This window comes from Streptomyces sp. NPDC026673, from assembly GCF_040638135.1.
GTDB lineage: Bacteria > Actinomycetota > Actinomycetes > Streptomycetales > Streptomycetaceae > Actinacidiphila.
The window spans coordinates 1-56,976 of sequence record NZ_JBEZXR010000054.1; the positions used below are offsets into that span (position 1 = coordinate 1).

Sequence of the window (56,976 nt, forward strand, 5' to 3'; positions counted from 1 at the left end):
TCGCCCTTGGCGGCGTCGACGGCGACCTGGTCGTAGTGCACCGGCCACCGGTCGTCGTCCTGGGCCACCGTCCAGGCGCTGCCCGCGTCGGCGGGGGGCGTCAGCTCCACCCTGCCGCCCAGACCGGCATCACGGGCCACCGCCAGAACCGCGTCGAAGTCCGCCGGGTCCCCCGACCCCGCAGCGGTCCCGCCGCCGTGCCCGGCATGCCCCGCGTGGCCGTCACCGGACGCCGCGTCCGCGCCGGGCAGCGCGGTGTCCAGCTCCGGCGCATGCCCCCGGACCGCGTCCAGCACCTGCCCGAACCGGTCACCCGCGTAGTGGGACCAGGTCAGCCCGGTGGCACTGAGGAAGAGCAGACCCAGCGCCATCCACACGCCCGTGGCGGCATGCCAGGTCCGGGTACGCCGCACCCCCCGGGCGGACCGCTCGGGCAGCAGCACACCCCGTACCGACCTCGCCCGCTGCCCACGAGCACGCCCGATCCACAGCACGAGCCCACCCGCCACGATCACCCACAGCCAGCTCGCGGCGACCTCCGAATACAGGCGGCCGGTCTCCCCCAACTGCAGATTGCGATGCAGATCGTCCAACCACGTGGTCAACGGCGTCGACCCCCACCACGTCGTCAGCTCCCCCTCCACCCGGGCCGTGTAGGGGTCCACGAACACGGTGCGCTGCCGGTCACCCAACTCCGGAACGGAGAGCACCACCCGCGTGGTCTCCCCGGCCCCGGCACCGGTGGTCACCGACGCCAGCGTCCCCTCCGGATGCACCGAACGCGCCGCCGCGATCTGTTCCGCCAGCGGACGCTGCGCGCCCCCGGCCTGCTCGACGCGCAGCAGATCCCCGTAGACGAGTTGGTCGAGCTGCGGAGTAACCGTGTAGGCCACGCCCGTCAGCGCGGCCACCAGAAGGAAGGGCGCGACAAAGACGCCCGCGTAGAAGTGCAGTCGTACGAGCAGCGCCCGTACGGCCCGCCATGACCGGCCCGGTGGCGGAGTGCCGGGCGGAGCCGCGGGCGTCGGCGCGGCGGATTGTTCCTCGGCCACGGACACGGCGGCCGCGTCGTGGCCGCCCGTCGGTGTCTGTTCCTGAGTGGAAGACATGAGTCCATCCCCAATGGGCGCCCGGCGCGCGGCGCTCGGGCGCGAGTGAAGTCGGCAGGTCGTCCGCCTGGGCGGCGGAACGGCGTGACGCGGCGGCAGATGGTGTCGCGTGCGGGCACGCCGGACTGCGCCCGTCACCACCGGGGGGCGGTGCGGGCGGTCAGAAGCAGATCGCCGGCTTCGGGGGGCCTCGCCGCGAGACCGTGTGCCGTAGGGAGGTGCGGCGCGGCGGCCGCACCGGACCGAGGAAGGACGCGGGGCGGAAAGGGGCGGGCAGGTGGCCGGTGCAGCGTATCCGCACGGCCCGGCGCAGCGGGGCGAGGACGAACGCCGCCAGCGCCCGGCCGAGGCGGAACGCCGCGACCTCGCCCCGCCACAGCCACAGTCCGCAGACCAGCGCGGCAAGGGCGTGCGCCGACGCCATCCCGGTGGACCAACCTCCCATCGAGGAGGCCGACATGGGCATCGCGTCCATCGCCGCGGAGGTGTGCCCGGCTCCGAGAGCCGGGTCGGCGGGAGCCGCGGCGAATGCCTGCGCGAGGCTGAACCAGGCGTGCAGCGCCAACTGGGCGCCCACCGTGGCCCCCGTGACCGCGGGGGCGCCGCGTTCCCGGCGCCCGGCGAGCCACCAGGCCCCGGCGGTGGTGGCGGCGAACGCGTATCCCACCGCCCAGCCGGGCACCGCCCGCGACATCACGGCGTGGCCGAGCCCCGTCACCGTCACGCAGACGGCCGCGAACACCGCGGCGCGTGCGAGACGGAAGGCGGGCCCGGACGTCATGAGCAGTCATGATGCCAGTCCTCACCCGAAAAAGGGACAGCGCCTCGAAGCACACGCGGCGCGTCATCCCCTGTGCTACGCCCCGCTCGTCCGCCCGCCGGCCGCGAACGCGAGGTTTGCCGGGGTTCCGCCGTCGGAGTGCCGCATCGGGTCTCCCGCGCCGCTCGGCGGTTCCGTACATTGCACGAGGGGGGTGGAGGCGGATCGATGCGAGGCGGCCGACGACTGACGGGGTGGGGCAGCGGCTCCTCGGAGGATCCCGGGAGAGCGGCGGGCGAGGGCTCCGCGAACGCGCTGCTGCTCCTCGTGGTCGGCGGGCTGTTCCTCGTGGCGGGGGTGTGGTTCCTGACGGCGACGGCGAGGGACACCCTGGCGCTGCGTCATGGTGTGCACACGGTGGGGACCGTACGGGAGCAGCGTGAAAGCCCCGGCGAGGACCGGTTCTGGGTGACCTTCACCGTGGCCGGCGCCGAGGTCACCCACCGGTTGCCGGCGACGACCAACCGGGGGCAGTTGGACGACGGCGACCTCCTCGCCATCGTCTACCACGCCGACCGCCCCGATCGGGTCATCGCCCGGCGTGACATCGGGAACGGCCCGCTGCTGTTCTGGTCGGGGTTCGCCGCCGTGGGGCTGGCTCTGGTCGCCCGCTCCGGCCTGAGGCTCCGTCACACCGCGGGGCGACGCACGCGGGGCGACGCGGGGCACACCCGCTCCTGAAGCCGTCCGCCGCCGGGCCCGGCCCGGGTCCGTTCAGCCGGTTTGGGTGATGTGGCCGTCGTGGAGTTCGAGGACGCGGTCGGCGAGGGCGATGAGCTGGGGGTCGTGGGTGGCGACCAGGGCGGTGACGCCTTCGCTGTGGACGACGGCGCGCAGGAGTTCCATGACGGCGCGGCCGGTGTCGGCGTCGAGCTGGCCGGTGGGTTCGTCGGCGATGATCAGGGCGGGGCGGTTGGCCAGGGCGCGGGCGATGGCCACGCGCTGCTGCTGGCCGCCGGACATCTCGCCGGGGCGCTGGGCGGCGTGGTCGGCGAGGCCGACCAGGGACAGCAGGAGGGCGACGCGCTCCTCGCGTTCGCGGCGCGGGGTGTTGCGCAGGCGGAGGGGGACGCCGACGTTCTCGGCGGCGGTGAGGATGGGCAGCAGTCCGAAGGACTGGAAGACGAAGCCCATGCGGTCGCGGCGCAGCGCGAGCAGGTCGCGTTCGGCCAGGCCGTTCAGGGCGGTGCCGTCGACGGTGACCTGTCCGGCGTCGGCGCGGTCCAGGCCGCCGATGATGTTGAGCAGGGTGGTCTTGCCCGAGCCCGAGCGGCCCTTGAGGGCCACGAGCTCGCCGCGGGCCACGGAGAAGGAGACCCCGCCCAGCGCGTGCACCGCGGTGTCCCCGGTGCCGAAGGTGCGCACCAGGTCCTCGACCACGACCATCGCCTCGGAGGCCGCCCCGTCGCCCGCCGGGCCCTCACGCCGTTCCAGCAGTCCCTCAGTCATGCCCGCCAGCATAAGGGCCGCCAAGCTGTGCCACTGTTCACACGATGGAAACAAACGTAGGTTTAGCATTCAGCGATCGTTGAAATCGGTCCCATCCGTCCGACTACCGGACGGTAGGGGACACCTGTGCGATCACGTCGTGACATCGGCGTAAGCTGTGTCACTCCTCACCGCTCCGCGGTGACCTGGTCGATCACTCGCAACACACTGTTACGGGCATCAAGAACGGGGGGCATGGTGCCGGGCTTCGTTTTGCTGCGCCTGCGCGCGCACCGGCTGCTGCTCGCTGCCGCACTTCTGTCTGTCGTCCTGACCACCTGCGCCGTGGCCACGCTGGCCGCGTTCAGCGGCGCGGTCGGGGACGCGGGGCTGCGGCGCGCGCTTCAGGGGCCGTCGGCCGCCAGGACCCTGATCGATGTGACGTCCGAAGTGACGGATCAGGACACCGGGCGGCTGGACTCCACGGTGCGCAAGACCCTGGCGGGGGCCTACGACGGGCTGCCGGTGCGGGTCTCGTCCAGCACCCGCTCGGGCACGTACGGGCTGCCGCGGAACCTGCGCCCCGCCGGCGCGCCGCGGTCGGACAACCCGGACCTCACGCTGCTCGCCACCTTCGACCGCTCCCGGGTGACCATGGTCGAGGGGGCCTTCCCGGAGGCGCCGCAGGAGAAGGGCGGCCCGGTGCCGGTCGCACTGCCCGACACGGCCGCGGAGGCCCTGGGCGTGCGACCGGGAGACGTGATCACGCTCGCCGACCGGCGCAGCGGCCCGTCGGTGCGCGTGCGCCTGACCGGCCTGTACCGGCCCACCGACCCTGCCGCGACCTACTGGCGGCTCGACCCGCTGGCCGGGCGCGGCGTGCGGACGCTGTCGTTCACCACCTACGGCCCGATGCTCGTGGACCCGAAGGCGTTCGCGGCGGGCGCTGTCCCGGCGGCCGAGGTCCAGTGGACAGCGGGCGCCGGCTTCTCCGCGGTGACCACCACTCGCCTCGACCACGTGGGCCAGGACGTCCGGCGGACGGTGGGGAAGCTCGACGGCACGGTGCTGAACGGGGAGACGACGGCGAGCAGCGAGCTGCCCGCCCTGGCGGACGACCTGAGCCGCAACCTGCTGGTCAGCCGCTCGACCCTGCTCATCAGCGCATTGCAGCTGGCCGTGCTCGCAGGGCTGGCACTGATGCTCGTCGCGGGCCTGCTCGCCACCGAACGCTCCGAGGAGACCGCCCAGCTGCGGGCCCGCGGCGGCTCCCGGTCCCGCATCGCGGGCCTGGCCGCCACCGAGGCGCTGCTGCTGGCGCTGCCCGCCGCCGTGCTGGCACCGCTGCTGGCCGGGCCGCTGGTGCGGCTGCTGGCCGGACACGGGGCCCTGGCGCGGGCGGACGTGCACCTGGACGTACCGGCCGCGACGGCCTGGTGGGCCGGCGTGCTGGCAGCGCTCGCGTGCGCCGCCGCGGTGGCCTCGCCCGCATTGCGCCGCACGGGCACCTACGCGGGTGAGCAGGAGGCACGGTCCCGCAGGGGCGCGCTGCCGGGTGCCGTGCAGGCGGGCACCGACCTCGCGCTGCTGCTCGTGGCGGGCCTGGGCTACTGGCAGCTGTCCCGACGCGACGGCGGGACGGGCGCACTGACGACCGACACCACCGGCAAGCTGAGCCTCGATCCGGTACTGATCGTGGCCCCCGCGATCTGCCTGCTGGCAGGAGCGGTGCTCGCGCTCCGTCTGCTGCCGCTGGCCGCCCGCCTCGGCGAGCGGCTGGCCACCGGTTCCCGCGGCCTGCCGACCGCACTGGCCGGATGGCAGCTGGCCCGGCGGACCGGCCGCGGCGCCGTCCCGGCCCTGCTGCTGGTCCTCGCGGTGTCGATCAGCATGTTCGCGATCGGCGAGAACGCGAGCTGGGAGCGCTCCCAGCGCGACCAGGCCGACTTCACCGTGGGCGCCGACGTCCGCGTCGCCGCCACCTCCACCCTGCCCTTCGGCCAGGGAGGCGTCTACGACCACGTCCCCGGGATCGCCGCGGTGACCCCGGCGAACCGCAGCACCGTGCCGCTGCCCCGGGGCCGCGAGGCCACCGTGCTGGCGATGGACACCCAAGCGGCCTCCCGGGTGACCGACCTGCGCGACGACCTCGCCGACCGTCCCTTCCAGGACCTGCTGCGGTCCCTGAGCCCCCGGGACACCGCCTCCCGCGACGCCGGATTCACGCTGCCCAAGGGCACGGCGCGCCTTCTCCTGACGGTCCGCCTGCAGGCCTCGGAAGCCGACGGCGGACCGATTGACAGCGACGTCACCACCCGCCTCTCGGCGACGTTCACGGACCGCTTCGGCGTCCCCTACACCTTCACCCTGGGCAAGGTCCCCGCCGACGGCGGACGGCACGTCGTGGTGGCGGACTTCGCCGCCGAGGCCGGCCGGGCCCCCGGGGCCGGCCCCGCCGGACCCCTGCGGCTGACCGGGCTCAAGGCCGACTACGCACTGCCCCCGGACACAGAGCACCACCGCTTGTCCCTCGTGCGCCTGCAGGCGGAGTCCGCCGACGGCTCCGCGCATGCCGTCCCGGTGCCCGGAAACTCGTCATGGCAGGCGCGTGCCACCATGGGCAACCCGGACTTCGTCGAGGACGGGACCCACCTCACCGCCAAGGCGGACGCCCCGCGCTCCGACGGACGCACACCGCTCACCCTCGACTACGACACCGGACAGACACCGCTCGGGAACTACTGGCCGAGCGGGTACGGCGAGGCGTCCGTGAGCGCGACCTCGGGGCCGAAGGCCCCGGCCGTGCTGGCGGGGGTCGCCACCGACTCCTTCCTGCGGACCGTCGATGCCAAGGTGGGCGACTCGGTGCGGATCCAGCTGGCCGGCGTGAGCGTGCCGGTCCGCGTCACCGCCGCCGTCCGCGCCCTGCCCACCGCCTCGGCCGCCGGCTCCGACACCGACGGTGGGGCGCTGCTGCTGGACCTGCGCTCGGTGAACACCCTGCTGAACGGGACCGGCCGCGGCTCCCTGGTGCCCGCCGAATGGTGGCTGGCGGCCGAACCCGGCGCCACCGCCCGCGTCGCCGCCGCCCTGCGGGCCCGCGGCGACATCACCTCGCTCCTGGTCCGCGACGAGCAGCGGACCGAACTGCAACGCGATCCGCTCGGCGCCGGGCCGCTGTCCGCGCTGCCCGCCGCCGTGGTCACCGCCGCGGTGCTGGCCATGGTCGGCTACGTGGTCGCGGCGGCAGGCGCACTGCGCGAGCGCTCTCAGGAGTTCGCGATGCTGCGGGCCCTGGGCACCCCGCGCCGCTGGCTCGCCCGGGTGATCGCCGCCGAACAGGGTCTGCTGATCCTGGTCGCGGTCGGCGTGGGCGCCGTACTCGGCGGGCTGCTGACCCGTCTGGTCGTCCCCCTGATCATCCTGACGTCGCACGCGGAGAACCCGATACCCGGGGTCCGGGTGGAACTGCCGTCCGGCCCGCTGGTCCTTCTGCTGATCACCGTCACCGCACTGCCCCTGCTCGGCGTCACGCTCACCGCGTGGCGGTCCGCCGACCCGGCCCAGGCGCTGCGGCGCCAAGGAGGTGAATGACGTGGCCGAGCCCCGTACCCAGCAGAGCGGTGACGTCTCCTGGATCCGCGCCCGGCTGCGCGCCGCCCCCGGCGGCACGCTGGCCCTGGCCGCGCTGGTGCTCGTCACGGCGTTCCTGGCAGCCGCACTGCCGCGGGCCGTCGACGGCTACGAGAACACCGCACTGCGCGACGCGGTGTCCCACGCGTCGCTCCCGGACCGCAGCGTCACCATGTCGCTCCAGGTGTCACGGCTGTCCGTCCCCTTCAACCCCGAGGCCCTGCTGGCTCCCACCTCGCTGAGGAAGACGGAGAAGGAGTTCCAGAAACTCGTACGGCCGCCGCTGGCACTGGAGCCGGACCAGACCGTCTACGGCGTCCGTTCCGTGGACACGGCCGCCACCGACCCCGGACTGCCCCGGCTGCCCGGTGACACCCCGCTCCCCCCGAAGGGCACCTTGGTGGCCCAGTCGGACCTCGCGGCGAACACCCGCCTGATCGAAGGGCGCCTGCCGCGCACCCGCGCCGACGACCGGAGCATCGAAGCGGTGATCACCGACCGCACCGCCCAGGTCATGAAGCTGCGCGCGGGCTCGGCGTTCCACCTCCAGGACGCCGTCGGCTCCGTCATGACCGTCCGGGTCACCGGGATCGTCGCGCCCCGGAAAGCCGGCGCCGCCTGGTGGAACGCGGAACCCGACCTGCGCAAACCCAATCTCCGCACGCAGTCGAGCTCAGGCGGCACTCCCGCCCAGTACTGGCACTTCACGGCGCTGATCAACGAACACGCCACGAACGTCCTGCTCGGCCTCCAGGACGGCGCGCTGGCCTACTGGCACCACCCCGCCGACATCGGCGCGCTCACCGCGCGTGACGTGCCCGCACTGCGCGACCGGCTCTCCGCACTGACGGCGGGCCCGGCCGCGGCACGCCTGCAGACCAAGCAGCGCGGCCTGCACGTCGAGGAGGAGGGACTCGCCGAACGCCTCGGTCCCTTCGCCGCCGAGCGCACCGCCGCCCGGCCGCTGGTCCTGGTCGCCGCCGTCGGCGTGGGCACCGTGGCCATCGTGGTCCTGCTCATGGCGGCGGGTCTGTCGGCGAACCGCCGCAGGGCCGAGTTCACCTTGCTGCGGGCCCGCGGCATCAGCCTGGGCGCGCTGACCGGCCGACTGCTGGCCGAGAGCGCGGTCGTGGCGGTGCCCTCCGCGGCCGCGGGACTGGCCCTGGCACTGCTCCTGCTCCCGGCGCAAAGCGCCGCGCTCGCTGTAGGGGCGGCGACCGCCGTGGCCGTCGTGGCCACGGTGAGCCTGCCGCTGCGGGCGGCGGCAACGGCCCGCCGGCCGCGCATCGCGCAGCGGGAGGACATCGTCGCGGCCCGGCCGTCCCGGCGCCGCACGGTGGCCGAACTGGCGGTCGTGGTCGTCGTCGCCGGCGCCGTCGTGGCACTGCGGCAGCGCGGCACGGCGGACGGCGGCGCGGACGTACTGACCGCCGCCGCGCCCGTCCTGGTGGCGGTGGTCACCGCACTGGTCCTGCTGCGGCTCTACCCCTGGCCGGTACGGCTGCTGGCGCGCCCCTTCGGGCGGCTCAACGGAGCCGTGCTGCACCTCGGCCTGGCACGTGCCGGACGCGCCCCCTCCACCACGGCACTGCCGCTGCTGGCCGTAGTGGTGGCGCTCACCGTCACCTCCTTCGGCGGGGCCGTCCTGGCCGGAGTGGAATCGGGACGCGACCACGCCGCGGTGACCGCCGTCGGCGCGGACGCCCGCGTACAGACCTACGGCGCCCTGCCGCAGGGACTCGACGCACAGGTCCGGAAGATCGCGGGGGTCCGCGAGGTCACCGGCGTCCGGGTCGAGCCCGGGCAGCAGATCATGAACAGCCGCACCCGGTTCGACCTGCTCGTCGTCGATCCGAAGCCGTACGCCCGTCTCGTGGCGGCCACCGGCCTGGGCTCCGCGTTCCCCGCAGGCAAGCTGGACTCCGGCACGTCGGAAGCCATCCCCGCCATCGCCTCCCCCGCGGTCGCGCGGACGTTCGGGAACGGCGTCGGCGACCCGGAGACCGTCAGGTCCTCGGTCGGGCGGGTCATGGCGCACATCGTGGGCACGCAGGACGTCACACCAGCGGCTCCCAACCGCGAGTTCATCATCGTGTCCAGAAAGGCCCTGGCCAAGGTGGCACCCGGCACCAAGGAGCCGGCGCACGGGCCCTCGACGCTCTACGCGACGGGCACCGGCATCGACGCCAAGGCACTGCGCGCCCTGGTGACCAAGACCGCGCCCAAGGCCAACGTCACCCTGCAACCCGAGGTCCGCGCCTCCTACGGCACCACCTCGGCCCTGCAGTCCGGCGCCCGCCACGTCTACCTGGCCGCCGTCGCCGCGGGCGCCGGGTTCAGCGTGCTGGCACTGTTGCTGTCGCTGCTGCACAACGCGCCGCAGCGCAAGGCGCTGCTGGCCCGCCTGCGGACGATGGGTATGGCGGGTCGTCAACGGCAGTGGCTGGCGGTGCTGGAGATGCTGCCGCAGGTCCTGCTGGGCGCCCTCGGCGGCATCGCCGTCAGCCTGGCCACCGTGCCCCTGGTCCGCCCCGGCGTGGACCTGGCGGCACTCGCCTTCACCGTCCGCACGCCGGCCACCGATCTGTCGGGGGCGGTGCTGCGCACCGACGCCGCCTCACTGCTGATACCCGCTGCCGCACTGGTCGCACTGGCCTGCGCGCTCCTGGCCGTCCAGGCCTGGCTGACGGGACGACGGGGAGAAGGAACCGAACTCCGGATGGGGGAACGATCATGACTCAGAGCACGTCCGGCACCGCCGAGCGCGGCAGCGTATCGCTGGCGGACCTGGAACGGCGCGTCGCCGAGGGCAAGGAGCAGCCCGCCTACGGGCACGACGCCCTCATCGTCTGCGACCGCCTGGTACGGATCTTCACCGCCCAGGGCGTGGAGGTCCAAGCCCTGCAGGGACTGGACCTGCTGGTGCAGCAGGGCGAACTGATGGCCCTGGTCGGCGCGTCCGGCAGCGGCAAGTCCACCCTGCTCAACATCCTCGCCGGCCTGGACACCCCCACCGCCGGCGCGGCCTCGGTCGCCGGCTTCGACCTGCTCGCACTCGACTCCGGAGACCGCCTGCGCTACCAGCGCGAGGTCGTCGGCTTCGTCTGGCAGCAGACCTCACGCAACCTCCTGCCCTACCTCACCGCCCTGCAGAACGTCGTGCTGCCCATGCGGCTCGCCGGCCGCGTCAAGGGACGCAAGGCCCGTGCCGACCGCGCCATGGAACTGCTGGAGATGATGGGCGTCGCCTACTGCGCCGACCGGCGGCCGCAGCAGATGTCCGGCGGTGAACAGCAGCGCACCGCGATCGCCGTGGCGCTGGCCAACCACCCCTCCCTGGTGCTGGCCGACGAGCCCACCGGGCAGTTGGACTCCGCCGCCAGCGAGCAGGTCTTCGGTGCGTTCCGCACGGCGAACAAGGAACTGGGCACCACGATCGTCGTCGTCACCCACGACCAGGCGGTCGCCTCGGCGGTCGACCGCACCGTCGCCATCCGCGACGGCCGCACCGCCTCCGAAGTCGTCCGCCGCACCAGCGTCGACGAAGACGGCCACACCACCGTCCACGCCAGCGAATACGCCACCGTCGACCGCTCCGGCCGCCTCCAGCTCCCCCGCGACTTCACCCACGCCCTCGACATCCGCAACCGCGTCATGCTCGAACTCGAACCCGACCACATCGCCGTCCGCCCCGACCGCCCCGTGGAGGACTGACGCTCCGCGGCCCCCTGCGCGTGCGGGGCCGCCGCGCACACCCGCTCGGTGCCCGCCCCGGGGCCCCGCCGCTCGATTGCGCCCAGAGCGTGATCGCCGACGACCGGGCGCCGGAGCGGGCAGAGTGACCGGCATGAGGCTGCTGACGCTGGGTGGTACGGAGTTCGTGGGACGCGCCGTCGTCGAGGACGCGCTCGAACGGGGCTGGGAGGTGACCGTCTTCCACCGCGGCAGGCACCAGGCGCCCCCCGGGGCCGCCGTACTGCTCGGGGAGCGGGGCACCGACGGCGGCCTCGCGGCCCTCGAGCACGGCGAGTGGGACGCCGTCGTCGACACCTGGTCCGGCGCACCCGCCGTCGTACGGGAGACGGCACGGCTCCTGGCCGGCCGGGCGGCCACCTACGCCTACGTCTCCAGCCGCTCGGTGTACACCTATCCGGCCGCCCCGGGACTCGACGAGGCCGGGCCCGTCGTGGACGCCTCCCCCGGCGACGGACCCGACGTCGACTACGCGCGCGCCAAGCGCGGCGGCGAACTGGCCGCCGTCGAGTCCTTCGGCGACCGCGCCCTGCTGGTCCGCGCCGGCCTGATCCTCGGACCGTACGAGAACATCGGCCGCCTGCCGTGGTGGCTCACCCGCGTCGCCTGCGGCGGCCCCGTCCTCGCCCCCGGGCCCCGCGATCTGCCGCTGCAGTACGTCGACGCCCGCGATCTCGCCGCGTGGGTCCTGGACGCCGCCGCGGCCCGGCTCGGCGGCGCCTACAACCTCGTCAGCCCACCCGGGCACACCACGATGGGCGAACTCCTCGACGCCTGCCAGGCGGTGACCGGCAGCACGGCCGAACTGCGCTGGACGGACCCGGAGACGGTACTGGCCGCCGGAATCGAGCCCTGGACCGAACTGCCGGTCTGGCTCCCGCCGGGCGAACTGTACGACACCCTGCACACCGCCGACGTCTCCCGCGCGCTGGCCACGGGACTGCGCTGCCGCCCCGTCGGCGAGACGGTCGCCGACACCTGGAACTGGCTCCGCTCCCTCGGCGGTGTGGCACCCCACCGCCCGGACCGCCCCTCGGTGGGCCTGGCCCCGGACAAGGAGGCCAAGGCACTGGCCGGTTGAGGACGGGCCCGCCCCGGCCGAAGGCCCGCCCCGGAGAACGCCACCGCCGCGTCGGCGGCAGGCCGAACCCGCCGGACCCGCCGGGCCGGACGGATCAGGGCGGGCGACCGGTGGCGGACACGACGGAATCCGCCGTTCCGCGCCTCGCACCCCCGCGACGGCGGCCCGGAGCGGACAACGCGGCGGCGAAGTCGTCGAGGGCGGCCAGATCATGGGCGCTCACGACGGCGTCGCAGTACGGCAGCGCCGCGGCCATGCCCCCGACGAGCGGCCGGTACCGCGGGCCGGCCGTCCGGGGGTTGACCCAGACGATCCGGAAGGCCACCCGGGCGAGCGCGGCCATCTGCTCGCCGAGCAGAGCGGGTTCGCCGGTGTCCCAGCCGTCCGAGACGATCACGACGACGGCGCCCCGGGCCATGCCGCGCCGCCCGTACCGGTCGTTGAACTCCCCCAGGCACGCGGCGATCCGCGTACCCCCCGCCCAGTCCGGCGCCGTCCGCCCGGCGCGCGCCAGCGCGTCGGATGGGCGGCCGGGCCGCCGCAGGACAGGCGTCAGCCGGGTCAGCCGCGTGGCGAAGGTGAAGACCTCGGCGCGCGCCCCGCGCGACGCGCAGTAGAGCAACTGCAGCATCGCCCTGGCGTACGGCTCCATCGACCCCGAGATGTCGCAGAGCACGACCAGGTCGCGGCGCCGGATCCGCGGCACGATGCGGCGCAGCCGCAGGGGGTGTCCGCCCGTACGGCGTCCGGCGGCAAGCGTACGGCGCAGGTCGACCCGCCCGCCGTGCCGGGCGGGCGCGCACCTGCGGGAGGTACGGACCGGGGTGTTGAGGGTGATCGCGCGCATCGTCCCCGCCAGCAGGGCGAGTTCGGCGTCGGTCAGCTCCGCGAAGTCCCGGGTGGCGAGTCGGTCGCCCGGACTGGCCGCCGTGGGTGTCGCGACCTCGCGGGCCCGCCCGGGCCCGTGGTCGAACGGCCCCACCGTACCGCCCTTCGCGGCCGGGCGCCCGGTGCCGGACGGTGACCGCGACGGGTCGCCCGGCTGCCCCCGCGGCCCGGGGTGCCCGACACCGCCGCCGCCGCCGAACACCTCCTGGAACACGGCGTCGAACACCGGGATCTGCTCCGGGTCGGCCACGAGCGTCGCCAACGCGCAGTACCGCAACTCCCGCGTCGTCGCCGGACCCAGCACGGTCACCGCGCGCGCGAACCGCTCCGCCCTGTCGGGCCCGACCCCGATCCCCGCCTCCCGCAGCGCGGCGCCCAGCGCGGCCGCCACCTCCGGCAGCCCCACCAGGTCCGGCAGTCCGCTCACGGCCGTCCCTCCCCGGCGCCCGTCCGGCACCGCTCGTCCCCGGCTGTGGGACAGGCCTCGGGAGGCCGTGCGACCCCCGTGCCTGCGCCGCGCGCGGGACTGACGGTCGGGGGCATCTCGACCCTCGCATTACTTGCCCGCAGCATCTCCCTCACCTCCCTCACCTCTCGGTGGCGGCGCTCCGCGCGGCGTCGCGGGCGGGACTCACGCATCGGAGTCGACCAGGTGCGTGAGTCCCGCGGCGCGTACCGCGGAGAGGTCCTCGGCGTACTTGAGGACCGCGCCGAGGGTGCGGTCGGCCGCGTCGGCGTCCAGCGTGGCGAGGCCCAGCGCGCGGATCGCGCCCGCCCAGTCGACGGCCTCGGCGATGCCCGGGGGCTTGGTGAGCCGGTGGTCGGCGCGCAGCCGTGCCACCGCCGTGGCGACCCGGGACGCCAGCCACTCCCCCGCGCCGGGGACGCGGCGCCGGATGACGGCGGCGACCCGGGGCGTGTCCGGGTACTCGATCCAGTGGTAGAGGCAGCGCCGCTTCAGCGCGTCGTGGAGGTCACGGGTGCGATTCGAGGTGAGGACGGCGACGGGCGGCACGGTCGCGGTCCGCGTGCCGAGTTCGGGAATGGTGACGGCCGCGTCGGCCAGCAGTTCCAGCAGGAAGGCCTCGAACTCGTCGTCGGCCCGGTCCACCTCGTCGACGAGCAGGACGGCGGGCCGGGGCCCCGGGTGGCTGATCGCGGCGAGCAGGGGCCGCGGCATCAGGTAGTCGGCGGTGAACAGGTCGGCGTCGCGGAGGGGTTCGCCCCGGGACTCGGCGAGCCGGATCGCCAGCAGTTGGCGCGGGTAGTTCCATTCGTACAGCGCCTCGGCGGCAGAGAGCCCCTCGTAGCACTGAAGCCGGATCAGCGGGGTGTCGAGGACGGTGGCCAGGGCGCGGGCCGCCTCGGTCTTCCCGACGCCGGGTTCGCCCTCCAGCAGGATCGGCTGCCGCATGCGCACGGCCAGCAGCAGCGCGGTGGCGAGCGCGTCGTCGGCGAGGTAGTCGGCGGCGTCGAGCCGGGCGCGCAGGGCGGGGACGTCGGGGAGGAGGACGTCAGGGTCGGCCGGCATGCGCGTAGCGGCCGGGGTCGTCCGCGTAGGCGTGCCGGCAGCCGGGGCCACAGAAGTAGACGGTGCCCCCGGTCTCCTCGGTCAGCGAGACGGCCCCGGGGGTGACGGCGATGGTCATCCCGCACACGGGGTCGGCGGCCGCCGCGACGGGGCCGGCCGCCGACGTCGCGTCCGGCGTCCGGCGGGCCGCCGGCCGCGGCCGGAGCGCGATCACCTCGGCGTACACCGACAGGGCGATCTCCGGCGGGGTGCGGGCGCCGATGTCGAGTCCGGCGGGAGTGTGGACGCGGGCCCGCTCCTGCGCGCCGAGTCCGAGCGCGGCCAGGACGGCGGCGCCGCGTTTCGGGCCGGCCACCAGCCCGACGTAGGGGACCCCGGCGCGCACCGCCTCGGTCAGTACGGCCTCCTCGTCGCGGCCGTGCGAGGCGATCACGACGACGTCCAGGTCGGACGGCATCGGCGCGCCCGGCTCGGCGGGCCGGGCGTCGTGCCCGAGGGCCCGGCCGACGTCGAGCAGGGCGCGGGCGATGGGCGCGTGGCCGTAGACGTGGACGAGCACGGGCGGCAGATGTGCCTCCAGGAAGATGTCGAGCGTGCCGCCGGACGGACAGGGGTTGGCCACCGTGACCAGCCCCTCGCCCTCCGCTCCGGTGTCCCGGCCCCCAGGGGTGATCCGCAGCAGCACCGACTCCCCGGTCTGCAGCAGGCGCAGTCCCTGGAGCTGCACGGTCGACTCGGCGCACGTGCCTCCGACAAAGCCCTCGACGGTGCCGTCGGGCAGCACCAGCGCGCTGTCGCCGGGCCGGGCGCTGCTGGGCCGCTGCGCCCGGACGACGGTGGCGAGGACGAACGGGGTCCGGCCGTGCCGGAGTTCGTCCGCGCGGGTCAGCAGTTCGGTGCTGGTCATCGGGTGCCTCAGGTGATCGCCAGGTCGGTGCGGAGCGGCTGCCCGCGGGCGGCCCGCCAGACCACCGCGGGGGTGAGCGGCATGTCGATGTGGCGTACGCCGAGCGGCCGCAGGGCGTCCACGACGGCGTTGACGACGGCGGCGGGCGAGCCCACGGTGGCGGACTCCCCGACGCCCTTCGCGCCGAAGGGGTGGTGCGGGGACGGGGTGACGGTCTCCCCCAGCTCCCAGGAGGGGCACTCGACGGACGTCGGCAGCAGGTAGTCCATGAAGGAGCCGCCGAGGCAGTTGCCGTCCTCGTCGAAGGCGATCACCTGCATGAGCGCCATGCCGAGCCCGTCGGCGAGCCCGCCGTGCACCTGCCCCTCCACGATCATCGGATTGATGCGGTTGCCGCAGTCGTCCACGGCGACGAAGCGGCGCACCTTCACCTGCCCGGTGCCCGCGTCGACGTCGGCGACGCAGATGTAGGCGCCGAACGGGAAGGTGAGGTTGGGCGGGTTGTAGACGCAGGTCGCGTCGAGGTGGCCCTCGACGCCTTCGGGGAGTTCGAGGCCGGAGTGCGCGGCGAGGGCGATCTCGGCCATCGTGCGGCCCTGGTCGGGGTCGCCGGTGACGAACCAGCGGCCCTTCTCCCACTCCAGGTCGTCCGGGCTGACCTCGAGCATCGCCGAGGCCACCAGCCGGGCGCGTTCGCGGACCTTGCGGGCCACCATCGCGGCCGCCGCGCCGGAGACCGGGGTGGAGCGGGAGCCGTAGGTGCCGAGCCCGAACGGCGTCTGGTCGGTGTCGCCGTGCACCACCTCGACATCGTCGGGCGGGATGCCCAGTTCCTCGGCGACGATCTGCGCGAACGTCGTCTCGTGGCCCTGCCCCTGGGTCTGCACGGAGATCCGCAGCACGGCCTTGCCGGTGGGGTGGACGCGCAGTTCCGCGCCGTCCGCCATGCCGAGGCCGACGATGTCCATGTGCCGGCGCGGACCCGCGCCGACGGCCTCGGTGAAGAAGCTGACGCCGATGCCCATGAGTTCGCCGCGTTCGCGCTTCTCCGCCTGCTCGCGCCGCAGGTCCTCGTAGTGCGCCAGGTCCATGGCGAGCCGCAGCGCGCGCGGGTAGTCGCCGGAGTCGTACTCCCAGCCGGTCCTGGAGGTGTACGGGAACTGCCCGGGCCGCAGCAGGTTGCGCATCCGCAGTTCCGCGGGGTCGGTGCCGAGTTCGGCGGCGAGCACGTCGACCATCCGCTCGACGAGGTAGACGGCCTCGGTGACGCGGAAGGAGCAGGCGTAGGCGACGCCGCCGGGTGCCTTGTCGGTGTAGACGCCGGTGACCTCGCAGTGGGCGGCGGCCAGGTCGTAGGAGCCGGTGAAGACGCCGAAGAATCCGGCGGGGAAGTTCGTCGGCTGGGCGGTGGCGTTGAAGGCGCCGTGGTCGGCGATGACCTTCACGCGCAGGCCCAGGATCTTCCCCTCCCTGGTCGCGGCCATCTCGCCGTGCATGTGGTAGTCGCGGGCGAAGGAGGTGCTCATCAGGTTCTCCGAGCGGTCCTCCACCCATTTGACGGGCTTTCCGGTGACGATGGAGCCGACGACCGCGCAGACGTATCCGGGGTAGATGCCGACCTTGTTGCCGAAGCCGCCGCCGATGTCCGGGGAGATGATGCGGATCTTGTGCTCGGGGATGCCGGCCACCATCGCGTAGAGGGTGCGGTGCACGTGCGGGGCCTGGGTGGTGGACCAGACGGTGAGCTTGCCGGTGACCGCGTCCATGTCGGCGACCGTGCCGCAGGTCTCCAGCGGGGCGGGGTGGACACGGGGGTAGAGCATGTCCTGCGTGACGACGACGTCGGCGCCCGCGAAGACCTCGTCGGTGCGTTCCCTGTCGCCCGCCGACCAGTCGAAGACGTGGTTGTCGGTCTGCCCGTCCTTGTCGTCGCGGATCAGCGGCGCGCCGGGGGCGAGCGCCTCGCGGGCGTCGACGACGGGCGGGAGGGGGTCGTATTCGACGTCGATGAGCTCGAGCGCGTCCCGGGCCGCGTAGCGGTCCTCGGCGACGACGAACGCGACCTCCTGGCCCTGGAAGCGCACCTTGTCGGTGGCGAGCACGGCCTGGGTGTCGTACGAGAGGGTCGGCATCCAGGCCAGACCGAGCCCGGCCAGGGTCTCGCCGGTGATCACCGCCCTGACCTTGGGGTGGGCCTCGGCCGCGCTGGTGTCGACGGAGACGATCCGGGCGTGCGCCAGCGGGCTGCGCAGGATGGCGCCGTGCAGCATGCCGGGCAGTCGCACGTCGTCCACGTAGGTGCCGCGGCCGCGGACGAAGCGGGCGTCCTCCTTGCGGGTCATCCGCCCGAAGCCGACCGGCCGTTCCCCGGTGGTGGTCATGTCCGCACCTCCTCACGGCCGTGGGCCTCCTCCGCTTCCCCTGCGCCGGTCTCGGCGGGGCGCGCGGTGCCGCCGTGCTCGGCGGCCCACCGGATGGAGCGCACGATGTTCTCGTAGCCGGTGCAGCGGCACAGCTGGCCGGAGATCGCCTCGCGGATGGCCTTCTCGGAGGGGTCGGGGTCCTGGTCGAGCAGCCGGCGGGCGGTCATCATCATGCCGGGGGTGCAGAAGCCGCACTGCAGTCCGTGGCAGGCGACGAACCCCTGCTGCACGGGGTCGAGTTCCGCTCCGTCGGCGAGGCCCTCGACGGTGCGCACCTCGTGGCCGTCGGCCATCACCGCGAGTACGGTGCAGGACTTGACGGGCGCGCCGTCCAGCCAGACCGCGCAGACGCCGCAGTTGGAGGTGTCGCAGCCCCAGTGGGTGCCCGTCAGACCCAGCTCGTCACGGAGGAAGTGCACGAGCAGCAGCCGGGGTTCGACGTCCCGGGTGTACCGCTCGCCGTTGACGGTGACCGTGATCCGCATGTCAGGCCTCCCGGCCGTGGGCGCGGGCGGCCGCGGCGCGCAGCGCCCGTACGGTGAGTTCGGCGGCGAGGTGCCGCTTGTAGTCGACGGGGCCCCGCTGGTCGGCGGAGGGCCGGCACTCCTGCCCCGCGATCCGGCCGGCCTCGGCGAACCGCTCCTCGCCGGGCGGACCTCCGCGCAGGAACCGCTCGGCCTCCTCCGCCACGAACCGGGGCGCGCCCACCGCGGTCAGCCCGATGCCCGCCTCGGCGATCACCCCGGCGGACAGTTCCAGGACGACGCCCGCGGCGGCGACCGCCCAGTCACCGGCGCGGCGCTCCACCTTGCGGTAGGCGCTGGCGTGCGAGCGGATCGGCACGCGGATCTCCAGCAGCAGCTCCGCCTCGCCGAGCGCGGTCTCGTACGGGCCGAGGAAGAACTCCCGGACCGGGATGACCCGCCGGCCGTCCGGCCCCCGGGTGACCAGGGTCGCGCGCAGCGCGGAGAACGCGGCGGACAGGTCCTCGGACGGATCGGCCTGGCAGAGCGAGCCGCCGACCGTGCCGCGGTTGCGCACCAGCGGGTCGGCGATCACGCGTTCGGCGTCCCGGAGGATGGGGAAGTGCTCGCCGGCCACGGCGGAGGCCAGGAGGTCGGCGTGCCGGACCATGGCGCCGACGGCGAGCTCGCCGCCGTCCACGCGGATCCTCGCCAGCTCGTCGAGGCCGTTGATGTCGATCAGCGCCTCCGGCTGGGCGAGCCGGAGCTTCATCATCGGCAGCAGGCTGTGCCCGCCGGCCACCACACGGGCCTCGGGCCCGTACCGGATGAGCAGCTCGATGGCGTGGTCGACGCCCGTCGCCCTCTCGTACTGGAACGTGGCTGGAACCTGCATGCGCCCTCCTGGTTCCGGGCGTGCCCCACGGTGCCGCGGGCGGCGCGTGGTGTGCGGGCGGGCGGCGTGAGCGGTGCTCCACGGGGTCCGTGCCGTGATGCTGCGCCTTGTCGCGCCGGTGGCGCAATGGGCCGATAAGCCTTCACTTATCGGGGCGAAAGCGGGAAAATCAGAGGGTGACCGTGACGCAGCTCAGCACCTTCGTGCTGGTGGCCCGGCTCGGTTCGGTCACCGCCGCGGCGCGGGCGCTGAACGTGAGCGAGTCCGCCGTGTCGCAGTCGCTGTCCGCGCTGCGCGCGCATTTCGGCGACCCGCTGATCCGCCGCGCGACGGGCGGCGGCATGCGGCTGACCCCGGCGGGTGCGCGGCTGCTGCCGGTCGCCTCGCGGATGGTGGCGCTGAGCGCGGACGCGGAGGCCGCCGTGCGGGCGGCGCAGGGCGAACCCGACGAACTGCGCGTGGTGGCGGCGAGCACCCTGGCCGAGTTCGTGCTGCCGTCGCTGACGGAGGCCTTCGCCGAGCGGACCGGCCGCCGGATCGACACGACCTTCGGCGTCGCCACGACGAGCGAGATGCGGGCGCTGGTGGAGCACCGCCTGGCGGACGTGGCCCTCGGCCCGGACCTGGGCGCGGTACGCGGCGGGGGGCTGATCGGCGAACCCGTGTTCCGGGCCCTGCTGATCGCGGTGACCGGGTCCGGGGCGTCCCGGCCGGCAGGTCCGCCGTCCCGCTGGACGTGGCTGGTCGACGCCTCCGGCACCGACCCCGGCGCGGACGCCGGGCGGCTGCTGCGCAGACTGCGGGTGCCCGAACCACGCGTCAGGGTCTTCCCGCACCAGACCGCGGCATGGGAGGCGGCCGCGGAGGGCGCGGGCGTGGCGCCCGCGGTGGCCCATCTGGTCACACCGCGCCTGCGCCGCGACGAGCTGCGCCTCCTCGACACTCCGGCGACACCGGCGGACGCCACCTGGTTCGCCACCGTGCTGCCCCCCGGCCTCCGCTCCCCCGCGACCGATGTCTTCCTGCACTTCCTCCACACGGCCGCCGCGACCCGCCTCATGGGCGCCCCCGGAACCGGCGTCGCGCCCTCCCGCTTCCGGCCCGCGATCCACGTCACGCTCTGGCCCTCGACCTGAAGCGGCCGGACGGGCAGGGCCCCGGCACCGCCGTGATCGCCCTCGCGCGCGTCACCGCCCGCGTACGCCGTCCTCCCCGCCGACGTCGACGACGTCACCGCGCCCAGCGGCGGCAACGTCCACGACCCCCGCCTGAGCCAGGCCCTGGCCGGGGCCCTCGCGGCGCTGCCGGACGGGCAGCGCCCCGGCACCGACGTGATCGCCCTCGCGCGCGTCACCGCCCGCGTACGCCGTCCTCCCCGCCGACGTCGACGACGCCACCGCGCCCAGCGGCGGCAACGTCCACGACCCCCGCCTGAGCCAGGCCCTGGCGGCGGCGGGCCGTCCGCTGCGGGAGCTGCCCGTGCGGGGGACATGGCCGCGTCCGGACGCCGCCGCCCGCCAGCCCCTGGCCGGGGCCCTGGCGGCGCTGCCGGACGGCGCCGTCGTCCTGCTCGACGGCATCGTGGCCTGCGGCGTTCCCGAGCTCGTCGTCCCGCAGACGCGCCGGCCGTGCGCCGGACGCGCGGCCGGAGCCGGGTCAGCGCGCAGCCGGGGCGACCAGCACCTCCTTCAGGCGGTCGAGTTCCGCGTCCGTCAGGCCGCGGTCGCGCAGCCAGTGCCCCGCTCCTCCGTGATCGGCGTGGAGGCTGTCCAGGAAGCGGTGCATGACGCGCGGCTCGGAAGCCATGAAGGCGTGCTCCACGGCGGGCAGATCGCGGTAGGAGGGGAACCGTGCCAGCCGGGCCCGGATGCGGACGACTCGCTGCGCGGTGAGCGCGTAGTCGGCGGCGATCTCGGCGGCGGGCACCCCCACCGCGTCCAGCAGCAGGGCCGCCAGCACTCCGGTGCGGTCCTTGCCGACGGCGCAGTGGAACACCACCGCGTGCTGGTCGGTGTCCGCCACGACGCGCGCGGCGGACACCAGCGACTCGCCGCTGCCGTCGAGCAGTCCGAGGTAGAAGCCGGTGGCGTCGCCGTCCTCCGCGGTCGTCACCGGAACGGAGTCGGCGACCAGTGCCCGGACCCGGCTGACCGGCAGATTGACCCTGCGCACGGCGGCGTCCGCGAGCAGGCCGTGCCCCTCGCGGGCTGCCTCCTCGGGCCCCCGCAGGTCGAGGACGGTACGCAGCCGGTACCGGCCGAGCAGCAGTTCGACGTCGTCCGCCGTCGCCTCCTGGAGCGTACTGGCCCGGAACACCACGCCGCGCCGGGTCGTGCCGCCGCCGCGCACCGGCAGACCCCCGAGGTCGCGGATGTTGTCCACCTCCGCCAGTTCCAGCCAGCGCGGCACCTCGCCGGCCGGTCCGTCCTGCGTCGCCTCCAATGCGTCCTCCTCGCGCAGCCCCCGGCCATCGTGCCGTGCGCCGCGCGCGGTTGGCCAGCGCACGGTGTCGGGGCGACGGACGCCCCGGTCCGCCGGGGCCCGCCGCGGTGCCCGCCGCGGTGGGGATATCGTCGGCTGGTCCCGGGGCTCCGGGACGACCACCGACCGGAGGTGCCGGCCATGGCCCAGCCCGAGCCACCCGTGGACCCGCTGGTGCGCACGGAGCGGCACGGCCGCGTCCTGGTGATCCGGATGTGCCGGGAGCACAAGCGCAACGCCGTGGACCGGCAGCTCGCCGAGGCCCTCGACGGGGCGTTCAACACCCTGGAGGACGATCCGGACGTGTGGGCCGGGGTGCTCACCGGCTCGGGCGGGGTGTTCAGCGCGGGAAGCGATCTGAACGCCGTCGGCGACTACGTCACCGAGCGCGGCGGCGAGTACGGGCTGATCCGCCGCCACCGGCGCAAGCCGCTGGTCGCCGCCGTCGAGGGCGCCGCCCTGGGCGGCGGCATGGAACTGGTCCTCGCCTGCGACCTGGTGGTGGCGGCCGCGTCGGCCCGCTTCGGCCTGCCCGAGGTCCGCCTCGGCCTGGTCCCCACCTGCGCGGGGCTGTTCCGCGGCCCGCGCTCCCTGCCGGTGAACCTGGCCAGGGAGATGGTGCTGACCGGCGACCCCGTCGACGCCGCGCGGGCGCACGCCGCCGGCCTGGTCAACCGCATCACCCCGGAGGGTGAGGCACTCGCCGGCGCCCTCGAACTCGCGGCGCGGATCTGCGAGAACGCCCCGGTCGCCGTCCAGGCGAGTCTGGTGGCGATGGACGCCTGGCTGTCCGGCTCCGACGAACTGGGCTGGCGGGCCACCGAGGATGCGACCCGCACCGTGCTGGACTCCGCGGACGGGCGCGAGGGCGTCGCCGCGTTCCTGGACCGGCGCCCGCCCCGCTGGACCGGCCGCTGACGCCCCGGTAACCGGCGGATACACGCACGCGGGTGACTCCGGCGTGCGCCACGCCGGGGGCCGGGCTTATCTGGAAGCCGTGACCGGTGTCGTCCGGACGCGGTCCGCCGCGCAGGAGGCGCCCCCGAGCGAGGAGCTTCCTTTTGGCACGCAGGATTCCGCCGACCATCGCGGTCGCCGTGGTGTTCGTCGCCGCGCTGTTCATGGCGATCATGGACACCACCATCGTCAACGTCGCCGTGCCGGCCATCGGCGAGGACTTCGGCGTGCCCGCCTCCGGGCTGGGCGGCGTCAACATCGGCTACCTGGTCAGCCTGGCCGTGTTCATCCCCGTCGCCGGGTGGCTCTCCGACCGGTTCGGCACCCGCCGGGTGTTCCTGGCCGCGCTCGTCGCCTTCACCGGCGCGTCGGCGCTGTGCGCCATGTCGACCAGTCTGGAGCAGCTCACCCTGTACCGGATCCTGCAGGGCGCCGGCGGCGGCCTGCTCGTCCCGGTCGGCCAGACGATGCTCTTCCGGGCCTACCCGCCCGCCGAGCGGATCAAGGCGCAGCGCGCGCTGATGGTGCCGACCGCGATCGCCCCGGCCGTCGGCCCGGTGCTGGGCGGCTGGCTGTGCGACGCCGTGTCCTGGCACTGGGTCTTCCTGGTCAACCTGCCCGTCGGCACGGCGGCCGTCGTCTTCGGACTGCTGTTCCTGCCGGACTACCGGCTGGACCGCCCCGGGCGTTTCGACCTCCTCGGTTTCCTGCTGGCCGGCGGCGGCCTCTCGCTGACGCTGTACGCGCTGACCAACGGCGCCGGCGACGGATGGGGCACGACGGGCATCCTCGTACCGCTGATCCTGGGCGTCGCCGCTCTCGGCGCCATGGTGGTGGTGGAACGGCGGATCAGCATGCCCATGCTGGACCTGGAGCTCTTCCGGGACCGGCTGTTCCGTGCCAACACCATCGTGATGTTCCCGCTCAGCGCCGTCTTCCTCGGCACGGTGTGGCTCTACCCGATGTTCCTTCAGGAGGCGCTGGGCTTCAACGCCTTCGAGAGCGGCCTGGCGACCTGGCCGGAGGCCGTGGGCGTGATGGCCGCCGCGCAGATCGCCCCGCGCCTGTACCGGCGGATCGGGCCGCGCTGGCTCATGGTGGGCGGTTCGGCCGGCATGGGCGCCTGCGTGGCGGTGATGACCGGCTTCACCACCGCCACCTCGCCATGGGTGCTGCGCGGCGTGCTCTTCGTCCTGGGCTACTGCATCGGGCATGTGATGATGTCGGCGCAGAACGCCGCCTTCGCCACCATTCCCGGCCCTTCGACGGGGCGGGCGGCGACCGTCTTCAACATGCAGCGGCAGCTCGGCGGGGCCTTCGGGACCGCGCTCATCGCCACCCTCCTCACCGCGGTCGGCACCACCACGGTGACGGCGGGCGGCACCGCCACGGCCAATCTCGGCGCCTACCACGCCGGTTTCGTGCTCTGCACGGGCCTGGCCCTGATCTCCGCCGTCGCCGCGCTCTTCGTCTCCGACAAGGACGCCCTGCGCGTCGAACGGCCCGACCGGGGCCGCCACGCGCGCCCCGGCACGGCGGCGGCCTCGCCCGCCTCGTGAGGCGCGGCCGGTCCGGCTCACCCCCGCGACAGGGACTCCGCGGTCTCCTCGACCTGCCGGGCCTGGTCGTCCGTCAGGCGGTACAGCTCGGCGAGCAGCGCCGCCGCGTCGGCGACCGCCCCGTCCGGCGGCGTGACACCGGACGGCGGTCCGACACCCGTCAGGACGGCCAGGTCCACAACGGGGATGCCGAGCACGGCCGCGAACCCGCGGACCAGTTCCGGCGTCAGCTCCTTGCGTCCGCGCCCCACCGCTCCGATCGTGGACGCCGCGAGGCACAGGTCGCTCAGGCGGTACAAGGTCTGGGCCGCGCCGACCCAGCTCAGGTTCCGCCGGCCGAGCAGGCGCAAAATCAGGCCGCCGGGGGCCCCCGGCGGATACCGCTCGTACGGCCGGGGAGCGGGGACGGGACGGGTGCGCTCCTGCCGGGGCAGTGACCGCACGAGGTCGCCGAGGCCGCTTCGCCGCTGTGCCGGGAGGACCAGCGCGCACCCCACGATCCGGGGGAACCTCCGCCCGGCCCTGTCGTCCAGGGGTGCGAGGTCCTCCGGCAGGGGGACGCCCGCGATCACGAAGACGTCCCCGGGGTGCAGGCCGAGGGCGGGTGCCAGGCGCCGCAGCGCGGCCGGTTCGGGCGCCGCGGAACCGCCCTCGACGCCGCCGGGGTCGAGGCCGTGGTGGCGCATCAGCCGTGCCAGGGGCGCGCCGGCTTCCGGGGGGCCCGTCATGCGGGCAGCCTACGCGCCCCTAGCATCGACGCATGCCCCGACTGGAACGCCTCCGCCCCGACCACGCCCCCGCGCTCCTGGAGTTCGAACGGGAGAACCGGGCGTACTTCGCCGCGTCGATACCCGACCGGGGCGACGACTACTTCGCGTACTTCGACGCGCGGCACCGGGCGCTGCTGGCCGAACAGGAGGACGGGGTCTGCCACTTCCACGTCCTGGTCGCCGCCGACGGCGCGGTCCTGGGCCGGGTGAACGTCGTCGACGTGGCGGACGGGGCGGCGGAGCTGGGGTACCGGATCGCCGAGAGCGCGGCCGGACGGGGGCTCGCCACGGCCGCGGTTCAGGAGGTGTGCGCCCTGACCGCGGGAGAGTACGGGCTGACGACGCTGTGGGCGGTCACGACGCTCGACAACGCCGGCTCGCGCACCGTGCTGACCCGTACCGGGTTCGTGTCCGCCGGGACGGTCGAGCTGGACGGCAGGCCCGGGCTCAGGTTCGTACGGGAGTTGGGGGGCGGGACGGCCGCGCCGTCCGCGCGCTGAACGCGGGCGGCCAGGGCACGCAGTCCCGGAAGGGCCAGGACGGCGATGCCGGGGAGACTGGAGACCAGGGTGAGCACGCCGTACACGACGGCGGTCCGCAGGCCCTGTTCGGCACCCAGTCCCGCCGCGCCGAACGCCAGCGCCGCGGCGGCCTCCCGCGGGCCCCAGCCGCCGACGTTGACGGGCAGCCCCATCACCAGCAGGGCCAGGACCAGCGGCGGCACGAGCGCGCCGACCGGCGCCGACGAGCCCGCGACGCGGGCCGCGACGACGAACAGCGCGATGTGGCCGGCGAGTCCCGCCGCCGACAGCGCGACCACGCCGGGCCAGGTGTCACGGGCGAGCAGTCCGCCGCGGAGGTCGGCGAGCCCCGTGGCCAGCGCCCGCCGCGCCGTGGCGCCCCGCCGCCACAGCAGCCATCCGCCGAGGGCCACCACCGCCGCGAACACGGCGGCGGTCGCCTCCGCGGCGGCCCGGCCCGGCACGAGGTCACCGGCGATGGCCGTGACCAGGGAGGGCCGGGTGAGCAGCACGGCCCCGCCGAGCACGAGGACGACGATCTGGCCGCCGACCCGTTCCAGGACCACGGCGCGCACGCCGCGGCCGACGTCGCCGGAGTGCTTCCCGTGCCGGACGGCCCGTTCGACGTCGCCGAGGACCCCCGCCGGGAGCACCGCGTTGAGCAGCAGCGCCCGGTAGTAGTCGGACACGGCCCGGGCCGGCGGCAGCCGCAGGCCCAGCCGGCGGGCGACCAGGCACCAGCGCCAGGCGCTCGTCACAGTGGTGAACAGGCCGATCGCGAGCGCGGCGAGGACGGCGGGGCCGTCCACCACCCGCAGGCCGTCGACGAACGCCCCGGTGCCGAGCCGCCATACGAGCACGGCGAGGATGCCCGCGCCGATCAGCAGCCGCAGCCAGGCCCACAGTCGCTGCTTCACCGTGCCTCACCTCCGGGCAGGGCGAGCAGGTCGCCGTGGCCGACGACGGCGGTCAGTTCCCCGGCGGCGCAGGCCTCGAGCCGCCGGCGCAGATAGGCGTCGGCCCGGGCGGCCAGGGCGGGTTCCTGCTCGACGGCGGCGCCGACCCAGCCGCGCAGCCACTCGGCGGTGAGGGCGGCTTGGTCCGGGCCGAGCCGCCAGGGGCTGGGGCGGGTCGTGACGGTGGCGCCGTGCCGGGTGAACGCCCGGGTGGCGGCGGCGAGGGCGTCGGGGCCGAGGAGTTCGCGGCCGCCGGCCCTGCGCCGCTGGTGGGCGTCGAAGGCCGCGGCGATCTCCGCGTCGAGCGGGTCGGCGGGCCCGAGTCCGACCTCGCCCACCACCGAGAGGCCGAACAGCACGGGGACGCCCGCGGCGGTGCAGGTGGCGGCGAGGGCGTCGATCTCGTCGGCGGTGAGCAGGTCCAGCAGCGCGGAGGCGGTGACGAGCGAGGTGCCGGCGAGGTCGGCGGCGGAGAGCCGGGTGAGGTCGCCCTCGCGGGTCTCGGCGGTGACGGGGCTGCCGCCCGCGGTGCGGCCGCCGAGGCTCGCCGCGGCGAGGGCGAGCAGGGCGGGGTCGTGGTCGTGGAGGATCCAGTGCTGCGGTCCGGGCAGCCGCCCGGTCAGCCAGCGGCCCATGGAGCCGGTGCCGCAGCCGAGGTCGCGGACGACGAGCGGGCCGCTGCCGCGGGACGCGGCGGCGAGGTGTTCGCGGAGCGGACCGAGCAGGTCCGCGGCACGGGCCGCGGCGTCGGCGTCCTCGCGCAGCGCCAGCCAGTGCGGTGTGAAGGGGGCGGTGTCGGACGTGGTCATCGGGTTCCCTCCCGCAGCAGTTCCAGCACCGAGTCCATGTGCCTCGAGGCGTGCGCCCAGTCGTGCAACGTCTTGCGGCGCTGCCGCGCGGCGGAGCGCAGCCGGTCGCGCAGCGCGCCGTCGCCGAGCCAGCGGCGGAGCGCCGCGGCGAGTTCTCCCGGCTCGTCCGGGGGGACGAGGAGGCCGGGCGGGCTCCCGTCCGGGGCCAGGCCGAGCGCGTCGGGCACTCCCCCGGCGGCGGAGGCCAGCACGGGCGTGCCGCGCATCAGGGCCTCGGTCACGACCATGCCGAAGGTCTCGGCGCGGGACGGCAGGACGAACAGGTCGGCGGCCGCGTATTCCGCCGCCAGGGGCGCGCCGGTCAGCGGGCCGGGCAGCCGCACGCGGTCGGCCAGGCCGTGCCGGCCGATCAGTTCGCGCACCCGCGTGACGTGTTCGGGGTCCCGGCCCAGCGGGCCCACGCAGCGGCAGGTCCACGGCAGGTCGGCGACCGCCGCCAGTGCCTCGACCAGCACGTCGTGCCCCTTGCGCGGGGTCAGCGAGGCGACGCTCAGCAGCCGTGTGACGCCGTCGGTGCCGGGCGCGAGCGGCGCGGGATCGGTGCCGGGCGTGACCACGTGCACCCGGCCGGCGGGCAGTGCGTGCCGCTCGGCGATCCGCCGTCCGGCCCAGGGGCTGGTGGCGACGACCGCGGCGGCGGCCCGCAGGGTCTCGCGCTCCAGCGCGTCGAGCGCGCGGGCCTCGGCCGGGTCGAGTCCCGTCTCGTCGGCCAGCGGGAGGTGCACCAGGACCGCGGTGCGCAGCCGGCGCGTCTGCGGGACAACGAGCTCGGGAACGCCGCAGGCCACGATGCCGTCGAGCAGGACGACGGCGCCGTCCGGCAGCGCCGCCAGGGCCCCGGCCAGGGCCTCGCGGGCGGCGGCGTCCGGACGCGGCCACGTCCCCCGCACGGGCAGCTCCCGCAGCGGACGGCCCGCCGCCGCCAGGGCCTGGCTCAGCCGGCGGTCGTAGACGTTGCCGCCGCTGGGCGCGGTGACGTCGTCGACGTCGCCGGGGAGGACGGCGTACACGGGGCCCGCCCCCGCCGAGACGGGGGCGGGCGTGCGGGCGGGCGTGCTCACAGAGAACGCTCGTAGCTCGCCCAGGCCACGTGTGACTCGTGCAGCGTGACGGAGATCCCCGTCAGACCGTGCGCGCCCGCGCCGAGCTTGCCCGCGGCGACGCGGTCGGCGAGCCGGTCGGCGATGGTCTTCGCCAGGAACTCGGTGGAGGTGTTGATCCCGGCGAAGTCCGGATCGTCGTCGAGGTTGCGGTAGTTGAGCGCGGCGAGGACCGCGCCCAGCTCCTGGGTGGCCAGGCCGATGTCGACGACGATGTTGTCTGCGTCGAGTTCCGGACGGCGGAATGTGGCATCCACCAGGAACGTCGCGCCGTGCAACCGCTGCGCGGGTCCGAAGACCTCGCCGCGGAAGCTGTGGGCGACCATGACATGGTCGCGGACGGTGATACTGAACACGCGAGGACAACCTTCCCCAAAGGCCTAACCGGGACGGTAGGCAATACGGTGACAGAGCACGGAACGTTCACCGCCTGCGATCTCCTTCATCAGCAGGGGCAGTTCCTCGAAGTCGCTCTCGCCGGTGACGAGGGCGTCGTAGACCGGGTCGGCCAGCAGGCGCAGGGCCAGTGCCATCCGGTCCGCATAGGTGCGCCGGGTGCGGCGCGAGGGTGAGACGGTGCCGACCTGGCTGCTGCGCACGACCAGCCGGCGGGAGTGGAAGGCCTCGCCCAGCGGCAGGCTGACCCGCCGGTCGCCGTACCAGCTCAGCTCGACGACGGTGCCCTCCGGCTCGAGCAGTTCCAGGGCGCGGCCGAGCCCCGCCTCGGTGGCGCTGGCGTGGACGACCAGGTCGCAGCCGGTCTCGGCGGCGTCGGGGTGGGCGAAGCCGACGCCGAGCGCCTCGGCGACGGTGGCGCGGGAGGGGTCGACGTCGACGAGCTGCACGCGCACCCCGGGGATCCCGGCGAGGACGGCGGCCACGCTGCTCCCGACCATGCCGGCGCCGACCACGGCGATCCGGTCCCCGATCTGCGGGCCCGCGTCCCAGACGGCGTTGACCGCGGTCTCCACCGTGCCCGCCAGCACCGCCCGCGCCGCGGGGACGTCGTCCGGTACGAGGGTCACGGCGGCGGCCGGGACGACGTACCGGGTCTGGTGCGGGTAGAGGCAGAAGACGGTGCGGCCGAGCAGCCCGGGCGGCCCCTGCTCGACGACGCCCACGTTGAGGTAGCCGTACTTGACCGGGCCGGGGAAGTCGCCGTCCTGGAAGGGCGCCCGCATGGCCTGGTGCTGGCTGACGGGCACCCCGCCCCGGAAGACCAGGGTCTCGGTGCCGCGGCTCACCCCCGAGTACAGGGTGCGCACCAGTACGTCCCCCGGACCGGGTTCCGGGATAGCGACCTCCCTGACCTCTCCTTCACCGGGTTCGCGAAGCCAGAACGCACGCGCCGAACGCTCCACCGATTTCCTCCGTACTCCATGTCGGGCAACGAGCACCCGCCATCCGGGTGGTGCCGGGCCCGTACCGTACGCGGCTGTGCCGCACAGGCGACAAGCGGGGACGTCTCATGACCGTGATGACCGTTGGATCCGAGTTCCGTGGGGGCACCGCGGGGCGTGAGCAGGCCGGGGCGGCAGCCGCCCAGCTGGCGCTGCTGGCCGCGCTGTGGGCCACCGTGGGCCTGGACACCGTGGGCTGGCTGGCCGGGACCGCCTACGCGGCGGGCACCTGGGCGCTGCTGGCCGCGGGCCTGCGGCGGGCGGGACGCCGTTCGCTGGGCCCGGCCGACCATGTCACCCTCGCCCGGGCCGTACTCGTGGGCGGCGTGACGGCGATGGTGGCGGGTGGCGTCGCGTACGGCACGCCGCTGCTGACGGGGCTGACCACGGTGGCGCTGGTGCTCGACGCGGTGGACGGGAAGGTCGCACGGCGGACCGGGACGGCGTCCGCCCTGGGCGCGCGCTTCGACATGGAGGTCGACGCCTTCCTGATCCTGGTGCTCAGCGCGCGGCTGGCCATGACGCTGGGCCCGTGGGTGCTGGTGATCGGCGCCATGCGCTACGCCTTCGTGGCGGCGGCGTGGGTGCTGCCGTGGCTCAACGCGGCGCTGCCGCCGAGCTTCGCGCGGAAGACCGTGGCGGCCCTGCAGGGCATCGTGCTGCTCGTGGCCTGCTCGGGGATCGTGCCGGTGGGGGTCGCGGCGGCCCTGACGGTGTTCGCGCTGGCCTCGCTGGTGTGGTCCTTCGGCCGGGACGTGCTGTGGCTGTGGCGGCACCGGCCGGCGCCGCGGGCGGACCTCACGGTCGCCGCCGACGCCGCGGAGCGGACCCCCGAGCTCGTCGGCTCCGCCCCGGCCGGCCGCGCCTCCTGACGCGGCGACACCCCCGCGCGGAGCAGCCCGGCCCCTCCCGCGCACGGACCCGCCCGGTCGGGCCCGTGGCCGCGGCCCTGGTGGGCCGGTCGCCCGCTCGTCCGGCACTCCCGAGACGCGGTGCCGCTCCGCCTCCGAACCGTCGGGCCCCGGGCCCGCGCCCGGGGCCCTACCCCGCTCGCCGGACGGCCGCGCATCGCGCCGGCCCGGGCCCGGCCGGGGCCGGCCGGGGCCGGCGAACTCCCCGCGGAAACGGTGTGCACCGACCCCACGTGACCTGCCGCATCGGCCGCTTCCACGGCGGGGCCGCCACGTCGCCTCGCGGACCGGGGGAACCCCTGCACGATCGGGCCCAGCGCCCCTCCGGGCGCCCCCGGAAACAGCATCACACCCACCCTCACCAGCGCACGCCACCGACCGCCCCACGAACCCCCGGTCGAGCCACCCGACACGGCGGCAGCGCCCCGGCATTCAGCCGGACCCGAACGACGACCACACCCGATCAGACCCCGCGCCCCTCCGGGCGGTCACCTGGGCGAGGGTTCGCCTCGAACGCGACGGCATACACCACCGGTCGCCCCGCGAACGCTTGGGCGGGAACCCCCTCCCCGTCAAGCCCTCCCGACGCGGCGGCAACGCCCCTCCGGTCAGGGGCGCGCAGAAGACCCCGTCCGCAGACGATGGGGCCGCCGCTCGCTGATCCGGCGCCCCAACCACAACGTCCCGTGCCGCCCGCACAGGGCAGCCGCCGGAAGCGGTTCGCGCCGACCGCGACGACGAGGCCCTCGGGCCGCCTCGTGCCGGGATGCCGCCGCACCGTCCCAGGGACGTCCGGAAGAAGACCCCGGTCACGCCTCCCCACCCGGGCGGCGCCGTCTCACCTTCAGCCGGCCCGCGTACGAAGACGCCGCCCGCTCGGACTCCGCCCCGTACCCCGGCGGTCAGCCCCCCTGACGCGGCAGATAGCGCAACAGCACCACATCGCCGATCTGCCGGGTCTCGGCCAGCGTCATCCGCTGTCCGGGGCCCTGCGGGAAGACCGCCGGGTGCACCATGCGCGGGGCCTCGGCCTGGCCGACGAAGAACGGCGCGTACACCAGGTGCAGTTCGTCGACGAGCCCGGCACTCAGGAACATGGTGTGGACGACGCCCCCGCCCTCCACCATGAGCCGTTCGACGCCGCGCGCGGCGAGGTCGGCCAGCAGGAGCCGGACGTCCAGCGGATCCCCGGCGTCGACGACGGAGCAGACGTCGCCCAGGCGTTCGCGGACGCGATCGCCCCGGCCGGACGTCGTGTAGACGACCTTCTCGCACTCCCCGGTGGTGAAGAACCGGGCGCCGGGGTCCAGTTTCCCGCTCTCCGTGACCGTGACCTTCACGGGGGTCGGCGGCAGCCCGGCGCGGACGCGCCGCTCGCGGCGCTCTGCGGAGCACACCAGCAGCCGCGGGTCATCGGAGCGTATGGTGTTCGCCCCGACGAGGATGGCGTCCATCCCGGAGCGAACCTCGTCGATCCGGTCGAAGTCCTCCTGGTTGGAGAGGAGCAGCCGGGTCGTGCTCGTGTCGTCCAGGCATCCGTCCAGCGAGGAGGCCACGGACATCAGTACGTACGGGCGCGATCTCATGAGGACACATTGCCGTACGAGAGCGTTCGCGGATGTGAAGCTTCCGTAAGTCACGTGCCGGGGGCCGGATGCATGTAGGGTCTGCCGATCATGGCGTGGCATGGCACGGACGGCCTGGTCAGCCACGGTCTCAGGGCACGGTCACGGATGGAGGTCCGGCCCGGGGCCAGGGTGGTCCGTCATGACCGGACCCCCGCGAGGACGTCGAGGGCGAGGGTGTCGTCGGCGTCGTGGGAGAGCGAGACCGTGACCCGGGTGCACAGGCCGCCGAAGCGTTCGCGCACCGCCCGGCCGACCGCCGCCGGTTCGCCGTGGAGGGCGAAGGCGTCCAGGACGCCGTCGTCGATCAGCCGGCCCATCTCCTCCCAACGGCCGCGCACGGACAGCCGGTGCAGCTCCTCCTGGAGGTCGCCCCAGCCGTGCAGATCGAGCACGGGGCGGTAGGCGGGGGTGGAGGCGTAAAAGGCGATCCGCTCGCGGGTGGCGGTGAGGGCCGCCGCGTACTCCTCCTCGGTACGGCCGGTCGCCACCAGGGCGTTGCCCACGACGTCGAAGGTCCCGGCCGCGCGTCCGACGGACTTCCGGGCCTTGTGGACGGCGGGGAGGGTGACCTGGCTCAGGTAGTCGGCGGAGGTGAGGGCATGGCAGATCAGCCCGTCGGCCACCTCGCCGGCGACGGCGGTCATCATGGGACCGACACCGGCGAGCCAGATGCGCGGTGGCCCGGAGGGCAGCGGACCCGGGTCGAACATCGGCGTCATCAAGGTGTGGGTGTAGAACTCGCCCCGGAAGCGCAGCCGTTCCCCGGTCTGCCAGCTGTGCCAGATGGCGCGCAGCGCTCCCGCGAACTCCTTCATCCGGGCGGCGGGCCGCGACCATGGCATGCCGTAGCGGTGGGTGATGTGCTGTCTGACCTGTGAGCCGAGGCCGACGACCATCCTTCCGCCGGACAGCCGGTGGACGTCGTACGCGGCCGTGGCCACCGTCATCGGGTTGCGGGCGAAGGCGATCGCGACCCCGCTGACCAGATCGGCCCGCCGGGTGGCATCCGCGGCGAGGGCCAGCTGGAGGAAGGCGTCGTGCCGCATCTCGTTGACCACGACGCCGTCGGCGCCGTGCGCCTCGGCCCGGGCGGCCGCGGCGGCGGTCCGCTCGATCCCGCCGGTGAAGGTGAAGTCGGCCTTCAGGGGCGGCGTCACGCGCCGGCTCCCCCGGCCGGACCCGCCGTGTCGGTGAGCCGCGGGGGCGCGGCCTGCCGCCAGGAGTCCACGACGATGTCCCGGAGCTCGTCCATGTCCTCCAGGGCCCCGAGCCGCACCCGCACCCAGTTCGAACCGGCCTCGTGGGGCGGGACCCAGAACTTCTGCGGCTCCGCCGCGATCAGCTCGCCACGCTCGTGCATCGGGCACCGCACCGCGAACGACGTCTCGTCGTCGGGCAGCGTGAGATACATCTTCCCCGCGACCCGGAAGGTGGGCATGCTCCATGCCTCCTTCTCCACCGTCTCGGGGAGCGAGAGGGCGATGCGGCGGACGTCTGCGGAATCGGGCATGCGACCACCGTAGCCATCGGCACCGACAACGGCCGTCACCGGTCCTTCGCGTCCCCGGCGCACGGCGGCCGAGGGCCGCTCCCGACAGGAGGGAGCGGCCCTCGGCCGCCAGGTGCCCGCAGCCGTCAGCGCAGGTCGGCCCGCGCGGGGGCGTCGTCGAGGAAGCCGCCCGACTGGTGCTGCCACAGCTTGGCGTAGGCGCCCTCCTCCGCGAGGAGGTCCTGGTGCGTGCCCTGCTCGATGATCCGCCCGCGGTCCAGGACGATGAGCCGGTCCATCCCGGCGACCGTGCTCAGGCGGTGCGCGACCACGAGCGCCGTCCTCCCGTCCATGAGCCGCCACAGCGCCTCCTGGACGAGGATCTCGCTCTCCGAGTCCAGGGCGCTCGTCGCCTCGTCGAGCAGGAGGATCGGCGCGTCGCGCAGGATCGCCCTGGCGAGCGCCACCCGCTGGCGCTGCCCGCCCGACAGCTTGACGCCGCGCTCGCCGACCATGGTGTCGAAACCGCCCGGCAGCGCGTCGGCGAACTCCGTGACGTGCGCCGCCCGGGCGGCGCGGCGGATCTCGCCCTCGGTGGCGTCCGGCCGGGCGAACGCGATGTTCTCCCGCAGGGTGCGGTGGAACATCGCCGGGTCCTGCGGCACATAGGAGATCAGGCTGCGCAGGTCGGCCTGGCGCAGCCTGCTGATGTCCTGCCCCCCGATCAGGATCCGGCCGGTGTCGACGTCGGTCATCCGCAGGAGCAGCCGGGTGAGGGTGGTCTTGCCTCCGCCGGAGCGGCCGACCAGCCCGACCTTCGCCCCGCTGGGCACGGACAGCTCGAGGTCCTCGAAGAGCGGCTCCGCGCCCCCGTGCGCGAAGGTCACGTGCTCGAAGCGGACGTCGGCCCCGCGGGAGCGCAGCGGCTCCGGCGCCGGCGGGTCGAGCACGGTCGGCGGCTTCAGCAGCAGTTCGGTGAACTGCGCCGCCTCGGTCATGGAGCTCTCCATGCGCCGGTAGATCTGGTTGAACTCGAACATGATCCGCGTCGCGTTGGAGTAGTAGGTGAAGGCGACCACGACCGCCTCCACGCCGTGGCCGCCCGCTCCCAGCACGACAGCGAGCAGCAGGCCCAGGGCGTTGGTGAGCACGGACATCGGCGCGACGAGGGTGTCGATGCGCAGGTTGCCGTAGTCCCAGGACCGAAGCGTGAGCCGCCGCGACTCCGCGACGCGGGTCCGGTGCTCGGCGGCCTCGCGCTCCTCCGCGGCGAACGCCCTGACCGTGTCCATGTTCATCAGGCTGTCGGCGACATGGCCGGACACCCGGGCGATCGCCTCCTCGCGCTGCCGTACGAGCGCCTGCCGCCGCCGGATCAGGGGCGCCACGCACAGCGCCGTCAGTGCGATCATCACCAGGAGCCCGACGACGAGCAGCGGTTCGTAGCGCCAGAGCACCACCGACCCGAACAGCAGGGGGACGAAGCTGCCGACGACGTTGAACGTGAGGGTGTCGACGAACTCCTCGAAACGGGAGGCGAAGCTCAGCACCCGCTTGGTGAGCGACCCGGCGAAGTTGTCGTGGAAGAAGACCGCGTCCTTGGCGAACAGCTCGTCCATGCCGACCACGTAAAGGTGCTCGATGCCGAGGGCGTCGAGGCGGTTGAGGCAGTGCAGGCCGATGCGCCACAGCGCCTCCGCGAGCAGCAGGACGCCCGCGAAGGACAGGACGTAGGGGAGCGTCGCGCCGAGGCCCGCACCGGGGTCGCCGACGAGGTGGCCGACGAGCTTCGCGACGACCAGTGGCGCGACGTAGTTGATGCCGATGTTGCCCAGTGCCGGCATCAGCATCGCCGGCGCCGTCAGCCACCGGAGCCGGGCCAACTCCCCTCCGTAGTAACGAAGTGCCAGGAGCACCGGACCCCGGTCCGGCGGAACCTCGCGTGCTTGAGGCGATCCCATCTTCACCCTGTGGTGTCGTGCGGCGGTCGGCCGCGTGCTTCTCCGGGAGGTGCCGCTTCCGCCGTGGGCGGTGCGGCGCTTCGGTTCGGGTGCGCGCCCACCGCTCGGGTCGTCCCGCGGCGGACGCGCACGGTGACGGAGCCGCCGCGTGGTGCGCGGCGGCGCCGGGATGTGGCTGGTGGGCGGTCCGAAGTGGCAGTGTCCCGCGAGGGCCGGTGCGCAGTCCAAGCGTTTTCCGGCGGGCGGCACGGCGCACGGGTGCGTCCCGGCGCATCGGTGCGGGCGGAGGCGGTCCGGGGTCGCACGGCCCGGCTTGCCGGGGCGCCCGGCGACGTCGGACGGGCATCGCCCGCGGCACCTGCGCCGGACATGCGTCCGGCGGGCCCGTCATGGACGGACCCGCCGGTCAGCACCGTCGGGACGACAGGATTTGAACCTGCGACCCCTTGACCCCCAGTCAAGTGCGCTACCAAGCTGCGCCACGTCCCGGTGCCGGATCGTCTCGGGCTTCTCACCCGGCCGACCGCGCACGAGAACAATACCGCACGTCGTCGGGTGCTCGCTCGCACCATTCCCGCACGCCGTCGCGGCGCGGCCGCGTCCCCGTACCCGGCCCGGATTGAGTAGGCGTACTCATGTGGCGCGGGCCACAGCGGCGGATGCTTCGGACATGGCGAAACCGATTCAGCAGACGACGACGGCGGCCTACTCCGCTCAGGCCGCGATCTCCTTCGCCGTCGCCCTCGGGGCGATGGTCGTGGGCATCGCCTATCTGCCGGTCGGCCCGTGGGTGCGGGCCTTCCTGGCGGTGGGGCTGCTCTACGTGGTCACCTCGGCGTTCACCCTCGCCAAGGTCATCCGCGACCGCCAGGAGGCGGGCCAGGTGTCCAGCCGGGTGGACCAGGCGCGGCTGGACAAGCTGCTGGCCGAGCACGACCCCTTCAAGGTCGACGGGGTGTAGCCGACTCGTCGCCCAGCAGATACCTCGCGCCGGGCCCCTTCTCCGCCGCGGCGTCGTCCGGGTTGTAGAGGGAGCACTTCCGCAGGGAGAGGCAACCGCAGCCGATGCAGCCGGTCAGGTTGGCCTTCAGCCGTTCCAGCCCGGCGATCTGCTCGTCGATGCGGCGGGTCCAGGTGCGGGCGACGGCGTTCCACTCGGAGGCGCTCGGCGCGCGGTCCTCGGGCAGCCGGGCGAGTGCCGCGCCGGCCTCCTCCAGGGACAGGCCGACGCGCTGGGCCGCCCGGACGAAGGCGAGGCGGCGCAATGTGACACGGGCGTAGCGGCGCTGCCCGCCGGCGGTGCGCTCGGAGCGGATCAGGCCGAGCTCCTCGTAGTAGCGCAGCGCCGAGGTGGCCAGGCCGCTCCGTTCGGCGAGCTCGCCGATGGCCAGGCGGTCGGGGCGCGGTGCGGAGTGGCTCATGCGGCCCGAGCGTACCGCTTGACCTCAAGCCGACTTGAAGTTGCACGATCGCCTCATGACTCCGACCGGCGCGAAGACCGCGTACGACTACGACGACCTGCGGCGGCTGATGTCGCTGATGACGGGCGACGAGAAGCACGGCCCGGCCGCCACGTCCACCCTCGACGTGCTGTGGGTGCTCTACGACCGGGTACTGCGGGTGACCCCGGGGACGGCGGACGCCGCCGACCGGGACCGCTTCCTCCTCTCCAAGGGCCACGGCCCGATGGCCTACTACGCGGTGCTCACCGCCAAGGGCTTCCTCCCGGAGGAGTGGCTGCCGGCCTTCGGCTCCTTCGGCTCCCCGCTCGGCCACCACCCGGACCGCGTGCTGGTGCCGGGTGCCGAGATCGGTTCCGGCTCGCTCGGCCACGGACTGCCGATCGCCGTGGGCAGTGCCCTGGGGCTGCGGGCGCAGGGCCTGACCGACGCCGCGGTGTGGGTGCTGGTCGGCGACGCCGAACTGGACGAGGGCAGCAACCACGAGGCCCTCGCCTACGCCGGCGCCACCGGCCTGGAGGAGCTGCACGTCGTCGCCGTCGACAACTCCTCCGCCGGGTACCGGCGCCCGGGCGGCCTCGCGGCGCTCTTCGCCTGCGAGGGCTGGTCCGTGACCACCGTCGACGGCCGGGACCACGAGGCGCTGTACGGGGCGTTCACCGCGCCGCACCCGGGGCGGCCGCACGCCGTCGTCGCCCGGGTCGAGCCGAAGAACTGACCCGTTGCCGATCCGGTACCGGTCCGCCGAGCCGCGGACCGGTCCCTCCCGTATCGCTTCCGCACCGCTGAGGAGACCATTCCATGGACACCATGCGCGAGCGCTTCACCGACGTCGCCGGCCGCCTGCTGGAGGAGGACCCCCGGCTGGCCGTGGTGCTGGCGGTCATCTCCCGGGACCGCTTCACGGACGCCGTCCGCGACCACCCCGACCGCGTGATCGACGTCGGCATCCGCGAGCAGTTGCTGGTCAGTGTCGCCGGCGGGCTGGCGCTGACCGGGCTGCGGCCCCTGGTGCACACCTTCGGGAGCTTCCTCGTGGAGCGCCCCTTCGAGCAGGTCAAGCTGGACCTGGGGCACCAGGGCACCGGCGCGGTGCTGGTGAGCTCGGGCGCCTCGTACGACATCGCCGCGGGCGGCCGTACGCACCAGGCCCCCGGCGACATCGCCCTGCTGGACACGCTCGACGGGTGGACCGTGCACGTGCCCGGCCACCCCGACGAGGCCGAGGCGCTGATCCGGCACGCCGCGGCCGACGACGACCACCGCGTCTACGTGCGGCTCAGCGAGCAGTCCAACCGCGCCGCGCGACCGGTCTCCCCCGGCCGCTTCCGGGTGCTGCGCGAGGGCCGCGCGGGTGTCGTCGTCGCCGTGGGCCCGCTGCTCGACGCCACGGTGGAGGCCGTCGAGGGCATGGACGTGACGGTGCTGTACGCGTCCACGGTGCGCCCCTTCGACGCGGCCGGGCTGCGGGCGGCCGTCGCGGGCGCGGACGCGGCGGACGTGGTGCTGGTCGAGCCGTATCTGGCGGGCACGTCGGCGCCCTTCGCCGCCGAGGCGCTGCTCGACCTGCCGCACCGCCTCCTCGCGCTGGGCACCGCCCGTGAGGAGCTGCGCCGCTACGGCACCTGGCAGGAGCACGTGGCGGCGCACGGCCTGGACGCCGCGGGGCTGCGCGAAAGGATCGGGGCCTTCCTGTCCGGATCCGCGCCCCGTCAGCTCCAGGGGAGCCCGGAGCGGTACCGCCAGTAGGCAGGGGCGGTTTCGGCGAGGGCGGCGAGCCGGGCGAGCTGCCCGGCGTCGAGCCCGACGGAGTCGGCCCGGGCGTTGGAGGCGACCTGGGCGGTCGTCGCCGCGCCGGAGAGCACGATGCCGGTCCAGGGCCGGCGCAGGACGGCGGCGAGGGCGACCGCGTCGGGCGTGGCGCCGGTCTCGGCGGCCACCTCGGCGAGGGGGGAGTCCGGATCGGCGGTCGCCAGCCGGCCGTTGGCCATGGCCTCCTTGACGATCACGGTCACCCCGGCGTCGTGGGCCTCGGCCAGGGCGGGGCCGGCGGAGGGCTCCAGCAGGTTGTACGTGGCCTGCACGACGGAGAAGAGCCGCTGCCCGTCCACCGTCACCCGCAGGGCCGCGCGGATCGCCTCGGCCTGCAGCGGGCCGCTGGTGGACAGGCCCACCGCCACCCCGTCCGCCGCGAGCCGGGCGAGGCGTTCGTGAAGGGCGCGGTCGGCGAGTGCCGGGCTGTCCGGGGTGACGGAGTGGATCTGGTAGAGGTCCAGTCGCTCGCCGAGCAGGGCGCGGGTCTCGGCGATCTGCCGGTCGTAGGTGGCGGTGCCGTGGTCCTTGACCTCGTGCACCTCGGCGTCGGGGCGCCAGTCGGCGGTGTAGGTGTAGCCCCACTTGCTGCCGACCACGACGTCGCCGGCCTCGGGGTGGGCGTCCAGCCAGCTCGCGAGGAACTCCTCGGCGCGGCCGTAGGAGCGGGCCGCGTCGAAGTAGCGGATGCCGAGCGCGTAGGCGGCGTCGAGGACCGCGTGGGCGCGGTCCCGCATCGCCTCGACGGTGCGGGCGGCGGGCAGGTCGGCGGCGCGGCCGAGGTCGATGTAGGCGGGACGGCCGACGGCGGCGAGGCCGATCCCGAGCCGGGGCAGGGGCGCGGTGACGAGTCGTTCGAAGGGCACGGACGTCACCGTACTCCCGGTGGAGTACGCCGATCCGGTGCCTGAGGCGGACGTCGCGGGTGATCACCGGAATGCATAGTGGAAGCGTCCGACCTGTCGTCAGCACCCGAGGACCACCCATGCGATTCGCCCTGCCCAGGACCTGGCGCACGCGGCGGCGACTGGCGGCCGGCGCGGCCGCGCTCGCCCTGCTCGCCGGGGGCGGCGCCGTCACCCTCGCGGCCGCCGACGGCCCCGTGCCCGTGCGCCGCGCGGACCGGGTGTTCTCGCTGCCCGAGGCCCCCGGCAGCGCAGCGAAGGTGCGCATCGACACGTCCTACTTCACCTCCGGCGGATCGGCGCCCCGCCCGGCGGTGCTGCTCGCGCACGGATTCGGCGGCAGCAAGGACGACATGAGGGCCCAGGCCGAGTCGTTGGCCCGCGGTGGCTACGCGGTGCTGACCTGGTCCGCGCGGGGCTTCGGTGCCTCCGGCGGCCGGATCGGCCTGAACTCCCCCGGGGCCGAGGTCGCCGACGTGTCCCGGCTGATCGACTGGCTGGGCACGCGGCCCGAGGTGCTGCGCGACGGGCGGGACGACCCGCGGGTCGGCGTCGCGGGCGCATCGTACGGCGGCGCCATCTCGCTGCTGGCCGCCGGGTACGACCGTCGGGTGGACGCCATCGCGCCCGCGATCACCTGGTGGAACCTGGGCGACGCGCTCTTCCCCCAGGGCGTGTTCAAGAAGCTCTGGGCGGGGATCTTCTTCTCCACGGGTTCGCGCGGCGCCGCGTGCGGATTCACCGCCGAACTGTGCGCGATGTACGACCGCTCGGCCGTGGCGGGCCGTCCGGACGCCGCGACGCTGCGGCTGCTGGAGCGGTCAAGCCCCTCCTCGGTGGCCGCGCGCATCAAGGTCCCGACCCTGGTGGTGCAGGGCCAGAACGACTCGCTCTTCCCGCTCGACCAGGGCGACGCCATCGCACGTGCCGTCGCCGCGAGCGGCGCGCCCGTGGCCGTCGACTGGTTCTCCGGCGGGCACGACGGGGGCGACCAGGAGACCGCCCGCATCGAGGCGCGCACCGAGGCCTGGTTCGACCGCTGGCTGAAGAAGGACAAGAGCGCCGACACCGGGCCCGCGTTCCGTGTCACCCGGACCGGAGGGGTCGACACCACCGACGGCAGGGCCGTGCGGCGCGGCGCGGACGCCGACGCGTACCCGGGGCTGGAGGGCACGAGGACCCGGACGGTCCCGCTCGGCGGCCGCGTGCAGACGGTGGCCAACCCCGCGGGCGGCAGCCCGCCCGCGATCTCGGCGGTACCGGGGGTGGGTGCGCTCTCCCGGCTCTCCGACCTCGGCCAGGGGCTCTCCCTTTCCCTGGACTTCCCCGGGCAGCGCGCCGCCTTCGACTCGGCGCCGCTGACCTCGGCGCTGCGGCTCACCGGCGCGGCGACGACCCGGATCTCCGTGCGGACGGACGCGCCGGAGGGCGCGGTGCTCTTCGCGAAGCTGTACGACGTCGGCCCGGGCGGCAACGAGACGCTGCCGCACCAACTGGTCGCGCCGCTGCGGGCGGACGGGAAGGGCACGGTGGCGGTGCGGCTGCCCGCCGTGGACCACGAGTTCGCGGCCGGCCACCGGCTGCGGTTGGTGCTGTCCAGCACCGATCTCGGCTACGCCTCCCCCGCCGCTCCGGCCGCGTACCGCGTGTCGCTGCCGGAGGGCGCCGCGCTGACCGTGCCGACCGACCCGGAACTGACCACCGCACAGGGTGCGCTGCCCGCCTGGGTGTGGCTGCTGCCGGTCGCCGCGCTCGCCCTGGCCGCGGCGCTGCTGCTCACCGGCCGCCGCAAGGCCGGCACCGTACGGCAGGCGGCCGAACCGGCCCTCGCCGAGGTCCCGCTGGAGATCTCCGGGCTGTCCAAGCGCTACCGCGGCGCGGCGGACCGCTACGCCGTGCGGGAGCTGTCCTTCCGGGTGGAACGCGGCCAGGTGCTCGGGCTGCTGGGCCCGAACGGCGCGGGCAAGACGACGACGATGCGCATGATGATGGGCCTCATCCGGCCCGACGCGGGCACCATCCGCGTGTTCGGCCACGCGATCCGTCCGGGCGCTCCCGTGCTGTCCCGGGTGGGGGCCTTCGTGGAGGGCGCGGGCTTCCTGCCGCACCTGACGGGGCGCGCCAACCTGGAGCTGTACTGGCGGGCCACGGGCCGGCCGGCCGCCGACGCCCACGTCGAGGAGGCCCTGGAGATCGCCGGCCTCGGCGAGGCCCTGGAGCGCGCGGTGCGCACGTACTCGCAGGGCATGCGGCAGCGCCTCGCCATCGCGCAGGCCATGCTGGGCCTGCCCGACCTGCTCATCCTCGACGAACCCACCAACGGCCTCGACCCGCCGCAGATCCGCGAGATGCGCGACGTGGTGCGGCGCTACGCGGCCGCCGGCCGTACCGTCATCGTCTCCAGCCACCTGCTGTCGGAGGTGGAGCAGAGCTGCACCCACCTGGTCGTCATGGACAAGGGACGGCTCATCGCGGCGGGTCCGGTCGGCGAGATCGCCGGGAGCGGGCAGACGCTCTTCGTCGGCGCGCCGGACATGGCGGACGACGCGCGGGAGGCGGTGGCGGCGAAGCTCTCCGCGCTGCCCGGCGTCGACACCGCCGACTCCGCCGACGGCGGACTGCTGGTGGGGCTCGGCACGATGACCGTGCCGGAGCTGCTGACCGAACTCCTGCGGCTGGACGTCCCCGTGGAGCGCGTCGGGCCGCACCGCCGCCTGGAGGACGCCTTCCTGACCCTGATCGGAGGTCCCGCGTGACCGAGACACTGGAGCTGGCCGACGGGTACCGTCCGGGCCGCACCCTGCCGCTGCGGGTCGAGGCGGTGCGGCAGTTGCTGCGGCGCCGCACGCTCGTGGCGTTCGCCGTAGTCCTCGGTCTGCCGGTGATCGTGTGGGCCGCCTTCGCCATCGGCGGCACCCCGCGGGGGCGGGACTCCGGCCCGACGATGATGGACGTGGCCACCGCCTCCGGCGTCAACTTCTCGCTGGCGGTGCTCTTCGTCTCGTCCGGCTTCCTGCTGACGATCCCGGTCGCGCTCTTCTTCGGCGACACGATCGCCTCAGAGGCCAACTGGTCCTCCCTGCGCTACCTGCTGGCCGCCCCGGTCCCGCGCGCCCGGCTGCTCGGCAGCAAGGCGGTGGTGTCCCTCGCCTTCAGCGCCGCCGCCGTGCTCGCGCTGCCCACGGTGGCGCTCGGCGTGGGGACACTCGCCTACGGCTGGGGCGACCTCGAGCTCACCACGGCCGGCTCGCTGCCCCCGGGCGCCGCCACGGGCCGTCTCGCGATCGCCGCCCTGTACGTCTTCGTCGGCCAACTGGCCGTCGCGGGCTTCGCCTTCTGGCTCTCCACGGTGACGGACGCCCCCCTGGGCGCGGTCGGCGGGGCGGTGGGCGTCGCGATCCTCTCCAACATCCTGGACGCGATCACGGCCCTGGGCTCACTGCGGGACGTCCTGCCCACGCACTGGCAGTACGCCTGGATCGACGCGCTCCAGCCGCGCCTGGAATGGGCGGGCATGATCAAGGGCGTCTCGGTGTCGCTGTCGTTCGCGGTGGTGTTCTTCGCGCTGGCCTTCCGCGGCTTCCGGGGCAAGGACATCGTGTCCTGAGGGGCGCGGAAGCGGGGAGGCTGGCCGGTGGAGGAGCCGGGGTACGGCGTGCTGCTGACCGGGGCCGGGGACGCGAGCCGCAGGACGGACGTCCTCCGGGCGCTCCGGGCCGTGACGGGGCTGAGCGCATGGCGGAGCGGGCAACTGCTCGACGCCGTACCGCTCGTGGTCGTCGAGCGGACCTGGCTGGAGGCGGCCGAGTCCGCCGCGCGGCTGCTCGCGGCGGCGGGGGCCGACGTCCGGGTGCGCTGCACCTGGAGCGGGTGCGTCTTCGTCCCCGGATCCGGTCCCGGCGACGAGCAGCCGTGCACGCCTCCGGACTGGTCGGCGTCGGGCTGCCCGCCGGCCCGCCGCTTCCGCCTCCGCGACTGAGCCGCTACTGCGGACCGCCCGCCGCTCCGATCGGCGGCACGGGGGCATCGGCGGACGGATCGGCGCCCCAGGCGGCGGCGCACAGGGCGCGGGCGATCTCGTCGGCGTAGACGGCGGCGGAGAGCCAGGCGAGGGCGAAGCGTTCGGTGTCGGCGGGCAGGAGGCGGCCGAAGGGGTCGCGGCCGCGGTCGGCCGCCGCGTGGTGGAGTTCGTCGAGCAGGTCGGCGGCGGTCGGGAGGGCCGCGCGGCGCAGGCGCCGGGCGTCGGGGGCGGAGTCCGTGGGCAGGGCGAGGACCCGGCGGCCGCCGGAGGCGGCCTGGTGGACGCGGCGGAGCAGAAGGTGGACCGGGGCCTCGTCCGGCGCGGTCGGCGGCGGCAGGGGCACCGCGGGCGCTGCGGCGGGGAGGTCGGCGCGCTGGAGGCGGTCGAGGCCGGTGTCGACCCGGGCCTCGGGGTCGGCCGGGTGGCCGGTGGCCAGCAGCAGCGCGCGGGGATGCGGGGCGGGGTCGAGGCGCGCGACGACGCGCAGGCGGGTGCCCGGAGCGTCCGCGAGCAGCCGCAGGTTGTCGCGGTGGGGCAGCGCGGGGTGGTCGTGCGCGGCGGCCAGCCTGAGGGTCAGGCCGTCGCATTCGGCGAGCAGGCAGTCGCCGCCGGCCTCGCGGACCGTACCGGTGAGGGTCACGTCGAGGAAGAGCAGGCCGTCGCCCGAGGTGAGGGCGCGGACGGCCTGTTCGGCGACGGGCACCGCCCACAGGCGGTTCAGGGGTTCGGCCGTCCAGGCGGCGCCGGGGGCCCGTACGGCGCGGACCGCGGCGCCCGCGCCGAGGCGGCCGGTGGGCGACACGGTGGCGCCGGACACGGCCAGGCCCGCGCGGGACAGTTCGCGGTGGGTGAGCGCGGTGTCGCCGATGCGCACGGCCCGGTCGGCGGCGCCCGTGGCGCGGCCGGGGCCGCCCGGGGCGACGTCGGAGACGGTGTAGAGGCGGCCTTCCGCGTCCGCGGTCCAGGTGACGGCGCCCGCGTAGCCGCTCGCGGTGAGGACGGGCTCGGAGAACAGGCCGTACAGCCGCAGCGAGCCGTCCGGGGTGTACGGCTGCCGCGCGGTGCCGCGGACGGCGGCCAGTTCGGGTCCGGTGGCGTACGGGACGCGGTGGGCGGTGCCGAGGAGTTCGCGGAGCGCGGCGACCAGGTCGGCGAGGCGGTGCCCCGGGTCGGCGGCGCGCGCGGCGCGCAGCCGGGTGACGACGGAGACCGCCGCGGCGGCGGCGCGGGGCAGCCCGCTCAGCCGGGCGGAGTGCGCGGCCCGCAGCAGTTCGGCCTGGACGACGGCGCCGGAGCCGTCGACACCCGTGTCGAGGACGGCGGCGCCCGCGGCGCGCAGGGCTTCGGCCGCGGCGCGTTGCTGCGCGGTGGCGGTCTCGGGTTCGGCTTCGGGCGCCGTCTTCCCGGCCGTCTCCGGGCGGGATCCTTCGGCTGCCGGCCCGGGCTCCTCGGCGACGGGGGCGGCCGAGGCGGCGGCGGCCCGGTGCAGGCAGTCGGGGGCGAGCAGGCAGCCGCAGCGGACGTCCTCCGCCCGGGTCACCGTGCCGCCGGGGGCGTGCAGTTCGAGGTCGGTGTCGTCGTCGACGGCGATCCGCACGGTGTCGCCGTCGACGACGACCGGGCGGGCCGCGAGCTTGGCAATGCCCGCGTCGAGGCGCTTGCTCAGCCGCGGCGAGAGGGCTCCGACGAGTTCCGCGGTCACGGACGGTGCGACCGGGGGGAGCTGCTGGTTCACGTGATCTTCTCCCCTACCCAGCGGGCGAGTTCGAGGGGGCTGAGGGCGGCGACGGGCATGCCCGCGGCGACGAGTTGCCCGGCGACGCCCGTGGAGTAGCGGGGGCGCCCGGCGTCGTCGAGGCTGGCGCAGCCCAGGACGTGGCAGCCGGCCCCGACCAGGGCACGGACCTCGGCCAGGAGGCCCCCGACGGGATACCCCTCCTCGAAGTCGCTGACGACCACGACGAGAGTGCGCGAGGGCACGGTCACCAGTTCACGGGCGTGCCGCAGACCGGCGGCGATGTGGGTGCCTCCGCCGACGCTCACCTCCAGGAGGAGGGAGAGCGGGTCCGCCACATGGTCGGTGAGGTCGATGACCTCGGTGGAGAACGCCAGGAAGTGCGTGGACAGGGTGGGCACCCCGGCCAGGACCGAGGCGGTGAGCGCGGCCCAGATCGTGGAGGCCTCCATGGACCCCGACACGTCCGTCACCAGGATCAGCCGCCAGTCGGCGGAGCGTTGGGCCCGGGCGCGGAAGACGGGCCGCTCCGGTATGACCTGGACGCCGCCGTCGGGGCCGCGGCGTGCCGTGCCCAGGTTGGCCCGCAGCGTGCGGGCCAGGTCGAGGCCGCCTCCGGGACGCCGGCTGGGACGCGGCAGGGCGGTGCCGTGCAGCGCCGGGCGCAGCCGGGTGGCGAGTTGGCGGGTCAGGGCTTCGACCAGCCGCCGTACGAGCGGGCGCAGCGCGGCCAGCCGGGCCTCGGGCAGCCCGCCCGCGTGCCGCAGGACGGTGCGCAGCAGGTCGACGGAGGGGCGCACGCTGTCGGGGTCGAGTTCGGCGACCGCGTCCTTGCGGCCGGACGCGGCGGCGGCCGCCAGCACCTCCTCGCGGATGCCGGGCCCGAAGAGGACCGCCAGTTCCTCGGACCACTCGCGCACCCCGGGGTACGGCGCCTCGCGGCCCCCGCCCGCCGTGCCGCGCCCGCCGAGGTCGCCGCGGCTGCCCTCGCCCCGGCCGTTGCCGTACAACTCGTCGAGTGCGGTGGCCAGGGCGGTGGCGGAAGGCGGGAGCCGGTCGCTGCGGCGGCCCAGCACGAGCCGCCAGCGGTCGGCGGGCGCGAGCGTGCGGGCCGCCGCGGCGGGGGCCGCACCCGGCCCACCGGGGATGGCGGCGGGCTGCCGCGTGCCCGGCGACGCCCCGTCGGCGGGCCCCGCGACACCGTCGACCGCCGTGCCCGCGGGTCCGCCCTCGCGGGTGGCCGCGGCAGGGGCCCGTACGGGCGCGGTGCCCGAGGTACCGCCGGCGCGGGCGGCCGGCCCCGCGGCCGGGCCATCGCCGCGCGCGCCCGCGTCGGGGGCGGCGGCACCGTCCCGCGGTACACCCGGTGACACTGCGTCAGTGGCCCCGGCCGGGGCCGCAGTCGGCACCGGACCGGTGGAGCCCCCGACACCGTCGACCGCCGTACCCGCGGGTCCGCCCCCGCGGGCGGCCGCGTCGGCGGACGGGCCAGGCCCTCGAACGGTCGCATCGGGGGTGGCGGCGCCGTACCGCGGTACGCCCGGCGACGCCGCGTCGGCGGATCCGCCCGCGTCGCCGCCGGCGGGGCGCGGCGGTTCCGGGGCCGGGAGGCCCTCGGTCCGGGCCCGGGCGGTGGCCCCGTCGTGGTGGAGGCCCGCGTCGGGGGTCCGTGACGGTGCCGCCATCGCGCGGGGGGAGAGCAGGGCGAGCCGGTCCAGAGCCGCGCGGGCGGCGAGGTCGGCGCGGGTCCAGATGGCGAGCGCGACGGGGTCGACGCCATCGGTGTCGGCGATGCCGTCGGCGTCCAGGCGCTCCTCGACGGCCGCCAGAAGGCGGTCCCGGGCGGCCGGGCTGAGGGTGTCGAAACCACCGCGCAGGGCGGGCAGCCGGGAGAGGAAGGCACGGTCCGGCAGCTCGCGGACGCGGTCCAGCAGCGGTTCCAGCGCCGGGGCGGCCGTCTCGAGGAGCGGGCCGGCCGCCGTCAGCAGGCCGGTCAGCCGAGCGGTGAGGGCGGTCCGGGATGCGGGGTCGCCCGCCGCGTCGACCCAGGAGGCGACGCGGGCGCCCAGAGCCTCGGGCGCCTCGTGGCCGAGGAGCACGCGGACGGCCCCGGCCGCCCCGCGCATCAGCGGGGAGCCCTGCGCGGCGAGCCGCCCCAGGGCGTCGGTGAGCCGGACGCCGCCCAGGAGGTCCGCCCGGTGGGCGAGTTCGAGCAGCGCCTGCGCGTCGGCGGGGTCCTCGGAGCCGGTCAGGCCGTCCACCTGGCGGACCGCCGCCGCGGTCAGCAGCTCGGCGACGGCGGCGGCGCGGGTCGTGCGGGCCCCGTCGGCGCCGAGCCCGGCGATGTGGCCGGCCCGGATCCGGTCCAGCAGGGCGAGCCCCGCGAGGAGTTCGGGGAGCGTGCCGGAGCCGGGGAGCACATCGGCGGTCTCGGCGAGGCGTTCATCGGCGAGCGCGGGCAGCCCGCACTCCGCGGCCTGCGCCAGTCCGGCGAGGGTCTGTACGGCCGTGGGGCCGCCCTCGTCCCGCTCCTGGCGGCGGCGTTCGCGCAGCGTCCCCTCGGCGGCCTGGGCGGGGGTGACGCCGCGCACTCCGGCGGCGCTGAGCATGGCCGCGGTGGCGGGCGTCCAGCGGACCTCCCAGCGGGTGGTGAGGCCCTCGGTGCCGGCCGCTCCCGTCACGTCCTTCGGCTCGGCGTAGGGCACGCCGCACACGGTCAGCCTGCGCAGCAGGAGTTCCCGGCGGCGGTCGAGATCGGAGCGGAGCGGATCCAGCCGCAGATCCCGCGCGTCGGCCGGGGCCGCGGGGGACGCGCCGGGGCCGGGCAGGCCCAGCCCGGCGAGCTCGGCCTCGACAGCGGGGGCGAGGCCGCTGCGGGGCGCCTTCGGCGCGGGGCGTCCGCCGCGGGTGCCGACCAGCACCCGTTCCATGGCGCGCGCCACGGCCCTTCCCCGGCCGTAGGGCTCTCCCTGGGCCAGTACGGTCTGCACCGCCTCGACGAGTTCGCCCCGGCCGGCCGCGGGCAGTCCGCGGAGCCGGGCGAGGTCACCGGCGAGCCGGCTGATCTCGCGTGCGTCGGCGGGGCCCGAGGGATGGCCCTGCGCGCGCAGTTCGGCGCAGATGCGGACGGCCACCCGGGTCAGCGCCTCCTCCAGCGCCGCGGGGTCGCCGGCCGCCTCCAGCACCATGTGCTGCCACTCGGGGTCGCGGATGCCCGCCGGATAGCCGGAGCGTTCGTCCAGCAGCGGGTACGCGTAGGGGATCAGGGAGGTCGTCCAGGCCGCGCCGCCCTCGGGTGCGGACGGTACGTCCTCGCCTTCCGCGGGCACGGTGCCCTGCGGCCACAGGTGGGCCGGGACGAGGGCCGGCGCGTGGAACGCGCCGACGACGACGGCCGCGCGGCGGCCGTCCGCGGTGGCCTCGGCGACGCGGGCCCGCATCCACTGCTCGCGGCGCAGGTCCAGCCGGGGGACGCCCGCGCCGTCCGCCGCGTCCCGGCGCAGCGCCCACCCCGTCAGCAGGGCGGCACGGCGCAGGGCCTCGGGCGGCGAGCCCGGGGCGGTGGCCTCGACGAGGCGGTCCCACAGGTCGTCGCCGGGACGGCCGGTCAGCCGGGCGCGCAGGGCGGCGTGGAGCCCGGGCGCGGGCTCCCCCGTCGCCTCCGTCGTCCGTCCGCCGCCCCAGGCGCGGTCGGCCAGCGGCAGGTCGCAGGCGACGACGGGGATGCCGTGGCGGGCGGCCCAGCGGATGGCGGCGAGCTCGGGCGAGAAGTCGGCGAAGGGGTAGAACGCGGGGCCGCCGCCCCCGTCGCCGGGGGCGGCGGCGAGTGCGACGGGGGCCCGGGTCTCCTCGTGGGCGAGCCAGGGCAGCCACTCCTGCATCTCGCCCGGGAGTTCGACGAGCAGCACGTCCGGCTCGGCCCCGTCGAGCAGGGCGGGCAGCGCGGCCGCCAGCGACGGGGCGTGGTGCCGGACGCCGACGAGGTACGGCGCCGCCGGGTCGGTGAGGACCGTGGCGGCCTCGTCCGGGGTGAGGGGCACGGTGCTCAGCCCTCCAGGACGGCGCGCAGGTCCCACAGGGTGCGCCAGGTCGGGGAGCCCTGCTCGGCGCGGCGCCGTACGGGGCCGTCCCAGTAGCCGAGCAGCCGGGCGGCGTCGGCGGGGTCGTCCTTGCGCACGACGCCGAGGAGATGGCCGGGCAGCAGGCCCAGCACGTCCCGGTCACCGGGGAAGTACGCGGCGGCCAGGGCGAGCGCGCCGGCGACCGCGACGGCCTCCGCGGTGCTCATCACCGTGGAGGGGCGCTCCACCTCCCAGCCCTCGGCGGAGCGGCCCTCGCGCAGGTCGCGGAAGGCGGTGACGAGGGCCTCCAGAACGGCGTCGTCGACCTGGTACGGGGCGCCCGCCCGTTCGACGGCGGCCCGGGACTGGCTGCGCACCAGCGCCGTCTCGGCGTCGAGGTCGCCGATGGGGCCGACCGTCTCGAAGTTGAAGCGCCGCTTGAGCGCGGCGGACATCTCGGAGACGCCCTTGTCGCGGAGGTTGGCGGTGGCGATGAGGTTGAAGCCGGGCGCCGCGTGCGCCAGGGCGTCGTCGCCGCCCGCGAGTTCGGGGACGGCGATGCGGCGTTCGGAGAGCAGGGAGACCAGGGAATCCTGCACCTCGGGCAGGCACCGGGTCACCTCCTCGACGCGGGCGATGGCGCCGCGCGTCATGGCGGTGAGCACGGGTGAGGGGACGAGCGCCTGCCGGCTGGGGCCCTGGGCGAGCAGCAGGGCGTAGTTCCAGCCGTACTTGAGCTGGTCCTCGGTGGTGCCGGCGGTGCCCTGGACGACGAGCCCGCTGGTGCCGCAGACCGCGGCCGACAGCAGTTCGGAGAGCATCGACTTGGCGGTGCCGGGCTCGCCGACGAGGAGCAGGCCGCGTTCCCCGGCGAGGGTGACGACGCACCGCTCCACCAGCGCGCGGTCGCCGACGAACTTGCCCTCGACGACGAGTCGGCGCGGCACCCCCTCGGGTACCTCGGCGTCGTCGGGCAGGCGCAGCGCCTGGCCGCCGCTGCCCATGACGAAGGTGACGACGGCGCGCGGGGTGAGCCGCCAGGCGGGCGGGCGCGGTCCGCCGTCGTGGGCGGCGAGAAAGGCGAGTTCGGTGGCGTACCGGTCCTCGGGCGGGGTGATCTGCCGCGCGGCGGGGGCGGGGGCGGTGGTGGTCATCGGCGGCGGCCCTTCCGGGTGGCGCGGGTGGTGAGTTCTTCGAAGGCGGGGGCGTCGCCCGCGCGGACGCGCTCCCAGGCGCGGGCGAACAGCTCGGGCACGGGCAGCAGGGGCACGACGCGGGCGTGGTCCCGGACGGGGTAGAGCCCTTCCTTCCAGGTCTCCACGGGAACGGCCGGGGCCTTGAGATCGCGCCAGCCGCAGGGCAGGAAGAGGGTGCGGCCGGCCCGGGACCGCCTGGCCTCGACGACCAGGGCGGTCGCGGCCAGCTCCGCGCGGGCCTTCTTCATACGGGCCGGCTTCCAGCCCGTCCAACGGGCGCAGTTGCGGTCCGTGGGGTCGGGCAGGGCGAGCAGCTGCAGGTAGAGCGCGGCGGCGTCCTCGCTCAGGCCGTGGAACGCGGCGGCCTCGGTGACGAGGGCGGGCACGGAGAACGTGGGGTCCTGGGCGTGGCTGGCGGGTGCGCCGGCGTCGCCGTCCGCCGCGACGGCGCGGGCGAGTTCGTCGCCGAGCACGGTGCGCAGCGCCTGGATCCCGTCCGCGCGCTGCATGCCGACGAGCCCTTCGACGAGGCCGAAGACGGAGTCCTCGGGCCCGGTCAGCCCTGCGGGGCGGACGAGTACCGTCTCGGTGTCGCCGTACCAGGGGCGGAGCACCAGCGCGTCGCCCGCGTGGGTCAGACCGTGGACGTCTGCGCCGCCGGTGGCCGGCAGCCCGTGGGCCGTGCGGATCCGGACGGCGGTGGGGCCGCCCTTCTCCGTCCACGCCACGTCGAGGTCGAGGAGGAGACCGGGGTCGGCGACGCGCCGCCGGAGGGCGGCCAGGCCCTCGGGGAGGGCCGCGCGCAGCGGGTGCCCGTACGGCAGCCCGTAGGCGAGACCGGCGAGCACGGCCACGGAGCGGGAGATGTCGTACCGTCCGGGCAGCGCCGAGGGGTCGGCGGGGACGAGGTCGCCGTCCTTGTCCGGTCGCTGCACCGTGGTGCGGCTCAGCCAGGGGGTACGGGTGGGGTTGAGCACGGCCTCGGCGGACGCGGCCGGCACGCCGGCGAGTTCCGCGGCGACGTCCTCCGGCAGGCGGACGACGGAGCCGAGGCGTCCCTCCCAGACGCGGCCGGCGGCGGCCGTGTCGGGGCCGTCGCTCCAGAGGGCGGCGGGGTCGTCGGGGAGCAGGGCCCCGACGAGGGCGGCGTGGTCCTGCTGGGAGAGCGAGCTCAACAGACCGTTGCCGAGGTTTCTCTGAGCGGGCTTCAGACCGATGAGGGCCAGCGCTTCGGCATCCGGTTCCTGCGGCCGCCCGGCGAGCAGCAGGGCCGCCTGGACGGGGCCGAGGCCGCCACAGGTCGCCGCGGCGAGGACGCCGGGGGCGTCGGGGCGCCACGGCGCGGCGCCCTTGTCGCGGATGAGGCGGGCGACGGCGGCGAGCCGTTCGGCGGGGAAGACCGGCGCACGGTCGGTCTCGTCCTCCAGGGTGAAGTGGGCGACGGCGCCGAACGTCCCGGTGGGGTCGTGGTCGAGGGCCAGCCAGTTCACGCGGTTGCGGTCGCCGTCGACGTTCTTGCAGCCGAGGATCACGACGGTGCGCCCGTCCTTGCGCAGGACCTGGCCCGCGCGCTGCTGCCGGTCGTGCTTCTCGCCGAGGACGATCTCGCGGAGCCCGGCCCCGGGCACGGCCAGCGGGCCCTCGGTGATCGCGTCGAAGAGCAGCAGGAGCCCCTCTCGTACCTCGTCACCGGTGACGGGCGACGCAGCGCGGTAGGCCAGTGGGCGCAGCACGGCGAGAACGGACAACCACACCATGCCGATGCCGGGGACGGTGTGCTCCTCGCTGCGCCAGCCGCCACCCGGCGTTCCGAGCTTGGCACGATCCGGCAGCGGCTTGCCGTCCGCCTCCTTGCCGGACAGCACGTGGTTGACCGCGCGGATCTGGCGCAGCACGCTCCACCGCGGGCCTCCGCCCCACCAGGAATGGCTGCGCTGGTCGGCGATGCCCTCCGTCGCGGAGCGCAGGGTGGTGTCGTCGCCGTACTGCGGCTTGTAGTCGGCGAACATGCCCTCGCTGCGCCGCAGCGTCCGCTCGGCTCCCTCGTCCGGGGGCGCGATGAACGAGGCGACGGACTCGGCGTGCCGCAGCGTGCCCCGGACGAGGGCGGTGACGCCGATGAGCAGCCGTTCGTCGGTGAGTCCCGGGAGCACGGCCGTGACGGCGGCCCGCGCGACCTCGTCCGAGGTCGGGCCCGTGTACTTCTTGGTCTTGTTCGCCTCGGCCTGACGTTCGGCCAGGGCGGCCGCGGTGACGCGCAGCAGCTCGGCGGCCTGCTCGTCGGTCAGCGCGCGCAGCACCGCCGAGGCCCGCTCGTCGCGGGGGCGCAGGGCGTGCCAGTAGGCGAGCGGCGGCACGTAGCGCATACCGGCGGCGAACTCGCCGCCCTGCTCGGTGAGCGCCACGCTGCCCAGTTCGTCGTCGCAGGTGACGTCGCCCGCCGCGTACAGCGAGACCTTCTGGTGGATGAGCGCGACGAGGGGCTCGGCCCCGCCGGGGAGTCGCAGTGCGCCGAGCGGAACGCAGCGGTTCCACCTCCACTGCCTGGTGGGGAACGCGGCGGTACGGCCGTCGGGTGTGCCGGCGACGGTACGGGACTCCTCGCCCTCGCCCTCGACGCGGACCCAGCGGCCGAGGACGGTGCCGTCGGTGCCGAAGGGGCTCTGTTCGAGTCCGGGTTGCAGCGGCAGGACCTCGCAGTCCTCCTGGCTGAGGCGCGCGCCGTCGAGGATGCCGGAGCGGAGGAAGGCGGGCAGTGAGGCGCGCCCGTGGGTGCCGGAGGCCGGGTCGTACTCCATCCACACCAGATCGCGGCCCTGCTTGCCCTGGCGCCAGAGCGTGGTGCCGTCACCGAGGACGGGGCGGCCGGGCGGCAGCACCGTGTCGCCTGCGTGCAGGGTGCGGCCGCCCGTGGCGCGGCCACCGCCGGGCAGCGGAATCGACGGGGCGGCGACCTGGCCGTGCCACCAGTGCGGGAGCCGCTCGCCGCCGAGAGTGAACACCTCGGAGGGGCGGGCGGACCAGTAGCCGGACTGCTTGCCGTCCTTCCACCACATGACGAGGAGTTCGTCGTCCGCCCAGCGGAAGTGGGGGCGGTTCCAGCGGTCGAGTTCGACGGGGATGCGCAGGTCGTGGTCGAGGAGCACCTTGTCGGGACCGACCACGACGGCCTTGTCCCCGCGGGCGAGGATCAGCGCGGGCCAGGCCTCGGCGACGATCAGGGTGTTGTCCTTGTTCTTGGCGACCGCGGCGTCGAGCAGACGCAGTCCCTCGTCGAGGGCGGGCCAGCCCAGCTCGTCGAGGATGCCCTCGCGGAGCGTGCGGCCGAGCAGCGGCGCGATCTCGTGTCCGGCGACGCGGGCCACGGCCTCCGGGTTGACCCGGGCCGCGACGGAGCGGAAGGGGCGCAGCCGGCCGACGGCGGTACGGGCGGCGGGCAGCCCCGCGGCACGGGTGAACTGCCCGGCGGCCTCGTCGAGCCATTCGCGCAGGACGTCGCCGAGCACCGGGTGGGTGGCCAGGGCCTCCAGCACGCCGGGGAGTCCGCGGTCCTCGCCGAGGTTGCCGACGGCCTTGTGCAGCAGGCGGCGCAGGCGCGGATCGGCGCCGGTGGCGGCGAGGTCCCTCCGGGCGGGGTCGGCGGTGTCCAGCCAGCGGTGGAGCGGCAGGTGCACGGCGACGTCCTCGGCGGGAACGGTCAGCGGCACGCGCTCGGCGGCGCAGAGGTCGAGCAGGTCGAGTTCGGCGCCGGCGTGCCAGCGGCCCGCGAAGAGGTCGACGGGCCGGCCGTCGGCCCGCAGCCGGGGCGCCATGCGGGCGACGAGGGCGAGGGTGGCCGGGGAGCGGTCCGAGCTGGCGGAGCCGTGCTTGCGGTGGCTGGCCCAGCGGCTGAGCCAGTCGGCCGCGTCGACGGCCCGCGCGGCCTCTCCCGCCTCGCCGGTGAGAAGGGTCTCGGCGCCGGTCTCGGCGAGCAGGGCGAGCCAGAACTCGTCGCCTTCGGCGTCGCGGCCGTTTCCGGTCGGCATGATCTCGAGCAGCCGCGCCCGGACGGCGGGTTCGCGCTCGGCGAGGACGGCGAGGGTGGCGCGGTAGAAGGTCCAGAAGGAGCCGGGGGCACGGACGACGGCGGGCGAGGCGACGAGGTCGGAGACGAGGGCGCACTCCTCGGTGACCCGGTTGAGGCCCGCGGCCTTGATCAGGCTCCGGGCGTCCTGCGGCAGGGACGCGTACGGGGGCATCCCGGCGGCGCAGCGCTCCACCGTCAGCTGCCTGAACTGCCGCCATGCCTCGGCCGGGTCCAGCCGCCGCGCGAGGTCCTTGACGTGCTCCTTCAGGGCCTTGACGGTGAGGGCGCCGGCGAACGCGAACTCCAGGAAGACGGCGCGCTGCCGGTCCTCGTCGACGGCGAGGCCGTGGACGCGCTCGGCGGCGCGGGCCTTGCCGAAGAAGGCGGCGGCGTAGGCGGCGTTCTCGTGCTGGAGGAAGACGCGGGCCGCCTGCTCGTGGAAGGTGGGCAGGAAGTGCGGTACCGCGCGGCCCAGACGCTCGGCGAGCACGTCGAAGCCGTCCTTGGCCGCGCCCGCGCGGGACTTGGCCATCCTGGCCAGCCGCTCGACGTCCTTGACCAGGGCGAGCGCGTGGTGGCCGTTGGCCGGGTCGTTCACCAGGGCCCAGGCGGGGAAGCCCAGGGTCTCCCGGCGCACCTGGCCGACCTCGGGCGCGTCGGCCTCGCGGGTCAGGCCGAGGAAGTCCAGGGCGAGATCCTCGGCCTCGCCGAGGGTGCCGGGCACCAGCCGTACGACGCGCCGGTCGTCGAGCACGGGGTGGGTGTAGGTGCGGACCGTGAGGGTGTCGGCGTCCTCGCGCGCGCTGGTGCCGGGCGGCAGCACGGCTCCCGCGTCGAGCAGCGCGGTCGTGGTGGTGGGGTCGTTCGTGCTCATGCCGCCTGCTCCTCGTCCTCGATGTCGCGTCCGGCGTAGAGCGCGGCCGCCATGCGCATGCCCTCCGACCAGGCGACCGGGCCGACCTGACCCAGCTTCAGGGTCTTTCCCGCGGTGTCGGTCCACGAGAGGGAGCCCGTCTCGGTCGCGCTCCAGCCGTCGTAGTCGCCGATCCAGATGCGGGCCTCGACGGCCCGGCCGTCCTCCAGCACGGGGCAGACGGAGTGCCCGCCGCGCACGCGGTAGCCGAGGGAGGTGGCGCGGCCGTGCAGAAAGCGCAGCTCCTTGAAAGTGCCCCCCGCGTACTCCTCGACGAGCGTGCCCTCCGGGTCGAGACCGGCGGGCCGCCGCCACACCTCGCGGAAGAGCTGCTGCGCCTTCTGCTCCACGCCCAGCTCGACGGCGAACTCCCGCAGCTCCTCGAGGTCGTCCAGCAGCACGGGGTGCGGGATGCGCACCATGTCGGGGGCGAGGCGCACGGTGTCACCGTCCAGGTCGACCAGGCCGAGGCCGCGCTCGGCGTCGGCGTCCCGCAGGAAGCCGGCGACCCGGCCGTCCTCCCCGGTGACGACGAGATCGCGCAGCGCCGCCCGCCACGCGGGGTCGGCCCACACCCGGCCGATCACGGCCAACGGCACAGGCAGCGAACGCACCATCCAGCGCTCGACGTCGGCCAGGCACTGGCGCTCGTGGCGCTCCAGCCACTCGGCGAGCTGCCGCAGGCCCGTCACCGCCGGGTCGTCCGCGAGCTTGGCAGGCACCGACTTCAGCCGGCGGCCCGCCGCGTTACGGCACACGACCTTCCCGTCGTCGAGGGCGACTTCGTAGTCGCCCGCCGTGACCCACCCCATGCGTGCCTCCCTGCACCGCCGTGATCAAGTGACCGGAACACTAGGCGAGGCCACTGACAACGCCCCCGCCACCCTGTTGACAAGGCGCCCGGCGGCAAGCGGAAGGCATAGACTCCGCGCCATGCAGACCGTGACCGCTGCCGTCGTGCGGGACCTGGCGCCGACCGGCGTACTGAGGGCGTCGATCAACCTGGGCAATCCCGTGCTGGCGCACGGCACCGCGGACGCCCCGGGCGGCGTCACGGTCGACATCGCCCGCGAGGTGGGCGTCCGGCTGGACGTTCCGGTGGAGCTGCTGTGCTTCGACGCGGCGCGCAAGTCCTTCGAGGCGATGACGACGGGCCGGGCCGACATCTGCTTTCTGGCCGTGGAGCCCGCCCGGGAGGCCGAAGTCGCCTTCACCGCGCCGTATGCCGTGATCGAGGGCGTGTTCGCGGTGCCCCGCGAATCGGCGCTCTCCA

General features: G+C 75.3%; 44 protein-coding genes, 1 tRNA gene and 1 pseudogene (1 of these 46 only partly in view). 17 read left to right on the forward strand and 29 right to left on the reverse strand.

Going from position 1 to position 56,976, the window contains the following annotated elements; genetic code table 11:
- Nucleotides 1-1,109, reverse strand: a 1,109-nt coding sequence (locus AB0F62_RS29500; protein WP_361805771.1) for a PepSY-associated TM helix domain-containing protein, incomplete at its 3' end; no start/stop codon positions are given.
- Nucleotides 1,110-1,269: 160 nt separating this feature from the next.
- Nucleotides 1,270-1,890 carry a hypothetical protein gene (locus tag AB0F62_RS29505; protein WP_361805774.1) on the reverse strand — a complete coding sequence of 207 codons (621 nt, stop codon included), beginning with the start codon at nt 1,888-1,890 and terminating at the stop codon, nt 1,270-1,272.
- A 207-nt stretch (nt 1,891-2,097) separates the two neighbouring features.
- Between AB0F62_RS29505 and AB0F62_RS29510 the strand changes: the two genes are divergently transcribed.
- Complete coding sequence (locus AB0F62_RS29510; protein WP_361805777.1) at nt 2,098-2,610, forward strand: DUF3592 domain-containing protein; 513 nt, start codon at nt 2,098-2,100, stop codon at nt 2,608-2,610.
- Nucleotides 2,611-2,643: 33 nt separating this feature from the next.
- On the opposite strand, the gene AB0F62_RS29515 is transcribed toward AB0F62_RS29510, so the two are convergent.
- Nucleotides 2,644-3,315: an ABC transporter ATP-binding protein gene (locus AB0F62_RS29515; protein ID WP_361805906.1), complete on the reverse strand. Its 672-nt coding sequence runs from the start codon at nt 3,313-3,315 to the stop codon at nt 2,644-2,646.
- Nucleotides 3,316-3,612: 297 nt separating this feature from the next.
- Between AB0F62_RS29515 and AB0F62_RS29520 the strand changes: the two genes are divergently transcribed.
- From AB0F62_RS29520 to AB0F62_RS29535, 4 genes are all read left to right on the forward strand, one after another.
- The gene (locus AB0F62_RS29520) at nt 3,613-6,951 is read left to right on the forward strand and encodes an ABC transporter permease (protein ID WP_361805780.1); all 3,339 of its coding nucleotides are present in this window, start codon (nt 3,613-3,615) and stop codon (nt 6,949-6,951) included.
- A 1-nt stretch (nt 6,952) separates the two neighbouring features.
- Nucleotides 6,953-9,727, forward strand: a complete 2,775-nt coding sequence (locus tag AB0F62_RS29525; RefSeq protein ID WP_361805783.1) for a hypothetical protein — start codon at nt 6,953-6,955, stop codon at nt 9,725-9,727.
- Complete coding sequence (locus AB0F62_RS29530) at nt 9,724-10,704, forward strand: ATP-binding cassette domain-containing protein (protein ID WP_361805786.1); 981 nt, start codon at nt 9,724-9,726, stop codon at nt 10,702-10,704. Before AB0F62_RS29525 ends, AB0F62_RS29530 begins: the two co-directional genes overlap by 4 nt.
- Nucleotides 10,705-10,837: 133 nt before the next feature.
- Nucleotides 10,838-11,824, forward strand: a complete 987-nt coding sequence (locus tag AB0F62_RS29535; RefSeq protein WP_361805789.1) for a reductase — start codon at nt 10,838-10,840, stop codon at nt 11,822-11,824.
- A gap of 94 nt (nt 11,825-11,918) precedes the next feature.
- Here AB0F62_RS29535 and AB0F62_RS29540 read toward each other — a convergent pair whose 3' ends face one another.
- The 6 genes from AB0F62_RS29540 to AB0F62_RS29565 all read right to left on the reverse strand — a co-directional run bounded on the left by AB0F62_RS29540 (nt 11,919) and on the right by AB0F62_RS29565 (nt 18,932).
- Nucleotides 11,919-13,139 carry a VWA domain-containing protein gene (locus AB0F62_RS29540; RefSeq protein WP_361805792.1) on the reverse strand — a complete coding sequence of 407 codons (1,221 nt, stop codon included), beginning with the start codon at nt 13,137-13,139 and terminating at the stop codon, nt 11,919-11,921.
- A 204-nt stretch (nt 13,140-13,343) separates the two neighbouring features.
- Nucleotides 13,344-14,243 (reverse strand): MoxR family ATPase, encoded by a 900-nt coding sequence (locus AB0F62_RS29545; RefSeq protein ID WP_361805795.1) that lies wholly within the window; start codon nt 14,241-14,243, stop codon nt 13,344-13,346.
- The gene (locus tag AB0F62_RS29550) at nt 14,227-15,150 is read right to left on the reverse strand and encodes an XdhC family protein (RefSeq protein WP_361805798.1); all 924 of its coding nucleotides are present in this window, start codon (nt 15,148-15,150) and stop codon (nt 14,227-14,229) included. The genes AB0F62_RS29545 and AB0F62_RS29550 overlap by 17 nt, the downstream gene beginning before the upstream one ends.
- Before the next feature lie 8 nt (nt 15,151-15,158).
- Nucleotides 15,159-17,531, reverse strand: a complete 2,373-nt coding sequence (locus tag AB0F62_RS29555; RefSeq protein WP_361805801.1) for an aerobic carbon-monoxide dehydrogenase large subunit — start codon at nt 17,529-17,531, stop codon at nt 15,159-15,161.
- Nucleotides 17,528-18,058, reverse strand: coding sequence for a (2Fe-2S)-binding protein (locus AB0F62_RS29560; RefSeq protein ID WP_361805804.1), 531 nt, complete (start codon nt 18,056-18,058; stop codon nt 17,528-17,530). The genes AB0F62_RS29555 and AB0F62_RS29560 overlap by 4 nt, the downstream gene beginning before the upstream one ends.
- A 1-nt stretch (nt 18,059) precedes the next feature.
- Nucleotides 18,060-18,932, reverse strand: a complete 873-nt coding sequence (locus tag AB0F62_RS29565) for a xanthine dehydrogenase family protein subunit M (protein ID WP_361805807.1) — start codon at nt 18,930-18,932, stop codon at nt 18,060-18,062.
- A 176-nt stretch (nt 18,933-19,108) separates the two neighbouring features.
- Between AB0F62_RS29565 and AB0F62_RS29570 the strand changes: the two genes are divergently transcribed.
- A complete protein-coding gene (locus tag AB0F62_RS29570; RefSeq protein WP_361805810.1) occupies nt 19,109-20,068 on the forward strand; it encodes a LysR family transcriptional regulator in 960 nt (319 codons plus the stop codon).
- Nucleotides 20,069-20,119: 51 nt separating this feature from the next.
- Here the strand turns inward: AB0F62_RS29570 and AB0F62_RS29575 are convergent, their stop codons facing one another.
- Together AB0F62_RS29575 and AB0F62_RS29580 are read right to left on the reverse strand one after the other, a co-directional pair.
- Nucleotides 20,120-20,512 carry a hypothetical protein gene (locus tag AB0F62_RS29575; protein ID WP_361805813.1) on the reverse strand — a complete coding sequence of 131 codons (393 nt, stop codon included), beginning with the start codon at nt 20,510-20,512 and terminating at the stop codon, nt 20,120-20,122.
- A 76-nt stretch (nt 20,513-20,588) separates the two neighbouring features.
- Nucleotides 20,589-21,374 carry a tyrosine-protein phosphatase gene (locus tag AB0F62_RS29580; RefSeq protein WP_361805816.1) on the reverse strand — a complete coding sequence of 262 codons (786 nt, stop codon included), beginning with the start codon at nt 21,372-21,374 and terminating at the stop codon, nt 20,589-20,591.
- A 180-nt stretch (nt 21,375-21,554) separates the two neighbouring features.
- On the opposite strand from AB0F62_RS29580, the gene AB0F62_RS29585 reads away from it, so the two are divergent.
- A complete protein-coding gene (locus tag AB0F62_RS29585; RefSeq protein WP_361805819.1) occupies nt 21,555-22,331 on the forward strand; it encodes an enoyl-CoA hydratase-related protein in 777 nt (258 codons plus the stop codon).
- 143 nt (nt 22,332-22,474) lie between these two features.
- A complete protein-coding gene (locus AB0F62_RS29590; protein WP_361805822.1) occupies nt 22,475-23,929 on the forward strand; it encodes an MDR family MFS transporter in 1,455 nt (484 codons plus the stop codon).
- Between the two features lie 17 nt (nt 23,930-23,946).
- Here the strand turns inward: AB0F62_RS29590 and AB0F62_RS29595 are convergent, their stop codons facing one another.
- Nucleotides 23,947-24,657: a hypothetical protein gene (locus tag AB0F62_RS29595; RefSeq protein ID WP_361805825.1), complete on the reverse strand. Its 711-nt coding sequence runs from the start codon at nt 24,655-24,657 to the stop codon at nt 23,947-23,949.
- A 32-nt stretch (nt 24,658-24,689) separates the two neighbouring features.
- On the opposite strand from AB0F62_RS29595, the gene AB0F62_RS29600 reads away from it, so the two are divergent.
- On the forward strand, nt 24,690-25,199 hold the full coding sequence (locus AB0F62_RS29600) for a GNAT family N-acetyltransferase (protein ID WP_361805828.1): 510 nt from the start codon (nt 24,690-24,692) through the stop codon (nt 25,197-25,199).
- Nucleotides 25,200-25,234: 35 nt separating this feature from the next.
- On the opposite strand, the pseudogene AB0F62_RS29605 reads toward AB0F62_RS29600, so the two are convergent.
- From AB0F62_RS29605 to AB0F62_RS29625, 5 genes and pseudogenes are all read right to left on the reverse strand, one after another.
- Nucleotides 25,235-26,137, reverse strand: a pseudogene (locus tag AB0F62_RS29605) (lysylphosphatidylglycerol synthase transmembrane domain-containing protein); the annotation flags it as partial.
- The gene (locus AB0F62_RS29610; RefSeq protein ID WP_361805831.1) at nt 26,134-26,985 is read right to left on the reverse strand and encodes an SAM-dependent methyltransferase; all 852 of its coding nucleotides are present in this window, start codon (nt 26,983-26,985) and stop codon (nt 26,134-26,136) included. The pseudogene AB0F62_RS29605 and the gene AB0F62_RS29610, both read right to left, overlap by 4 nt.
- Nucleotides 26,982-28,106: a glycosyltransferase family 4 protein gene (locus AB0F62_RS29615; protein WP_361805834.1), complete on the reverse strand. Its 1,125-nt coding sequence runs from the start codon at nt 28,104-28,106 to the stop codon at nt 26,982-26,984. The genes AB0F62_RS29610 and AB0F62_RS29615 overlap by 4 nt, the downstream gene beginning before the upstream one ends.
- The gene (locus AB0F62_RS29620) at nt 28,103-28,501 is read right to left on the reverse strand and encodes a 6-carboxytetrahydropterin synthase (RefSeq protein ID WP_361805837.1); all 399 of its coding nucleotides are present in this window, start codon (nt 28,499-28,501) and stop codon (nt 28,103-28,105) included. Before AB0F62_RS29620 ends, AB0F62_RS29615 begins: the two co-directional genes overlap by 4 nt.
- 24 nt (nt 28,502-28,525) lie before the next feature.
- A complete protein-coding gene (locus tag AB0F62_RS29625) occupies nt 28,526-29,506 on the reverse strand; it encodes a zinc-binding alcohol dehydrogenase (RefSeq protein ID WP_361805840.1) in 981 nt (326 codons plus the stop codon).
- Between the two features lie 107 nt (nt 29,507-29,613).
- Here AB0F62_RS29625 and AB0F62_RS29630 point away from each other — a divergent pair, with 107 nt between their 5' ends.
- Nucleotides 29,614-30,417: a CDP-alcohol phosphatidyltransferase family protein gene (locus AB0F62_RS29630; protein WP_361805843.1), complete on the forward strand. Its 804-nt coding sequence runs from the start codon at nt 29,614-29,616 to the stop codon at nt 30,415-30,417.
- A gap of 941 nt (nt 30,418-31,358) precedes the next feature.
- Here the strand turns inward: AB0F62_RS29630 and AB0F62_RS29635 are convergent.
- From AB0F62_RS29635 to AB0F62_RS29655, 5 genes are all read right to left on the reverse strand, one after another.
- Complete coding sequence (locus AB0F62_RS29635) at nt 31,359-32,042, reverse strand: dihydrofolate reductase family protein (RefSeq protein ID WP_361805846.1); 684 nt, start codon at nt 32,040-32,042, stop codon at nt 31,359-31,361.
- 179 nt (nt 32,043-32,221) lie between these two features.
- Nucleotides 32,222-33,241, reverse strand: a complete 1,020-nt coding sequence (locus tag AB0F62_RS29640; RefSeq protein ID WP_361805849.1) for a TIGR03617 family F420-dependent LLM class oxidoreductase — start codon at nt 33,239-33,241, stop codon at nt 32,222-32,224.
- On the reverse strand, nt 33,238-33,594 hold the full coding sequence (locus AB0F62_RS29645; protein ID WP_361805852.1) for an MmcQ/YjbR family DNA-binding protein: 357 nt from the start codon (nt 33,592-33,594) through the stop codon (nt 33,238-33,240). The genes AB0F62_RS29640 and AB0F62_RS29645 overlap by 4 nt, the downstream gene beginning before the upstream one ends.
- Before the next feature lie 125 nt (nt 33,595-33,719).
- Nucleotides 33,720-35,534, reverse strand: a complete 1,815-nt coding sequence (locus AB0F62_RS29650; RefSeq protein WP_361805855.1) for an ABC transporter ATP-binding protein — start codon at nt 35,532-35,534, stop codon at nt 33,720-33,722.
- A gap of 415 nt (nt 35,535-35,949) precedes the next feature.
- Nucleotides 35,950-36,023: transfer RNA gene (locus AB0F62_RS29655), tRNA-Pro, on the reverse strand.
- 181 nt (nt 36,024-36,204) lie between these two features.
- On the opposite strand from AB0F62_RS29655, the gene AB0F62_RS29660 reads away from it, so the two are divergent.
- Entirely contained in the window at nt 36,205-36,495 is a 291-nt protein-coding gene (locus tag AB0F62_RS29660) for a YiaA/YiaB family inner membrane protein (RefSeq protein ID WP_361805858.1), read from the forward strand.
- Here the strand turns inward: AB0F62_RS29660 and soxR are convergent.
- A complete protein-coding gene (soxR, locus tag AB0F62_RS29665) occupies nt 36,476-36,955 on the reverse strand; it encodes a redox-sensitive transcriptional activator SoxR (RefSeq protein WP_361805861.1) in 480 nt (159 codons plus the stop codon). The genes AB0F62_RS29660 and soxR overlap by 20 nt on opposite strands.
- Nucleotides 36,956-37,010: 55 nt before the next feature.
- Here soxR and AB0F62_RS29670 point away from each other — a divergent pair, with 55 nt between their 5' ends.
- Entirely contained in the window at nt 37,011-37,712 is a 702-nt protein-coding gene (locus AB0F62_RS29670) for a transketolase (protein ID WP_361805864.1), read from the forward strand.
- Nucleotides 37,713-37,795: 83 nt separating this feature from the next.
- Complete coding sequence (locus tag AB0F62_RS29675) at nt 37,796-38,743, forward strand: transketolase (protein ID WP_361805867.1); 948 nt, start codon at nt 37,796-37,798, stop codon at nt 38,741-38,743.
- Here AB0F62_RS29675 and AB0F62_RS29680 read toward each other — a convergent pair.
- Nucleotides 38,707-39,672 (reverse strand): aldo/keto reductase, encoded by a 966-nt coding sequence (locus AB0F62_RS29680; RefSeq protein ID WP_361805870.1) that lies wholly within the window; start codon nt 39,670-39,672, stop codon nt 38,707-38,709. The genes AB0F62_RS29675 and AB0F62_RS29680 overlap by 37 nt on opposite strands.
- Before the next feature lie 119 nt (nt 39,673-39,791).
- On the opposite strand from AB0F62_RS29680, the gene AB0F62_RS29685 reads away from it, so the two are divergent.
- From AB0F62_RS29685 to AB0F62_RS29695, 3 genes are read left to right on the forward strand one after another with little or no spacing between them, the layout of a single operon-like run.
- Nucleotides 39,792-42,467, forward strand: coding sequence for an alpha/beta fold hydrolase (locus AB0F62_RS29685; RefSeq protein ID WP_361805873.1), 2,676 nt, complete (start codon nt 39,792-39,794; stop codon nt 42,465-42,467).
- Nucleotides 42,464-43,318, forward strand: a complete 855-nt coding sequence (locus AB0F62_RS29690; protein WP_361805876.1) for an ABC transporter permease — start codon at nt 42,464-42,466, stop codon at nt 43,316-43,318. Before AB0F62_RS29685 ends, AB0F62_RS29690 begins: the two co-directional genes overlap by 4 nt.
- 27 nt (nt 43,319-43,345) lie before the next feature.
- Nucleotides 43,346-43,690 (forward strand): ribosomal protein L7/L12, encoded by a 345-nt coding sequence (locus tag AB0F62_RS29695; protein WP_361805879.1) that lies wholly within the window; start codon nt 43,346-43,348, stop codon nt 43,688-43,690.
- Between the two features lie 4 nt (nt 43,691-43,694).
- On the opposite strand, the gene AB0F62_RS29700 is transcribed toward AB0F62_RS29695, so the two are convergent.
- From AB0F62_RS29700 to AB0F62_RS29720, 5 genes are read right to left on the reverse strand one after another with little or no spacing between them, the layout of a single operon-like run.
- Nucleotides 43,695-45,467 (reverse strand): hypothetical protein, encoded by a 1,773-nt coding sequence (locus AB0F62_RS29700; protein ID WP_361805882.1) that lies wholly within the window; start codon nt 45,465-45,467, stop codon nt 43,695-43,697.
- Complete coding sequence (locus AB0F62_RS29705; protein WP_361805885.1) at nt 45,464-49,507, reverse strand: DUF5682 family protein; 4,044 nt, start codon at nt 49,505-49,507, stop codon at nt 45,464-45,466. Before AB0F62_RS29705 ends, AB0F62_RS29700 begins: the two co-directional genes overlap by 4 nt.
- Before the next feature lie 5 nt (nt 49,508-49,512).
- Nucleotides 49,513-50,682, reverse strand: a complete 1,170-nt coding sequence (locus AB0F62_RS29710) for an AAA family ATPase (protein WP_361805888.1) — start codon at nt 50,680-50,682, stop codon at nt 49,513-49,515.
- Nucleotides 50,679-55,664: a hypothetical protein gene (locus tag AB0F62_RS29715; RefSeq protein ID WP_361805891.1), complete on the reverse strand. Its 4,986-nt coding sequence runs from the start codon at nt 55,662-55,664 to the stop codon at nt 50,679-50,681. The genes AB0F62_RS29710 and AB0F62_RS29715 overlap by 4 nt, the downstream gene beginning before the upstream one ends.
- Nucleotides 55,661-56,515, reverse strand: a complete 855-nt coding sequence (locus tag AB0F62_RS29720; protein ID WP_361805894.1) for a DUF4132 domain-containing protein — start codon at nt 56,513-56,515, stop codon at nt 55,661-55,663. Before AB0F62_RS29720 ends, AB0F62_RS29715 begins: the two co-directional genes overlap by 4 nt.
- A gap of 121 nt (nt 56,516-56,636) precedes the next feature.
- On the opposite strand from AB0F62_RS29720, the gene AB0F62_RS29725 reads away from it, so the two are divergent.
- Nucleotides 56,637-56,976 carry the 5' end (the start) of a transporter substrate-binding domain-containing protein gene (locus AB0F62_RS29725; RefSeq protein WP_361805897.1) on the forward strand. 383 nt of this gene lie beyond the right edge of the window, so the window shows 340 of its 723 coding nt (coding positions 1-340); it begins with the start codon at nt 56,637-56,639; the stop codon falls past the right edge of the window.

Bases quoted from the DNA above. Each gene is read 5' to 3' on its own strand.
- AB0F62_RS29635 (WP_361805846.1), bottom strand. From the start codon at position 32,042: ATGAGATCGCGCCCGTACGTACTGATGTCCGTGGCCTCCTCGCTGGAC.
- AB0F62_RS29685 (WP_361805873.1), top strand. From the start codon at position 39,792: ATGCGATTCGCCCTGCCCAGGACCTGGCGCACGCGGCGGCGACTGGCG.
- AB0F62_RS29670 (WP_361805864.1), top strand. From the start codon at position 37,011: ATGACTCCGACCGGCGCGAAGACCGCGTACGACTACGACGACCTGCGG.
- AB0F62_RS29600 (WP_361805828.1), top strand. From the start codon at position 24,690: ATGCCCCGACTGGAACGCCTCCGCCCCGACCACGCCCCCGCGCTCCTG.
- AB0F62_RS29595 (WP_361805825.1), bottom strand. From the start codon at position 24,657: ATGACGGGCCCCCCGGAAGCCGGCGCGCCCCTGGCACGGCTGATGCGC.
- AB0F62_RS29510 (WP_361805777.1), top strand. From the start codon at position 2,098: ATGCGAGGCGGCCGACGACTGACGGGGTGGGGCAGCGGCTCCTCGGAG.
- AB0F62_RS29530 (WP_361805786.1), top strand. From the start codon at position 9,724: ATGACTCAGAGCACGTCCGGCACCGCCGAGCGCGGCAGCGTATCGCTG.
- AB0F62_RS29630 (WP_361805843.1), top strand. From the start codon at position 29,614: ATGACCGTGATGACCGTTGGATCCGAGTTCCGTGGGGGCACCGCGGGG.
- AB0F62_RS29710 (WP_361805888.1), bottom strand. From the start codon at position 50,682: ATGACCACCACCGCCCCCGCCCCCGCCGCGCGGCAGATCACCCCGCCC.
- AB0F62_RS29645 (WP_361805852.1), bottom strand. From the start codon at position 33,594: ATGCCCGATTCCGCAGACGTCCGCCGCATCGCCCTCTCGCTCCCCGAG.
- AB0F62_RS29505 (WP_361805774.1), bottom strand. From the start codon at position 1,890: ATGACGTCCGGGCCCGCCTTCCGTCTCGCACGCGCCGCGGTGTTCGCG.
- AB0F62_RS29660 (WP_361805858.1), top strand. From the start codon at position 36,205: ATGGCGAAACCGATTCAGCAGACGACGACGGCGGCCTACTCCGCTCAG.
- AB0F62_RS29585 (WP_361805819.1), top strand. From the start codon at position 21,555: ATGGCCCAGCCCGAGCCACCCGTGGACCCGCTGGTGCGCACGGAGCGG.
- AB0F62_RS29520 (WP_361805780.1), top strand. From the start codon at position 3,613: ATGGTGCCGGGCTTCGTTTTGCTGCGCCTGCGCGCGCACCGGCTGCTG.
- AB0F62_RS29550 (WP_361805798.1), bottom strand. From the start codon at position 15,150: ATGACCAGCACCGAACTGCTGACCCGCGCGGACGAACTCCGGCACGGC.
- AB0F62_RS29675 (WP_361805867.1), top strand. From the start codon at position 37,796: ATGGACACCATGCGCGAGCGCTTCACCGACGTCGCCGGCCGCCTGCTG.
- AB0F62_RS29515 (WP_361805906.1), bottom strand. From the start codon at position 3,315: ATGGTCGTGGTCGAGGACCTGGTGCGCACCTTCGGCACCGGGGACACC.
- AB0F62_RS29560 (WP_361805804.1), bottom strand. From the start codon at position 18,058: ATGCGGATCACGGTCACCGTCAACGGCGAGCGGTACACCCGGGACGTC.
- soxR (WP_361805861.1), bottom strand. From the start codon at position 36,955: ATGAGCCACTCCGCACCGCGCCCCGACCGCCTGGCCATCGGCGAGCTC.
- AB0F62_RS29575 (WP_361805813.1), bottom strand. From the start codon at position 20,512: ATGCCGTCGAGCAGGACGACGGCGCCGTCCGGCAGCGCCGCCAGGGCC.
- AB0F62_RS29565 (WP_361805807.1), bottom strand. From the start codon at position 18,932: ATGCAGGTTCCAGCCACGTTCCAGTACGAGAGGGCGACGGGCGTCGAC.
- AB0F62_RS29545 (WP_361805795.1), bottom strand. From the start codon at position 14,243: ATGCCGGCCGACCCTGACGTCCTCCTCCCCGACGTCCCCGCCCTGCGC.
- AB0F62_RS29650 (WP_361805855.1), bottom strand. From the start codon at position 35,534: ATGGGATCGCCTCAAGCACGCGAGGTTCCGCCGGACCGGGGTCCGGTG.
- AB0F62_RS29715 (WP_361805891.1), bottom strand. From the start codon at position 55,664: ATGAGCACGAACGACCCCACCACCACGACCGCGCTGCTCGACGCGGGA.
- AB0F62_RS29535 (WP_361805789.1), top strand. From the start codon at position 10,838: ATGAGGCTGCTGACGCTGGGTGGTACGGAGTTCGTGGGACGCGCCGTC.
- AB0F62_RS29610 (WP_361805831.1), bottom strand. From the start codon at position 26,985: ATGACCACGTCCGACACCGCCCCCTTCACACCGCACTGGCTGGCGCTG.
- AB0F62_RS29555 (WP_361805801.1), bottom strand. From the start codon at position 17,531: ATGACCACCACCGGGGAACGGCCGGTCGGCTTCGGGCGGATGACCCGC.
- AB0F62_RS29720 (WP_361805894.1), bottom strand. From the start codon at position 56,515: ATGGGGTGGGTCACGGCGGGCGACTACGAAGTCGCCCTCGACGACGGG.